Origin of the sequence: Kitasatospora sp. NPDC005748, from assembly GCF_040630735.1 — a bacterium.
In the GTDB taxonomy this organism is placed as follows: Bacteria; Actinomycetota; Actinomycetes; order Streptomycetales; family Streptomycetaceae; genus Kitasatospora.
The window spans coordinates 1-57,025 of sequence record NZ_JBEXYD010000030.1; the positions used below are offsets into that span (position 1 = coordinate 1).

Sequence of the window (57,025 nt, forward strand, 5' to 3'; positions counted from 1 at the left end):
TACCGCACCGCACTGCGCAACGTGCTGGCCCACAAGGGCCGACTCCTGATGACGGCCCTCGCCGTCATGCTCGGCACCGCCTTCGTCGCCGGCACGCTCGTCTTCACCGACACCCTCGGCAACGCGCTGCGCTCCCAGAGCGCCAAGAGCTACACCGACATAGCCGTCACCATCAGTGACCGCAGCGCCGTCGACCGGGGGTACGACCTCAGCGGCGGGAGCACCACCGACCCCACCCTGACCGAGTCCACCCGCAAGGCGGTCGCCCTGCTGCCCGGCGCCGCCGAGGCCCGCGGCGTGGTCACCGGCTTCGCCGGCATCGCCGACCGCACGGGCGCGCTGATCGGCGACGGCTTCTCGACCACCGGCACCAACTACGTGCCGGGCGCCGACGGCACCGACCCGCGCTACCCGCTCGTCGACGGCCGCGGCCCGCGCGGCTCCGGCGAGGTGGCGCTGGACGTGAAGACCGCCGACAAGGGCGGCTACAAGGTCGGCGACACCGTCCGGGTGGCCGTCAACGGCCCGGTCATGGAGCTGAAGCTCACCGGCACCCTGCACACCAACGACCCGCGCGTCGTCTCCGGCGGCTCGCTCGCCGCCTTCGACACCGCCACCGCCCAGCAGCTCTACCTCAGCCCGGGCCGCTTCGCCGAGATCGACGTCAAGGGCCGGCCCGGCGCCGACGACCGCGCGCTGCTCACCGCCGTCCGGCAGGCCGTCCCGCAGGACGACTCGATCGAGGCGAAGACCGGCCGCGAGCTGGCCGACGAGCAGGACCGGATGATCCAGGAGGGCACCAAGGGCATGAGCGGCGTGCTGCTCGGCTTCGCCGCGATCGCGCTGTTCGTCGGCATCTTCATCATCGCCAACACCTTCACCATGCTGGTCGCCCAACGCACCAAGGAGCTCGCCCTGCTGCGCGCCGTCGGCGCCAACCGCAGGCAGGTCACCCTCTCCGTGCTGGTCGAGGCGCTGCTGGTCGGCCTGACCGCCTCGGTGGCCGGACTGCTCGCCGGCATCGGCATCGCCACCGGCCTGCGCTCGCTGCTGAACGGACCGATGGAGGCCAACCTGCCGGACGGCCCGCTGGTGGTCGCCCCGTCCACGGTGCTCGTCTCGGTCGCCATCGGAGTGCTGGTGACGGTGCTCGCCGCCTGGCTGCCCGCCCTCCGCGCCTCCCGGATCGCCCCGGTCGCCGCGATGAGCTCGGTCGAGCAGCCGGCCACCCAGAAGAGCCTGCGGGTGCGCAACACGATCGGCCTGCTGTTCGCCGCGGCCGGCGTCGGCGGCCTGCTGGCCGGCGCCGCCGGCAAGGAGGGCAAGCTGGTCGGCGCCGGCGCGGGCGCGCTGCTGATCGGCGTGTTCGTGCTGACCCCGCTGCTGGCCCGGCCGCTGATCGCGCTGTTCGCCCCGCTGCTGCGCAGGCTGTACGGGACGCCGGGCAAGCTGGCCCGCGAGAACGCCGTGCGCAACCCGCGCCGCACCGCCGCCACCGCCTCGGCCCTCACCATCGGCGTCACCCTGATCACCGCGCTGACCGTGATCGGTGCCTCGGTGAACAAGGCCGTGGACGAGGAGACCGAGAACGACACCAAGGCCGACTACACCGTCGCCATGCAGAACTCCTCGATGCTGTCCCCCGAGGTCGCGACGCAGGTCGCCCGGACTCCGGGCGTGAGCGCGATGAGCGTGGTGCGCACCGTCCTGGTCGGGACCGGCGCCGGCGACGCGGCCGGCACCGGCGACCGCGACGACCGCGAGGTGGTCACCTCGGTGGACGCCGCGACCATCGACCAGCTGGCCACCATCACGGTGAAGGCCGGTAGCGCGGACGCGCTGAAGCGGGGCGGGCTACTGGTCGGCTCCGGCACCGCCGACCGCCTGCGCCTGAAGCCCGGTGACCCGCTGGCCTTCACCTACCCGGACGGCACCAAGGGCTCGCTGACCGTCGGCGGCGTGCTGGAGGCCGGCACCGCGCTGGCCGGTCTGGTCGCCCCGGACTCCGTGGTCGGCCCGCACGCCGCACCCGGCACCGGGCCGCAGAAGGTCCTGGTCAAGGGCGTGAACGGCGCCGACGCCAAGCTGAAGCAGGCCCTGCGCGACGCCACCGGCGGCAACCCGCTGATCGCCGTCAAGGGCGAGAAGGACATCAAGGCGGAGAACCGCCAGCTGGTCACCGCGGTGCTGAACATCATGTACGGCCTGCTGGGGATGTCCGTGGTGATCGCCGTCCTGGGCGTCGTCAACACCATGGCGATGTCGGTGTTCGAGCGCCGCCGGGAGATCGGCATGCTGCGGGCGATCGGCCTGGACCGGCGCGGCATCGGCCGGATGGTCCGGCTGGAGTCGCTGATGATCGCGCTCTTCGGCGGCGTGGTCGGCGTGCTGCTCGGCATCGTGACCGCCTGGGCGGGCACCCGCACGATGGCGGACACCTTCAAGGGCATCACCACGGTGGTGCCGCCGGTCCAGATCCTGGGCTTCCTGGTCGCCGCCGCCGTGATCGGCCTGCTCGCCGCCCTCTGGCCGGCCCGCCGGGCCGCCCGGATGGACATCCTGGGGGCGATCAAGAGCGAGTAGCGCCCCGGGCAGGCCACCGACACCGAAGAGCTCCGCCCGCCGGGAAGGACACCGGCGGGCGGAGCTCTGTGCATGAACGATTCGTCAGCAGTGGGTCCGGTCAGCAGCCGTTGAGGATCGAGGAGAGGGTGCTCTTCTCGGCAGTGTCCACGGAGAGGCCGTAGAAGTACTTCACCTGCACCCAGGCGCGGGCGTAGGTGCAGCGGTAGGAGGTCTGCGGCAACCAGTGGGCCGGGTCCTGGTCGCCCTTGGAGCGGTTGGAGCTCGCGGAGACGGCCAGCAGCTGCGGGCGGGTCAGGTCGTTGGCGAAGGCCTTGCGCTGGTCCGTCGTCCACGCCCAGGCACCGGAGCGCCAGGCCTCGGCCAGCGGCACCAGGTGGTCGATGTCGAAGGAGGAGGCGTTGGTGGTGGTCGCGTTGTCGTAGACCGAGGACCAGGTGCCGCTGACGGAGGCACAGGCGGAGTCGGTGACCACGCCGCTGCCGTCGCGCTTGAGGACGGTCTCCCGAGTGTTGCAGGTGCCGGCGATGGTGATCCAGTGCGGGAACAGCGTCCGGTCGTAGGTGTCGTCGTGGGTCTCGGCGCCCGTCGCGATGGAGGCCAGGTAGGTGCGGGCCGTCGCGGCCGAGACCGGGGTGGGCAGGGCGGCCTGGGCGGTGCCGGCGCCGGCCAGCAGCGCGGTGAGGGCGAGCAGCAGGGCGCCGAGGGCGGCCGGCAGGGCGCGGTGCAGCGTGCGTATCGCAGGCATACGGGGACTCCAGAGTCGGTCTGAGGGCAGGCAAAAGCCCCCGGGCGGAAGCGGCCCGGGCTGGCAACCAGCATGGCGCGTCGGGGGTTTACGCGGGTAGACCCTGGGATGAACTTTTTGACCGGTGGTCAGCTCGGCGCGGGGTACCACGCGGGCGCCGTGCGGCGCGGGGCGCGGCCGCACGGCGCTGGGCGGTGCCGTACGCGGTGGGAGCACCGGGCGGCCGGCACGCCGGGCGGCGCCCCCGGGGGTGATGACGGGGATCGGTCCCACCGCCCTCGCGGTCCTCCTCCTGGCGTACGGGCCGCCGCGGTAGCGCGGCAGTCCGCGGCACCGTGGCCGGACGAGACCCCGGACATGCCGAACCGCCCCGTCCGGCGGGGCCGGGCGGGGCGGTTCGGGTGCTGTGCGGTTGCTGTGCGGGTGGCGGCCGGTGGGCCGTCAGGCGGCGGTCTTCGCCGGGCCGGCGTTCGCGAGCGGCTTGGCCGGGCGGCCGCCGAAGAGACCGAAGAAGATCGCCAGGGTCGGGATCAGGTAGGCCGCCCAGACGACCAGCTGGAGGACGGTCGGGTCGGGCTGGAAGTTGAAGACGCCCTTCAGCAGGGTGCCGTACCAGCTGTCCTTGGGGATGGTGCTGCTGATGTCGAAGGCCTGGCTGTGCAGGCCGCCGAGCCAGCCGGCCTCCTGGAGGTCGTGCACGCCGTAGGCGAGCACGCCGGCCGCGACGACGACCAGCATGGCGCCGGTCCAGGTGAAGAACTTCGCCAGGTTGATCCTCAGCGCGCCCCGGTAGAACAGCCAGCCGAGCACCACCGCGGTGGCCAGGCCCAGGGCCGCGCCGATCACGGGGTTGTAGCCGTCGTCGGTGGCCTGCACCGCCGACCAGATGAACAGCGCGGTCTCCAGCCCCTCCCGGCCCACGGCCAGGAAGGAGGTGACCACCAGCGCGAAGGTGCCCATCGCCATCGCCGCGTCCAGCTTGCCGTGCAGCTCGGTCTTCAGGTGGCGGGCGGTGCGCCGCATCCAGAACACCATCCAGGTGACCAGACCGACCGAGATGATCGACAGCGAGCCGCCGAGCGCCTCCTGCGCCTCGAAGCTCAGCTGCGAGGAGCCGAACTGCAGGACGGCGCCGAAGGCCATGCTGAGGACGACGGCCGCCACCACGCCCGACCAGACCGGCAGGAGCTTGTCCTTGCGGCCGGTCTTGACCAGATAGGCGATCAGGATGCAGACGACGAGGCTCGCTTCGAGGCCCTCGCGCAGGCCGATCAGGTAGTTGCCGAACACGCTGGCTCCTGGGGGTGAAGAGGTGGTACGGGTAGGCGGGAGCGCCAGGTCAGCCGAAGAGGGCCTGGCCCCACCACTCGCCGGGCTTGCGGACGCCCGCCGGGCAGGCGAAGTGGGCGGAGCCGACGTGCTGGATGTACTCGTTGAGCTTGTCGCTGGAGGCGAGGCGCTGCTGGAGGGGGACGAACGCCTTGCGGCTGTCCCGCTGGTAGGCGAGGAAGAACAGGCCGGCGTCCAGGCGGCCGAGGCCGTCGGTGCCGTCGGTGAAGGAGAAGCCGCGGCGCAGGATCATCAGGCCGCTGTTGCTGTCCGGGTGGGCCAGGCGCACGTGGGAGTCCTCGGGCATCGCCTTGAGGTCCGGCGCGTCGTGCTCCTTGGGCTTGCCGTACGGCGCGCCCTCGCCCTTGGTGCGGCCGAAGACGTCCTCCTGCTCCTTGAGCGAGGTACGGTCCCAGGTCTCGATGTGCATCCGGATCCGGCGGGCGACCAGGTAGGAGCCGCCGGTCATCCAGTCCGGGCCCTCGCCGGGGGCGACCCAGACGTGCTCGGCGAGCTTCGCCGTGTCGCTGCCGGCGATGTTGTGGGTGCCGTCCTTGAACCCCATCATGTTGCGCGGGGTCTGCGCGTCCGGGGTGGTCGAGGACGTCTTGCCGAAACCGAGCTGCGACCAGCGGATGTTGACCGTGCCCATGCCGATCCGGGCCAGGTTGCGGATCGCGTGCACGGCGACCTGCGGGTCGTCGGCGCAGGCCTGGACGCAGAGGTCGCCGCCGCTGCGCTGCGGGTCGAGCTTGTCGCCCTTGAAGTTCGGCAGGTCGATCAGGGCCTCGGGGCGCCGGGCCTTGAGGCCGAACCGGTCCACGCCGTCCTTCTCGAACAGGCCGGGGCCGAAGCCGATGGTGAGGGTGAGCCGGGAGGCGGGCAGGCCCAGGGCCTCGCCGGTGTCGTCCGGCGGTGCCTCGGGCAGGCCGCTGGCGGCGCCGGTGCCGACCTCGCGGCCGCCCGTCATCGCGGCGGCCGCCTTGGACCACTCCTTGAGCATCTTGACCAGCGACTCGCGGGTGGCGGTCGCCGAGACGTCGAACGCGGCGAAGTGCAGCCGGTCCTGGACGGGCGTGGCGATGCCCGACTGGTGCTCGCCATAGAAGGGGATGTTCGCGGGGGTGGCCGCCGGCGCGGGGGTGTCGTCGTCCTGCCGGGTGGCGGCGGCCACCGAGCCGACCCCGGCGGCCCCGATCGCGACGCCCGCGCCCGCCCAGCCGATCACGGCCCGGCGGCTGATCGGGCCGCGGTCGGCGCCGCCCCGCCCACTCGCGGCGGCGTCGGCGTCGGTGCCGGCCGGCGTCCCGCTCTGCTGCTGGTTCTCGGCGTCCATCGACGGGCGGCCCTTCTCTGCGCTGACTCACGGATGCCGTGGCGGCCACGGGGGCCGCCACGGCGATGTGGTGGAGGCTAACCCGGCTACGGGAGCCGACACCTCCTGGGGTCCTGCTTGTCGACCGGTACTGCGTGTCGACCGTTACTTGACGACGACCGCGGCGGCCAGCTTCGACAGCGGCTCGCCCAGCGAGTTCACCGCGTCGGAGAAGGTCTTGCGCTCGGCCTCGGTGACCTTGTCGTAGGAGGTGTAACCGCCGTCGGCCTGCTTGTACTTGGCCAGCAGCGCCTGGATCGCGGTGAACTCCGCGTCCAGGGTCTTGGCCAGCTCGGCGTCCTTCTCCGAGGCGACCGGCTTGAGCAGCTCGTAGGCCTTCTGCGCACCCTCGACGTTGGCGGCGAAGTCCGCCAGGTCGGTGTGGCTGTAGCGGTCCTCCTCACCGGTGATCTTGCCGGTGGCGACCTCGTCCAGCAGCTCCTTGGCGCCGTTGGCCATGCTGGTCGCGGTGATCTCGGCCGTCGGGATCTTCGTCTGCCAGTCCTTCAGGTCCGTCACCAGCTGGTCGGCGAGCTTCTTCTCGTCGTCGCCGATCCTGGCGTCGGCCCAGAGCGACTTCTCCAGCTTGTGCCAGCCGGTCCACTCCTGGCCGGGCTCCAGGCCGTCCTCGCGGGTGTCGGTCTTCGGGTCGATGTCGCCGAAGCTCTCGGCGACCGGCTCGGTGCGCTCCCAGCCGGTGCGCGACGGCGCGAAGAGCGACTTGGCCTTCTCCAGGTCCCCGGCCTTGATCGCGTCGGCGAACTGCGTGACCACCGGGATGGTGGCGTCGGCCTGCTCCTGGGCGTACGTGCGGTACGCGTCCACGGCGGCGGTCAGCCGCGGGTCGGTCGAGGCGCCGGAGGCGGCGGCGTCACCGGTGACGGTGATCTTCTGGCGGATGCCGTCGCCGACCATACCCGGCTTGCAGGCGATCTCGTACGAGCCGGCCTTGATCTCGGCGGTGATCGACGCCTTGGTGCCGGGGCCGATGTTCTCGCGCTCGGTGATGATCTTGTCAGCGTCGCCGTAGACGTAGACCTCGGTGGTCTTCGAGCCCTTGTTCGCGATGTCGATCACGACGTGGCCGGCCGGGAAGCTGGTCTTGGAGACCTCGCAGGCGCTGTCGGTGGCGTTCACCTTGACGGCGTCGGCAGAGGCCTTGTCGTCCTTCTTCTGCGAGCAACCGGCCAGCGCGGCGGTCGCCACAGCGAGGGTGAGCAGCGCGGCTGCGGTGGAACGACGGGCGGACATGAGGGCTCCAGCGGGGAGGACAGGCGGTTCGGGCATGGCTGAGCGTGGGTACGGGAACCGGGGCCACCGGCGCCCCCACCCACTTAGCTAAGGCATACCTTAGGGATATCTGATTTTGCCGTCTACACCGGGGCCGCCTTCGATCCGCGCAGGTGGGGGGTGGGCCAGGCGGCCACGGTGCCGTCAGCCCACCGCCCAATTCCGGCCACCGCCGGTGGCCTGTCCCACGCCCCGCCCTGCCCGGGAGCCGCCCGGCCCGCGGGCTCAGCGACCGGGCGCCCGCGGCGCCGAGGTGCTCAGCGGCCGGGGGCCCGAGGTGCTCAGCGGCCGGGGGTCCGAGGTGCTCAGCGCCCGCGGCGCCGAGGTGCTCAGCGCCCGCGGCGCCGAGGTGCTCAGCGCCCGCGGCGCCGAGGTGCTCAGCGGCCGGGGGCCCGGCGGGCGGCCGCGCGGGCGCTCCAGCGGCCCTCGTGCCGGCTGATCCGGATCGGGTGGCCGAAGCAGGCGCTCACCAGCTCGGTGGTCATCACCTCGTCCACCGGCCCGGCCCCGACGCACTCGCCGTCACGCAGCAGCAGCGCGTGCGTGGTGCTCTCCGGCAGCTCCTCCAGGTGGTGCGTGACCAGCACGCTGGCCAGCTCGGGGTGCTGATGGCGCAGCAGGTCCAGGCTGTCGAGCAGCAGCTCGCGGGCCGTGAGGTCGAGCCCGGTGGCGGGCTCGTCGAGCAGCAGCAGCCGGGGGCTGGGCATCAGGGCGCGGGCAATCAGGGCCCGGCCGCGCTCCCCCTGGGAGAGGGTGGGCCACGGGGCTTCCGCCATGGCCGTCATGCCGAGGGTCTCGATCAGTCGCTCACAGCGGTCGAGCTCCTCGGGGGACGGCTTGCGGTGCAGGTCCGGTTCGATGGTGTTGGTGAGGCCGGTCAGCACCACCTCGCGGACGGAGAGCGGCGAACGCAGCGGGTGGCGCGGGTTGACGTGACCGAGGTGGGCGCGCAGCTCGCGGATGTCGACCCGGCCGAGCCGGCGGCCCAGCACGTCCACCGTGCCCCGGGTGGGGTGGGAGACCGCGCCGAGCAGCGCCAGCAGCGTGGACTTGCCGGCGCCGTTGGCCCCGAGCAGCGCCCAGTGTTCGCCGGGCTCGATGGTGAGGTCGATCCCGCGCAGCAGGTAGCGGCCGTCCCGGACGACGTCGACGTCCCGGGTGCGCAGCAGCGGGCCGGCGGGCAGCGGTTCGGACGTGCTCATGGCGGGCGGGCCTCCGTGGGATCGGCGCCGGACAGGGTGCGGGCGCGGCGCCGCACCGGGCGGGCTGGCACCGGCCGTCCGCGTGCAGAGTACAACCGTCGGAGTGGCGGCGGCCCGGGGTGTCCGAGGTGTGGACCGGCTCCGGCGGTCGCCCCGCTCCGGGGCGCGCGGGGGCGGGCCGGGGCGCGGACCGACCGGCCGGTCCGCACGCCCCTGTTCGTGGCGGGCGGTTGGCGGGAGGATCGGAGCGGAGCACGATGCGAAGGGGGCTGGACGGATGGGGTGGGACGCGGAACCGGCGGGGCGTGCCGGAACGCTGCACGGGCGGTTCGAGGAGCAGGCGCGGCAGACGCCCGACGCGGTCGCCGTCCGCTGCGGCGCGCGGGAACTGACCTACGGTGAGCTGGACGCGCGGGCGGACCGGCTGGCCCGCCACCTGGCGGCGGCCGGGCTGGAGCCCGGCGGCCGGGCCGCGGTGGCGCTGGGCCGGGGCACCGAGGTGTTCGTCGCCCTGCTCGCCGTGCTGAAGGCCGGTGGCGCGTACGTACCGCTGGAGCCGGGGGCGCCCGACCCGCTGCTGCGCCATGTGCTCGCGGAGGCCGATCCGGCCGTAGTGGTGACCGAGGAGAGCCACCGGGTGCGGCTGACGGACGCCGGCGGGCGGGCCGTCGTCTGCGTGGACGCGCCGGCCGGGACGGGCGAGGCGGGCGAGGCGGCGACGGTCGGAGCGGGCGAGAAGGGCGGAGCCGTCGGAGCCGTAGGGGCGATCGGGGCCGTCGCCGCAACCGAGGCGGTCACCGCGCTGCCCACCGGTCCGCCGGTGGTGGCCACCGGCCCGGACGACCTCGCGTGCGTCTTCTTCACCTCCGGCTCGACCGGGCTGCCCCGGGGCGTGCTGATCGAGCACCGCAACCTGCTGGCCGCCTACCGCGGCTGGCGCTCGGTCTACGGGCTCCGCGCCTCCGACCGGATCCTGCAGACGGCGAGCCTGGAGTTCGACGTCTTCACCGCGGACTGGGTGCGCGCGCTCTGCACCGGCGCCACCCTGGTGGTCGCACCGCGCAACCTCACCCTGGACCGCAGCGCCGACATCGCCGACCTGCCGGCCCTGGTCGCCGCCGAGGGCATCACCGTGCTGGAGCTCAACGTCCGCACGGCGCGCCGCCTGCGGGTGCACCTCGCGGCCTCGGGCGGGGCGCTGACCGGTGTGCGGCTGCTCACCGTGGGCGCCGAGAAGTGGTACCTGGACGAGCAGTTGGGCCTGCAGGGGCTGCTCGGCGCGGGCGTCCGGGTGCTGAACGTGTACGGCCTCGCCGAGGCCTCCGTGGACAGCAGCTACTTCGACGCGGCCGGGGCGACCGGCGGCGAGGGCAGCGAGCGGGTCTCGCTGGTCGGCCGGCCGTTCCCCGGCGCCCGGGTCCACGTGCTCGGCCCGGACGGCGAGCCCGCCCCGAGCGGGACGGTCGGCGAGATCGCGGTCGCCGGCGCGGGCCTGGGCCGGGGCTACCTCAACCGGCCCGAGGAGACGGACCGCCGGTTCCGGCCCGCGGCCTTCGACCCGGACGGCCGGGTCCTGCTGACCGGCGACCTCGGGCGGATCCGCGCGGACGGCGTACTGGAGTTCACGGCCCGCGCCGAGGCCGTGGTGGGGCCGGTCGCCTCCGCCCGGGCCGCCGCCGTGGTCGAGCGGGTCACCACGGCCGCGGCCGCCGAGGGCGTACTGCGCTCGCACCCGGCGGTCCGGGAGGCCGCCGTCGCCGAGGTGGAGCCGGAGCCCGGGCGGCGGGCGCTGGTCGGGTACGCGGTGACCGACCCGGAAGCCGAAGGGGCGGACGCGTGGTCGCTCTCCGCCTACCTGACGAAGCGCCTGCCCGCCGGCGACCTGCCCACCGCGGTGGTGCCGCTGTCGGCGCTCCCCCGCACCAGGGCCGGCAAGCTCGACCGCGGCTCCCTGCCGCTGCCGGCGCCGCGCGACTCCACCGGCCCCCGGGCCGGTAAGGCCGGCGCGGGCGGCTCGGCCGGTCACAAGGGCGCCGGCTTCAAGGGCGCGGGCGGGGGGACCGGCTCCGGCCGGGCGGCCGGCGCCGGCGGGCCCGGCCTGTCCGGCTGCGGCTGGCTCCTCATCGCCCTGCCCTTCGCCTTCGCGGCCTGGCTGCTCACCGACTCCCTCTGGCCGGGCTCCACCGACCTGTCCCGGGTGCCGGACCCCTTCGCCTCCTACTTCCACGCCCTGTACATCGCCGAGTGGCTCTCGTTCGGGCTGGGCGCGGCGTTCCTGCTGGCCGGATGGCCGATGCTCACCGCGCACGGCAGGCCGCGGGGACTCACGCTCGCCACCCACCTGTCGGTGTTCTGGCTGCTGGCCTCCTGGTGGCCGCAGGACAACCTGTACCGGACCAGCTCACCGGTGGACTGGTCGCGGCAGTCGCTCCTGGTCTACGTCTTCAACGTCGCGCTGATGATCGCGGCCGTGGTCGTGGTCCGCTTCCTCGCCTGGCACCCGCCGTCCGCGCGGAGGTGAGGCGGCGGCGGGTCGAGGCACGCGGGCCCGGCCGGTCCGGCACCGCTCAGCGCAGGGCCTCGAACATCCGGCCCAGCGCGTGGTTCCCGGCTCCGATCAGCGCCTGCGCGGCCTCCAGCGCCTCGGCCTCGCGCGCGGCGAGGGCCAGTCCGACGGCGGGCTCCCGCTCGTAGCCCGCCGTCGCGACCAGCGGCAGGACGGTCACGCCGAGGCGGGCGCAGCGCGGGCGCAGCCGGTCCAGGTGGTCGTGGAGCGCCTCCTGGGAGATCCGGGCGCCGAGCGGCAGCGCGTCCAGGGTGCGGACCAGGTGGCCGGGGCCGCGGACCAGGTCCAGCCGGGCCCGCAGCACGAAGGCGATCGCCGGGCCGGTGAGCCGCAGGTTGATCTCGGTGGGGGCGAGCCGGCGGTCCCGGTCGGTGACGAAGTCGACGTCGTACCAGCCCCGGTGGCCCTCGGCGGCGAGCCGCTCGCCGACCGCGAGGCCGAACCGTTCGGCGATCGCCGCCGCGCCGGCCGGCACCACCCCCGGGCCGACCGTCACCCCCTGGTAGCGGGTGCCGTGCACCGCCATCTCGCCGACGCCGACCGGGTGGACGCGGCCGTCGTCGCCGACCACCGCGTCGAAGGTGAGGTCGCGCAGCCGGTCGGCACGGCCGCCGTCGATGTACTCCTCCAGCAGCACGTCCCCACCGGGCGCCGGCAGTTCGGCCCCGGTCAGCCGGCGCAGCAGGGCCCGGCCGCCGCCGGCCGCGAACACGTCCTGCGGGGTCACCACGACCGTCCCGTAGCCGCCGACGCCGTGCGGGCTCTTCAGCACGGTGGTGAGGCCGCGGCTCGCGCGGGCGGTCAGCCGGCGGGCGGCGCGGCGCCGGGAGCCCGGCTGCTCCTGCTGGGGGACGACGATCCCGTGGTGTTCCGGGGCCAGTTCGGTGAACAGGACGTGCGCGGCGGCCTTGGACTCGTAGCGCCGCACGGCCGCCAGCTCCGCGCCCTCGCCCTGGGCCGCCGTCCGTCCCCACGGCAGCACGGGGAGACCGGCGGTGGCGATCCGCTCCGCCAGGGCCGGCCGGTCGGCGAGGGCCTGGGCGAGCGTCCGATCCGGCGCGATCCCGCTGTACAGCTCGACCGGCCCCCACTCCAACTCCCGGGCGAGCCAGTCGATCCAGGCCCGCTCGACCTCCCCTGGCAGGACCAGCAGCGCGGGCTCGGGGCTGTAGCAGCTCGCCATCCCGGCGTAGTGGTGTGCCTGCCGCAGGCGCCGGGACCGCTGGTCGGGGTCCGTCCCCGGCGCGAGGAACTGTTCGTTGAAGTCGGCGACGTTCCCGAGGTGCACCGCCCGCCGCCCGCCCGTCCAGGCGCCCAGCCATCCGTCCATCCCGCGAGCGTACGGGCCGGCGGGACCGCCCGCAGGGGATCGGCGACACCGGGCGACGGCGCTCGCGCCCGGTCCCGCGCGGAGGAGCGGTCGGAGGGGCGGGCCAGGGGCACTGGCCGGAGGTACCGGTCAGCGGCACCGGTCAGCGGCGCCGGTCAGCAGCGCGGGAGGCCGGTGCCGGCGGGGGGCCGAACCCCTCCGCATGCAGAGCGGCCAGTTCACCGTTGGTGAAGGCGCGGCGCCAGAGGTACCGGGTCGTCACGGTGGGCTCCCGCGGCATTTGTTCACTACCTATCAAGTTCGATCAGGACAGAACACGGAATGGTCAAGGTCTCTTGAAATATCTAGCCAACGTTGTCAGTTCACCGTCAAACTCTGACCCAGCTCGTATCCCTGCAGCTACCCCCGACTGGAGTCAGAGTGAGCCCCATCTCCTCTCACCGCCGCAACCTCGCGGCCGGAGCCATAGCGGTCACCGCCGCACTCGTGGCCGCCACCTTCCAGACCGCCACGGCGTCGGCCGCCCCCACCGACCACGCCGCCGCGATCGCCCAGGCCCGGGCCAACGTCACCCACAACGCAGGGGTGTTCGGCTTCGGCGACGGCCAGGACCTCCAGGTCAAGGACGTCATCATCGACGCCGACGGCACCCAGCACGTCCGCTTCGACCGCACCTTCCAGGGCCTGCCCGTGGTCGGCGGTGACCTGGTCGTGCACCAGGACGCGCGCGGCCGGCTCAAGGACTCCTCCCGCGCCGCCGCGCACGAGGCCGCGGTGGCGTCCATCGTCCCGAAGGTCCCGGCGCAGACCTCCGCGAGCCGCGCCCTCCAGTCCGCGCCGTCCATCGGCTCCGCGACCAGCTCCCCCGAACTGGTCGTCTGGGCCGCCGACGGCACGCCCCGCCTCGCCTGGAAGACCACCGTCGCCGGTGTCGGCGACCACGGCCAGCCCGCCGGGAAGGTCGTCGTCACCGACGCCTCCACCGGCGAGCAGATCGAGAGCTACGACTCCGAGCACCAGGCCAGCGGCACCGGCCACTCCGAGTACACCGGCGACATCACCATCGACACCACCGCGCAGTCCGGCGGCTTCGCGCTGATCGACCCGGTGCGCAAGCACGCCACCAGGGACGCGCACAACGTCTCCGCGGGCTCGCTCAAGGCGAGCTCCGGCACGCTGTTCACCGACACGGACAACACCTGGGGCGACGGGAAGAAGTTCTCCACCGACCGCGCCACCGCCGCCGTCGACGCCCACGCCAACACCGCCTGGACGTACGACTACTACAAGAACACCTTCGGCCGCAGCGGCATCAAGAACGACGGCAAGGGCGCCACCGTCTTCGTGCACGTCGGCACCGACTGGGACAACGCCCAGTGGTCCGACAGCTGCTTCTGCATGATGACCGGTGACGGCGACGGCTCCAAGGACCCGGAGCAGGTCGACCTCGACACCATGGGCCACGAGATGACCCACGGCGTCACCAGCGCGACCGCCAACCTGCGCTACAGCGGCGAGTCCGGCGGCCTCAACGAGTCCACCAGTGACATCTTCGGCACCATGGTCGAGTGGTACGCCAACAGCAAGGTGGACACCCCCGACTACCTGTTCAGCGACCAGTCCACCCCGCCGTGGCTGCGCCGGATGGACAAGCCCTCGCTGGACGGCGGGTCCGCCGACTGCTGGACCAGCAAGGTCGGGCAGCTCGACGTGCACAACTCCTCGGGCGTCGGCAACCACTTCTTCTACCTCGCCAGCGAGGGCAGCGGCAGCAAGACCATCAACGGGTTCACCTACAACAGCCCCACCTGCAACCAGTCCACGGTGACCGGCATCGGCAACCAGAAGGTCGCCAAGATCTGGTACCGCGCGCTGACCGTCTACATGACCTCCACCACCAACTACAAGGCCGCCCGCACCGCGACCCTGAGTGCGGCGAAGGACCTGTACGGCGCGACCAGCACCGAGTACAAGGCCGTCGCGGCCGCCTGGAGCGCCGTCTCGGTCAGCTGACGACCCGCTCCGCGCACCAACGGCGGCCCGTCGCCCCGGGGTTTCCCGGGGCGACGGGCCGCCCCGGCGTGCCCGGCACGGCGTTCCGGACGCGCCGGCGTCTCAGCCCAGGACGCGGACCGGGGAGCCGGCCAGGAACGCCGCGATGTCCTCCACCGCCTGGCCGTAGAACGTCCGGTAGGTGTCGCCCGACACATAGCCGAGGTGCGGGGTCGCCAGCAGCCGCGGCGCGGTGCGCAACGGGTGGTCGGCTGGCAGCGGTTCGACGTCGAAGACGTCCACCGCCGCACCCGCGATCCGGCCCTCGGCCAGGGCGGCGAGCAGCGCGTCCTGGTCGACGATCGCCGCCCGCGAGGTGTTCACCAGGTACGCCCGCGGCTTCATCGACGCGAACTCGGCCTTGCCCAGCAGGCCCCGGCTGCGGTCGCCCAGCACCAGGTGGACGGAGACGAAGTCGCTCTCCCGCAGCAGCTCCTCCTTGCTGGCGGCGCGCCGGACGCCGACCTCGGCGGCCCGCTCCTCGGTGAGGTTCGGGCTCCAGGCGACCACGTCCATGCCGAACGCGAGACCGACCCGGGCCACCAGCGCCCCGATCTTGCCCAGCCCGAGCAATCCCAGCCGCCGCCCGGCCAGATCCGCGCCGAGGGTGCTCTGCCACGGGCCGCCCGTGCGCAGCGCGTCGTTCTCGGTGACGATCCCCCGGGCGAGCCCGAGCAGCAGCGCCCAGGTCAGCTCCACCGGCGGCGTGGACGAACTCGCCGTCCCGCAGACCGTCACCCCGTGCGCGCGGGCGGCCGCGTAGTCGATCACCGTGTTCCGCATCCCGGAGGCCACCAGCAGCCGCAGCCGGGGCAGCCGGGCGAACACGGCCGCCGGGAACGCCACCCGTTCGCGCAAGGTCACGATGATGTCGAAGTCGGCGACGGCGTCGACCAGTTCGTCCTCCGAGCCGAAGTGCCGCGGGAAGGAGATCAGTTCCACCCGGTCGGTGACCGGTGACCAGTCGACGATGCTCGTCGCGACACCCTGGTAGTCGTCGAGTACGGCACAGCGAAGTTTCATACCGGCACTCTCGCAGACCCGTTGGGCCGGGGGGGACAGGGGCCGGGCCGTCCACCCGACCGGCGCCCGCGTCAGACCTCCCCCAGCACCGTCCGGATCACGTGCCGGGCGTTGCGTGCCATCGCCGGGTTGGTCCTCCGGTAGTACGGCAGCGCGATCAGCGCCTGCGAGAGGGTCCGCCCGCGGCCGCGGATCCAGGTCGCGTCGTCCACGCCCAGCGCCTCGCGGAAGACCTCCCGCGCCCGGGCGGGCAGGAGATTCCACGCCGGGAACAGGTCGCAGGCGGGATCACCTGTCCCCAGGCAGCCGAAATCGATGACCGAGGTCAGCCTGCCGGCTTCCACCAGCAGGTTGCCCGGCATGAGATCGGCATGCAGCCACACCGGCGGCCCGTCCCAACCCGGGGTCCGCAACGCCTCCTCCCACACGGCCGTGGCGGCATCGCAGTCGACACCCTCCTGCGGAATCCCGCGCAGCTCCTCGATCGCCGCCCTGGTCTCCACGTCGAGCGAGGCGACCGGTCCGCCGCGGTGGGCCGCTGGCGCACCGGGCAGGGTGATGCTCCGCATCGCCGCCACGAACCCGGCCAGGTCCTCGGCCAGCAGCACCGGTTCGCTCAGGGCCTCCACCTCCGGGTTCTCCCCCGCCAGCCACCGGTAGACCGACCACGGCCAGGGGAAGCCCTCGGCGGGCACCCCGTCACCGAGCGCCTCGGGGACGGGCCAGGGCAGCTGGGGCGCGAGCCGGGGCAGCCAGGCCCGCTCGAGCAGCACGTCGCCGGCCCCGCCCCGCGTCAGCGGCAGCCGGACGACCATGTCGTCGCCCAGCCGGTACATCGCGTTGACCGTCCCGCCGGACGGGAACCGCTCGACCGCCAGCCCCGCCCACTGCGGGAACTGCCCGGCGATCAGCCGCCGTACGAGGTCGACGTCCGTGGGGTAGGTGCCGGGATGCATCTGCCCTGCGCTCATGTTCATGGCAGGTAATCGAACGGCCTGACGCCGGCGAACGTCAACCGCTTTCCGGCGACCGTGGCTGCGCGGCACACCCAGCGGGGGTCCGCTCCACTGTCGGCCTCGCCGCTCCCAGCCGCCGCTCCCCGCCGCCACTGCCCGCCGCCGCACGGCCGGTCGCGCCGGCGTCCCTGCCGACCTGCCCGGGCGGCGGGGCCTCGGGGTGTACTGCGGCTCAGCCCCGTTCGAGGGCCGTGGCGTCGGCGACGATCAGCCGAGCGCGGTCGCCCGGGACGGACCGGCCACGGGCGCGGCGTCGGGGTGGGGAGCGTCGGGGTGGGGGCGTCGGGGTGGGGGGCGTCGGAATGGGGGCGTCGGAATGGGGAGCGACTGCCCGGTCGACATCCGTTTCGGCCTGGTGCTGGTGACTGTGTGTCATGCCCGACAGGCTAGGAACGCAGCCGGACCGGAAGCCACGGATCCGTCAATCGACCACGACCATGGGGCGTGCGATCGCCACCCATGGTGGATTCCTTGCGCGCGATGGTTGGTTCGCCTCCGCACGGCACCGGTTCACATGGCGGCGGGGTACGCGACCCCGAGGGCGCCCGGGCCCCGGTCCCTGGTGCTCGGTGCCCGGTCCCTGGTGCCCGGTGCTCAACAGGGCGTCAATGGCCGACCTCCCGATGAACCGGTCACCCGGGTCGAAGGTCGACAGGAATATACAGACCGGTCTACTGTTTCCACATGGGAGTCAAAGGAGAAGAGACCCGCGCCCGGCTGATCGCCGGCACGCGCAACCTGATCGAGGCACAGGGCTACTTCGGTACCGGCCTCAACCAGATCGTGGCGGAGAGCGGCGCACCGCGCGGCTCGCTCTACTTCCACTTCCCCGAGGGCAAGGACCAACTGGTCGCCGCCGCCCTCGTCCAGGCCGGGCAGGAGGTCGAGGAACTCCTCCGGACGCCCGTCGGCCGCAGCCCGGAAGCGACGGCACTGGTCGACCGGCTCGTCGAGGTCTTCATCGCCCGCCTGGAGGAGTCCGACTACAGCAAGGGCTGCCCCGTCGCGACCGTGGGCCTGGAGGTGGCGGGAAGCAACGAGCCCCTGCGCCGCGTCTGCGCCGAGGTGTACGCGAGCTGGCAGCTCGTGCTCACCGAACGCCTCACCGCCCAGGGGTTCGGCCCCGCCGAGGCGGAGACCGCTTCCGGCCAGGCGCTCGCCGTACTGGAGGGCGCCGTACTGCTCGCCCGGGTGCGTCGCGACCGCCGCCCCCTGGAGGACGCCCGGCACGCCGTCCGCCACCTGCTCGGCGCGAAGAAGAAGTGACCGACCGGCCGCGCCCGTCCTGACCTCACGTGCGCGGCCCACCGGTCCCCCGACCCCGCAGTCGGCCGAGCTCCGATCGGCTCCGCTCGATGGTCGCCTGAAAATATACCGACCGGTCTACCGAATCTCAGCTGACGCACTGACTTCCACCAGGCCACCGAGGAAATCAACCGACCGGTCTACCGAATCTAAGTCCCTCGAACTCCCGTCACCGTTAGGCCGCGTCTAGAAATCTGCCGACCGGTCTACATACTCATCTGCCCTCCCCGCCTCCTCACTCTCACCCAGGCATCTCCCAAAAATATGCAGACCGGTCTACAGAAAAGGACCTCCAGATGAACTCCACCACCCCGCCGCAGCACCGGCTACCCCAGCCCCTGCCGCGCACCCTGGTCCTCGGCGCGACCGGTTTCCTGGGCCGCTGGCTGGTTCTCGAACTCCTCGACCGCGGCGAGCCGGTGGCCGCCGGCATCCGGGGCGGGCGCGGATCCGCACGGGACGGTCAACTGCGCCACTGGCTCCGCGAGCACGGCGCCGACGACACCGCACTGACCACCGTCGCCGCCGACCTCACCCGCCCCGGCCTCGGCCTCGGCACGACGGACGAAGCCCGGCTGACGGACATCCGCGACATCCACAACCTCGCCGCCCTCTACCGGTTCGGCCTGGAGCGCACCGAGGCGGACGCCGCCAACGTCGACGGCGCGCTGCACGTGCTGCACTGGGCCGCCACCCGTCCGGGGCTCCGGCGGCTCGTCCACCTCTCGGGCTACCGGGTCGGCCGGGACGCCACGCCGCGCTACCCACTCCCGGCCGCCGAGACCGACGCGCTCTACACCCGCCTCGGCGCCTACGAGGCCTCCAAACTGGTGGGCGACGCCGCCGTCCGCGTCACGGCCGCCCGCCTCGGCGTACCGCTCACCACGGTCAACCCGAGCAGCGTGGTCGGTCATTCGGTCACCGGCGAGGCCGGACAGTACCTCGGCCTGGCCGAGCTGGTCCGCCAACTCGCCCATCGGCGCCTGCCGTTGCTCCCGGGTTCGGCGCGGACCTTCCTGCCGGTGGTCGCGGTCGACCACCTGGCCCGGTTCCTCGCCGCCGTACCGGAGTTCGACGACGGTCCGGTGCACTCCCACACTGTGCTCGACCCCGCGACGCCCCCGCTGCCCGAGCTGATCGGTCTGCTGGCCGACCACCTCGGAGTGCCCGCGCCCCGCGCCCTCGTCCCGGTCGGCCTGGTCCGCCGACTGCCCCGCGCGCTGACCGGCGCCGACCCCGAGACGCTCAGCTTCCTCTCGGAGGACGGCTACGACACCACGTCCGCCGACCGCCTGGCCCGCGCCGCCGGTCTTCACCACCCACCCGTCGCCGACGTCCTGCGCCGCTGGGCGACCCGCCTGGTCGCCGACGGCTTCGGCACCACTGCCACCGGCACGGACCCCCTCACACCAGGCCCACACGCACCCGGCCGACGCGCACCCGGCCGACCGAACCCGGATCGCGCCCCTTCCCGAACCGGCCGGTTCGCCGGGTTCGGCCGCTTCGCCCGGTTCGCCGGGTTCGGCGACCGGCGCCGCTGACCGGGGCGGCAGCACGGTTCACCCCCGGCTCGGGCCGCATCGGGGGGTGAACCGTGCTGCCGCCGTCCGAGCAGCGGACGCCCGGCGCCCTCAGCCCTCCCCGGCGCCTGTCCGTTCGAAGGCGAGCAGGGTCCAGGTCACGCCCGGGCGGGCGTGGAGGTCGGGACGGATGGCGTGGGTCAGCAGGGTCAGGCCGTGCCGGTCGGCGAGCGCGACGGTCTCGTCGGCCGGGACGTCGAACATCCGGCGGCCGGGTGGGACGGGGCCGTGGCGGAGGGAGAGCATCACCCGACCGGCGGGCGTGAGCAGGCGGGCGAGCGCTGCCATCGCCAACACACGCTCCTGGTCGGCCAGATGCATCCAGACGGCGGTCAGCAGGACCAGGTCGAAGCGCTCCTCCGAGGCGGTGACGGCAGCCGCTTCGGGCAGCGCGTCGTCCACCCAGCGGATGTCGCTGTCGGCGTGGATCCGCTGCCCGATCCGGCGCAGCTCCTCGGTGGGCTCGGCGGCGACGACCCGGTGGCCGAGGGCCGCGAGGGCGGCCGCGTCCCGGCCGGTGCCGGCACCGAAGTCCAGGACGGTGCTCGGCGCCCCGGGGAAGAGGTGGAGCAGTTCGCGGTGGACCTGTTCGAAGGTCACCTCCTCGTACTGCACGGCGAGTTCCGCCGCCGCCTCGGCGTAACCTGCGGTGCCGGCCGGTCGGTTCACGTGCCCCCCTGGTGTGTCGGACGGCTCCGGTCAGGCCGGACCGCCCGCCACCGCCGGGACGATCTTCCCCCGATTGCCGCAGCGTTCCAAACCGCGCTTCTTCGCTTCGGCGGCCACCACCGGCGCGAACGCCCGGCAGGCCCGAAACAGGTGCGGCCCGCATGCCCTCACGCCCCAGCGCCGGTCACCCGGAGCACCCCACACCTGGAGCACCCCACACCTGGAGCACCCCCAGCCGGTGCACCCCCCAACCGGAGCACCTCCTCCACCGCGGCGTCCTCCGAATGGACGGCTGATCCGACGACAGCGCGCGCCCCTCCCCCACCGCTCACTCCGCCCTGCTGCCGCCTCCGCACCGCCGACCCCGCCGCCGGCCGCCCGCCGCCCCGGGGCCCGGCGACGCCCGTTCCTCAGGCCTCGCCGGCGTGCCAGGCCGGCCACTGCCAGGGCCGGTCCACCCAGTGCACACGGGACTCGTCGCGTGGATCGAGGTCGGGGAAGAGCTGGTGGATCCGTGGCTCGAACTCCTCCGGGGCCAGCGGCTCCCAGCCGTGGCCCTCGAAGTGGACCAGGCGGTAGCGGCTGTCGGTACGGAACTCGGCGACCTCGACCAGGGGCTTTGACGTGCTGTTCGTTTCCATGCCCCCAGCATGTGGCGGACCTCCGCCGCCCGCACCCGGGGTACGGCCGGCAGCGTACAGCCGGGAACGGAGTGCGGAGCGAAGTGCGGAACGGACGGCGCGACAGAACCCTCTTCCGAGTCATGTCCCGCCGTCGGCGCGCTCGTTGAGTACGGCGAACGGGTCGCCGGACGAGGCGCACGGACTGCACCGGGATCGAGGTCGACTCGGGCGGTGGACCCGGCAGTGGCGCAGCGGCGATTCGGCGGCGGCGAATTCGGCAGCAGGAGGACGACGGCATGAGCGGGCAACCCGGCGATGGACAGTGGCAGTGGCCGACGCAGGCGTGGGAGCCACCACCGGTACCCGCCGCGCCCCCGGTCGCGTCGCCCGCCGCACCCCCGCCCGCCGCACCCGTGCCGCCCCCGGCCAGGCCGCAGCCCCGCCGGGCATGGGCGGCAGCGGCCGCCGGGATCGTCGCCGTGCTGGCGTCCGTCCTGGTGATGTGCGGGCCCGAATCGGGCGAGGAGTCGTCCGGCGTGGTGGCTTTCCCCGGTACGTCCCCGTCGCCCTCACCCTCGCCGTCGATTCCCGCGGTCCCCGACCTGCTGCCGGTACCGGCGCCGCCGACCACCACCGCCCCGGCCCCGGCGGACGCGGCCCCGGGCGGCGCCGCGGGCCCGACAACCGGCCCCGGCACGGCGTCCGAGGCCTCGCCGGGGGCGGAGCGGTCGGGCGTGGACGGCGCGCCGGGCGCGGCACGCTCCGCCGCCGCCCGGGCGAGGCAGAGCCGGACGCCCCGCCCGGCCCCGGCCCGGAGCCCGGAGGCCCCGGGGACCGGCGTGTCGGCGCCCGCGGGGCCGTCGGCCGCCGCGGGGACCCCGGGCGCGACGGGCGGCGGACCGGCCACGACCGGCGGCGGCTCGATCTGCGACCAGGCCGAGCGCTTCGGCCGCTGGCCCGCCGGCTCGGAGCAGGCCAGGCTCTGCCACAACATCTACGGCTGACCGGCCGCCCCGACGATCTGTCCCCGACAGCCCGGCCCGCCACCACCCCCGGGGCCGGGCCGGGTGCCTCACCCCGCCGGTAGCAGCCCCTTGTCCAACCGGGGCGCCAGCACCTTCGCCAGCGTGTCGGTGATGTGCCCCGCGTCCCGGTAGAGCACCACCCCCTCCAGGACCGCCGGGCAGTCCGGACCGGTCCCGGGGCAGAGCAGCGGCCCGAGGTCCAGCACCCGGACGCGGTAGCGCTCGGCGAGCCCGCCGGCGAGCAGCGGGTCCTGCTCGAAGGCCGTCTCCCGGGGGAAGAAGCAGGCGTCCGAGCGGCCGTCCGAGGCTGCCAGGCAGGTCGGGATGTCCTTGCCGGGCATCGGCGTGTCGCCGAGGTAGGCGAGCGGCGCGCCAATGGCCGAGAGGCGGTCCAGCGTGCGGCTCCAGCCCTCGGCCCGCTCCGGCCCGCTGCCGTACCGGTTGAGGCCGGCCATCACGATCAACCGTGGCCTGGGACCGGTGGCCAGCCGGGCGAAGGTGTTCTCGCGCCAGCGGTCGCACTCGTCGAAGGTCCGGCCGAGGACGTTGTTGCGCACGGTCAGGGTGGCCAGCGGGCAGCCCGGCTTGACCAGCACCTCCAGGGCCCAGTTCCGCTGCTCGGCCAGGGCGAGCGCGCCCGAGATCCACTGGCCCGCGTGCGAGTCGCCGATCAGCACGATCCGGTCGGGGCTGTCCTCGGCGCCGAACAGGCAGCGCGGGCTGTTCTCGGCGCCGAGCGGGATCTCGCAGCCGTGCCCCGGGGGGAAGTCCTCGCGGGCCCGGGCCAGCGAGGGCGTCAGGCTCAGGACCCGGCTGCCGGGGGCGAGCAGGGCGGGGCCGTCGACCGCGCCGGCCGGGACGGCGATCGGCCCGGTGGTGTCGCCGAGGGCCCGGACGGTCCCGCCGCCCAGGGTCAGCCCGGCGATCAGCGGGATCACCAGCGCGCTGGCGCCGACCGCCAGGCCCCGGCGAGGGGCCGGGCTGCTGCCGTAGCGCAGCGGCTGTTCGACCAGCCGCATGGTCAGCCAGGCCGGGACGGCGCTCGCCGCCGTGAGCGCGACCAGGGTGGTCCAGGGCAGCGCGCCGTAGCGGGCCTGGGCGATGGTCAGCACCGGCCAGTGCCAGAGGTACCAGACGTAGGAGAGCCGGCCGGCGGCTCGCAGCGGACGGGCCGCGAGCAGCCGGCCGACGTCGGTGGCGCCGAGCGCGCGGTGCGCGGGTCCGGCGAGCAGTACGGCGGCGGTGCCGAGGACGGGCAGCAGGGCGGCGCTGCCGGGGAAGGGGGTGTTGCGGTCGTACCGGAGGACGGCGACCACGACCGCCGCCGCACCGGCCCAGCCGAGCAGACGCTGGGCCCGGCCGACCGGCCGTCCGGAGCGGCCGGCCCGGGGCAGCCACCCGGCGAGGGCCGAGCCGAGCATGGCGGCGCAGGCACCGGCGGCGAACTCCCAGAGCCGGCTGGCGGTCGAGAAGTAGCCGAGCGGCGCCGAACCGGCCGTCCAGCGGATGCAGAGGAGCAGCGAGACGCCACCGATCGCGGTGGTCGCGACGGCGATCGCGGCGGTGCGCCGGCGGCCCCTCAGGTAACGGGCGAGGCCGAGCAGCAGCACGCCCCAGAGCAGGTAGAACTGGTTCTCCACGCCGAGCGACCAGAAGTGCTGGAGCGGGCTCGGGTCGCGCTCGGCGCCGAGGTAGTCGGTCTGCTGGCCGACGAACCGCCAGTTGGCGAACTGGCCGGCCGAGGCGATCAGGTCCCGGGCCAGGTCGGTGCCGCGCAGCGGGTCGAGCAGCGCGCCGCCGGCCAGTGCGGTGGCGACCAGGACGACCGCGGCGGCGGGCAGGATCCGGCGGGCGCGGCGGGCGGCGAAGTCCCGGAGGCCGATCGGTCGGGCCAGCAGCAGGCCGGTGATCAGGAATCCGGAGATGACGAAGAAGATGTCGACGCCGACGTAGCCGCCGGTGAAGGCCGGCACGGCGGCGTGGAAGGCGAGGACGGCGAGCACGGCGACGCCGCGCAGTCCTTCGATGTCGGGGCGGAAGGCCGCCCGCTTCCGGGGCTCCTCGGCTGGCTGCGCCTGCGCCGCCACGGCGGTGCCGGCTGCCGTCAGCAGCACGAGGTCGGCCGCAGGGTCGGGGTCGGCGGCCGCACCGCCGGCACTCGGCGCGGCGGCGGTGGCGGTGGCGAACACCGTAACCGCACCCGGCTCACGAACACGATCCGGGACAACAACAGGAACGGGAACAGCAACAGGAACGGGAACGGCGCGCGGCGGTTCGGCGTTCGGTGGTACGGCCGTTGACACGGCGGGGCTCCTTGCAGGGCTGGCAGCGGCGGTTCGGGGGCCGCGCGGCCGAGTGGGGCGGCCTGGCGGGTGAGGTCGTTCCGCGCCGGTGGGGCGACGCGCAAGGGTAGTAAAGGGAAATCAACTAACAGACGGACTCAGCTCATTGATGGAACATCAGAAGAGCAGCGGGTCCGCCCAGCCGGAGGCCAGCAGGCCGCAGAGCAGCAGGACGGCGGTGACGGCGACGGCCTCGGCGCGCCCGAAGCGCAGATCGGCGGCCGCCCGCTCGGCGGCGGTTCCCCGGACGGTGCCCCCGTCCGCGCCGGTGGCGCGCCGAACGGGCGCGGCGACGTCGCCGCCCTTGCCGCCGCGCAGCAGCGGCCAGAGCGACCGGACGAGCGGGATCATCGTGTGGGCGGTGAGCCCGAGCAGCCCCACCAGCGCCCAGTACGGCTGCCAGCCGTGCAGCGCGACGGCCCGGCCGAGACCCACGGCCCCGGCGACCACGACCAGGCCGAGCCAGCCGACCCCGATCCGGGCGACCGTGCGGGCCAGCGAGCTGCCGCCGGAGACGGCACCGGTGGGCACCCAGTCGGCGCTGCGGCGGCGCAGCGCGTGCGCGATGGCGACCACGTGGCAGAGCCCGCCGAGGAGTTGGACCCGGGTGACCTCGAAGCGCCAGCGGGTACGGGACATCGCGGGCAGCAGGACGAGGGCGACCCAGATCGGCGGCAGGAACGGCAGGACCTGCCAGGGCTCGATCTCGTCGGGCGCGAAGAACAGCATGATCAGGGCCGGCAGCGGGATGGCGAAGACGTTCACCGCGCTGGTCAGGTAGCCGAGGATGCCGTTCCAGAAGCAGAGCCGGGCCGAGCGGCTGAGCGGCCCGCTGCGGAAGCCGGGATCGCCGACCAGGGCGAGCGAGCCGAGGCACCAGCGGTACTGCTGGCTGATGAAGGCGGGCAGGCCGGTGGGCGACATGCCCTTGGCGACCAGCGCGGGGACGTAGCGGGTGGTCCACCCGGCGCGCGCCAGCGAGAGGCCGGTGTAGAGGTCCTCGCTGTGGTCGATCTCGGCGAAGCCGCCGACCCGCTCCAGCGCGGCGCGCCGGTAGAGCGCGTTGGTGCCGCAGCAGACGGTGCCGTCCTGGGCGTCGCGGGAGGGCTGGATCCAGCGGTAGAAGATCTCCTGGGTCGCGCCGGCGGCCCGCTCCAGCCACGACATGTCCGGGTCGGTGTCGAAGCACTGGGGGCTCTGCACGATGCCGACCTCGGGGGTGTCGAGGTAGGGCACCAGGTGGTGCAGGAAGTCGGGGCGCGGGCAGAAGTCAGCGTCGAGGACGGCGATGATGTCGCCGTTGCCCTCGGCCAGGCCGTGGTTGAGGTTGCCGGCCTTCTTGAACCGGCCCCGGTCGGGCCGGGCCCGGTACTGGAAGCCGTAGGACTCGGCGAGTTCGCGCACCTCGGGACGGGCGGCGTCGTCCAGGACGAGGACGGTCAGCGCGCCCGGCCAGCGGACGGCGGCGGTGTGGCGGTAGGCGTTGTCCAGCACGGCCAGCGGCTCGCCGGCGGTGGGCAGCAGCAGGTCGACGCCGGGGTGGCGGGCGGGCTGCCAGGCGCGCAGCAGCAGGTCGTGCGAGTCACGGGTGAACCGGCGCGCCCGCTGGCCGTCGGCCAGGGAGAGCACCCAGGTCACGGCGTTGAGGACGGTCAGTACCAGGAAGGGCCAGAGCAGCGGCCGGCTGAGTGCGAAGAGGCCGAGCGTGACGGTCGCGCCGGTGTAGGAGAGGGTGGCGCAGAGCAGCACCCAGCGGCGCTGCGGGCCGAAGTACCAGTAGAGCTCCTGATCGTCGGGTGGGCTGGGCAGTCGCAGCGAGTCGTCCGCGACGGCGAGGCGCGGACCGGTGTCGGATGCGGGCATGGCGGTGCCATGGAGTACGGGCATGCGGAGATGGCCCCCCTGGGCTCGGACGGAACGTGGCCGTTCGTTCCGCCAGCCTCTCACATTGGCCTAGACCAATAATGAACGAGGTGTGACATCTCCACATCGCCGCAGGTCAGGACTTTGACATTGCGTCACCGCACTGATGGAGCGTCATCATTACTGCTCGGTAAGGTCCTTCACCAGCTTCTCGAACCGCAGGTCGGGGCGGCGCGGGACGCCGAAACGCTCGTCGCCGTAGGGGAACGGCGAGTAGACGCCGGTGCGGTGGAAGCCCCGGCGCTCGTACCAGGCGATCAGGTCGGCACGCTGCTCGATCACCGTCATCTCCAGCTCGACGGCACCCCACTCCCGCGCGACGAACCGCGCGGCCTCCTCCAGCACGGCCCGCCCGACGCCGCCGCCCTGCCGGCCGGGGCTCACCGAGAACATGCCGAAGTAGGCGGTCGGGCCCCGGTGTTCGAGCTGGCAGCAGGCGACCAGCTCGCCGGCCCGCTCGACGAGCAGCACCACGCCGTCGGGGTGGGTGACGGCTGCGGTGACGCCCTCGGCATCGGTGCGCTGGCCGTCCAGCAGATCGGCCTCGGTGGTCCAGCCCGCCCGGCTGGCGTCGCCGCGGTAGGCGGACTCGACGAGGGCGAGCAGCGCGGGCACGTCGGCCACGGTCGCGGTACGGAAGTCGAGGCTGTCCGCCTCGGGCCGGGCGGTGTCCGGGGTGGTCGCGGGCACGGTGGTCCTCTTCTCATCGGTAGGGCGGCGGCCGTTCGGGTGCCGACTCAGGCATCGTGCCACAACGGCACCGCACCCCCTGGCGGCCGAGGCCACCGCCGCGCCCCGGCCCCGACGGAGGCGCCCCCGCCTCACCCGGGCCCACCGCGCGGCACGGCGCGCAGGGCGGCCCGGGCCGCGTTGGCACCGCACATGCCGTGCACCCCGGCGCCCGGCGGGGTCGCCGCCGAGCAGAGGTAGACGCCCGGTATGCCCGTGTCGTACGGGTGCGGCGCGGTTCTCGGACGCAGCACCGTCCGGACCGGGCCGTTGGCGCCGGTGCAGATGTCCCCGCCGACGTAGTTGGGGTTGCGGCGCTCCAGCTCACCGGGGCCGGTGGCGACGGAAGCGAGGATCCGGTGCCGGAAACCCGGTGCGAACCGCTCGATCCCGGCGACGAGCAGGCCCTCGACGTCACCGGGGTAGCCGTGCGGCACGTGCGCGTAGGCATGGACGGGGTGGACGTCGCCCGCCGAGCGGCCGGGGTCGGCGAGGTACTGCTGGGCCACCACCAGGAACGGGCGCTGCGGCATCCTCCCCCGGGCCACCTCCCCCTCGGCGAACGCCACCTCCTCCAGCGTGCCGCCCACGTGGACGGTGCCGGCCCGGCGGCAGTCCGCGTTGCGCCACGGGATGCCGCCCGCCACCGCGAAGTCCACCTTGAAGGCCGCCGGCCCGTGCCGGTATCGCAGGTACGCGCGCCGGACGGGGCGCGGCAGGGCGGGCCCGCAGATCGCCGCGGCCGCGCGGGGGGCCACGTCGAGCAGGACGACCGGGCACGGGCGCAGCTCGGCCAGCGAGGTCACCCGCACCCCGGTCTCGATCCGGCCGCCCAGCTCGCGCAGCCGCCCGGCCAGGGCTGCCGTGATCGCGCCCGAGCCGCCCTCGGCGACCGGCCAGCCGCGGTGGTGCGCGGCGGCGATCAGCAGCAGTCCGGCCGCGGAGGTCAGCGGCCGGTCCAGTGGCTGGAAGCTGTGCGCCGCGGCCCCGGCGAACAGGGCGCGGGCCCGTTCGGTGTGCCAGCGGCGGGCGAGGACGGTCGCCGGCAGGAGGGCCCGGCTGCCGAACCGGGCGAGCCGCACCGGGTGGGCGGGTACCCGGACGATCGGGCGCAGGGTGTCCTCGGCCAGCTCGTCGAAGCCTTCCGACAGGTCTCCGAACAGGCGCAGCCAGGCCGCGCCGTCCGGCCCCAGGGCGCGGGCGGTGGCGTGTACGGACCGTCCGGCGGTGACGGCGTCGCCGCCGTCCAGCGGGTGGGCCAGGTCGACCTCCGGCAGCCGCCAGCGCAGGCCGTGGCGGGCGAGGTCGGCGGAGCGCAGGAACGGCGAGGCGATCCCGAAGGGGTGCACGGCGGAGCAGTGGTCGTGCAGCACCCCGGGGAGGGTGGCCTCACCGCTCCGGGCGCCGCCGCCGATCTCCGCCGCCGCCTCCAGGACGGTGACGGCGAGGCCGCGTTCGGCCAGGGTGACGGCGGCGGCGAGGCTGTTGGGGCCGGAGCCGACCACGATCGCGTCGCTCATCACCGGGCCTCCCGTCGAGGTGCCGCCGCGCCCTCCGGGTCACGGGACGGCGGTTCGCGAACCCACGGTGCCAGCCTGGCGGACGGCCCGGTCCGGCGCACCCGCTGGCGTAACCGCCGGGCCGGGCCCGACGGTGCCACGGCCACCCGGGGGCCGCCCCCACGAGGTGGCCGGACCTCTGGCCACCCTGGCGGGTACATGGCTACTCTGCTCTCCGTCCGGGTCAACTCCCGGGCACCAGAGGCCTCATGGGCCCTCACCGGACCATGACCGGATCAGAGGAGTGTTCATGCTCAGCACGTCCCGCTCCGCAGGCCCCACCGGTACCGCCGCACCCTCGAAATCCCGCCGTCTACCCCTCCTGGGCGCACTCGCCGCGGCCGTCGCACTGGTCACCGGCGTGACCGCGCCGGCCTATGCGGCCGAGCCCGCGCCCGCCCCGAGCACCGGCGGGCAGGCGAACCGCCACCTGCCCGCCCTCCACCCCGAGCTCGACTTCGCCGGCTCCACCGTGGCCGCCCACGAAGGAAGAGCGAGCACCGCGGGCGTCGCCGCCCTCGCCGCCACCCAGACCCCCGGGCTGGACGTCTCCAGCTACCAGGGCAACGTCAACTGGGCTTCGGTGAAGGCGAACGGCGCCCGCTTCGGCTACGTCAAGGCCACCGAGGGCACCACCTACACCAATCCGTACTTCACCCAGCAGTACAACGGCTCCTACAACGCCGGCCTGATCCGCGGCGCCTACCACTTCGCCCTGCCGGACCGTTCCTCCGGCTCCGCCCAGGCCACCTGGTTCGTCAACCACGGCGGTGGCTGGTCCCGCGACGGCAGGACCCTGCCGCCCGCCCTCGACATCGAGTACAACCCCTACGGCGCCACCTGCTACGGCCTCGGCCAGAGCGCCATGGTCAGCTGGATCCGCTCCTTCAGCGACACCGTCCACGCCCGCACCGGCCGCTACCCGACGATCTACACCACCACCAACTGGTGGTCCCAGTGCACCGGAAACAACGGCGGCTTCGGCACCACCAACCCGCTCTGGCTCGCCCGCTACGGCTCCACCGTCGGCACCCTCCCGAACGGCTGGGGCTACCAGACCTTCTGGCAGTACGCCGACTCCGGCACGTTCCCCGGCGACCAGAACCTCTTCAACGGCGCCTACGACCGCCTCCAGGCCCTCGCCAACGGCTGACCCACCACTCCCCACCGCGGGCTCCCGCCACTTCACCGCGGCGGGAGCCCGCTGCCCCGGCGGGCGACGGTCGGGGATTCTCTCCGCCCGCGGGGCTATCCCTGGCACGCGATCTCCGACTCGGAGTCGATCCGCTCGCCGACTGCATCGCCGATATCCCTGGTCACGGCCGAGCCAGGGATATCGGCCCCTGGCCACTGCAAAGAGCACCGCCGCGCCCTCGACCACCAGCTCGCCGCGGGCCGACGGCCGCGCACCACGGAGACCACCCTGTCGGGCGTCGGGACGAGCAAGTTCGAGCAAGTTCATGGCACGGGTGGCGACCTGTACGGAAAGATCGTCCGAGGCAATCGGCTCCGACCTGCCAGGAGGCCCACCATGGCTTTGCACAAGCTCGGACAAGACCCCGACAGTCCCGAAGGCAAGTCCCCGACGGTCTACTTCGACGACGCGACGGGCAACTACGTCCTACAAGGCTGGAAGGTCCTCGACCCGGAACGTCTCGCTCTGATGGACATCCCCGGGCACGAGACCGTGATCGAATTCCCCAGGCGGATGATGCAGTTCTTCCCGGAGGTGAACGGTGGCAGCAGTTCCATCGCTTGAGGACCTGCTTCGGACCTGTACCCGCTCAGCTCTCCATCTGGAGATGCGCGACGGATACATGCGGGACGACCCCCTGTTCCTCCGCTGGCTCAGCGGCCGACGCGACGACCCCACCGACCGGCCGTCGTGGTGGAGCCCCTGGTTGCAGCTCATGGAGGAGACCACGAGCCGCGGCGTCGATGTGCTGCGTGCGCGGGTCGTCTCGGAGCCGGTGAGCGAGTACATCCGGTTCGAGCACGAGATCACGTTCCGGAACGTCGGCTCCGGCGAGCAGGTCCGGTGGCTTCCCCGTCGACAGACAACCGACCTGGCGCTTCCGGGCAACGACTTCTGGCTGATCGACGGACAGCTTCTCGTGGTTCACCACTTCAGCGGTGATGGTGACTTCGTGGACGACGAAGTCACAGCTGATCCGCAGGCCGTGAGGCTCTGCGCCTCCGCCTTCGAAGCCGTCTGGGAACGGGCGGTCCCGCACGAGGACTTCCGGTTGCGCTGACCGTGTCCGCGTCGTCCAGTATTCAGCAAGCCAAGCACGCCCTCGGCCAGCGTCTGCGCGACATCCGGAGAGACTCCGGACTCAGCGCGCGGGCGCTGGCCATAGCTGCGGGATGGCATGAATCGAAGTGTTCCAAGATCCAGAGCGGCCGGGTGACGCCGACCGAGTCCGACCTACGTGCCTGGACCGCCATCTGCGGCGTCCCGGATCAGGCCGCAGACCTCATCGCGACGACCCGGAACATCGAGGGAATGTACGTCGAATGGCGGCGCCTAGAGCGCGCCGGCCTCAAACGTACACAGGAGTCAGTGCGCCCTTTGTTCGAGCGCACACAGAGATTCCGGATGTACCAGTCATGGGTCGTCCCCGGACTGCTCCAGACGGCGGCCTACACGCACGCGGTGCTGAGCACGATCGTCTCACTGCGCGGTACTCCCGACGATGTCGACGCCGCTGTCACCGTGCGAATGGAGCGCCAGAAGGTGCTGCACACGGGAGATCACCGGTTCGCCGTTCTGATCGAGGAGTGGGTGCTGCGAACCGTCATCGGCACTCCGGACATCTTGGTCGGCCAACTCGGCCACCTCATCACCGTCGGCTCACTCCCGTCGGTCAGCCTTGGAGTGATTCCCCTCGGTTCGACCAGAAACGCCGGCTGGCCAGTCGAGTCCTTCACTGTCTACGACGACACCCAGGTGAACGTCGAACTCGTCTCCGCCCACCTCACCATCACCCAGCCGGCCGAGATTTCGGAGTACGGCCAGGCATTCTCCGATTTGGCCAGAATCGCTGTCTACGGTGCCGATGCAAGATCGCTCATTGCTGGAGCCATCAACGCGCTCGGGTGAATGCGAGCAAACTCAGGCAAGTTCGTCGACCGCACACCGCGCTTCTCCCTACCGTCTCTCAGTGTCACCAGACGTCCTGAGACGGAGGGAGCGCCGCCATGGCAATCAGTCCGGGGAGTCCTCGGGTCGCCCGCGCCCGCAACCCCCGGCGCCATGCCGCGCCCGACAAGCGGACTCCGCACCCATCGCCTCAGGCCGCTTCCAGCCGAGTCTCGCGCCCTCGGGCGCCCACTCGCTCCCGGCCCGCCGGAAAGGGTCTTCTGCCGGGCCGGGGCCGCACCACCCCGCACAGCTGTCCGCCCACCCCCGGGCGAGCGGAGGCCAACCCGATTGGAGAGGCACATGAGTATCGCCACCAAGCTTGGTGATCCGGAGGTCACCAACCTCACCCATCGTTCGGACCAGAGCGTCCCCGACGGCGACTTCGTCCCGCAGACGGTCGTCAACACCCTGACCCGCCGCCTGGACCACTCGGTCCCGGACGGCGACTTCGCCCCGGTCGCCACCGAGGTCTGACCTCAGCCTCCAACCGATTCAGGTTGGTTGACGACAAAGGCGGGTCGGCGAGAGGTGCTCTGCCCTCCCGGCCCGCCGATCCCAGCCGCACACACCCGATCAAGGAGAGTCCGCAGTGAAGCCCGCCATCACTGACCGTGTTCCTATCGGCTCCTTCTTCGACCTCGACCGCAAGGACCCGAACCTGATCCGGCTCCGTGAGCAGGGTGCGGAGATGGCGCTCCCGTTCGTACTGATGGAGTGTCTGGTCAAGTCGGGCACCCCCTACGCGGAGCACGCCCTCTCCCTACGCAGCGAACACGTAACCGTGGCCGGGACGTCGTTCGACTGGTACGACGCCGCACTCCCCGACGAGATCGCCAACGAGATCAACTTGGCGGACTACCAGATCGCCGAGCACACCGACGAGCGCCGCACGATGCTCACCCAGGCTCTGGACCACCTCTCCCTGGCCCACCCCGAGGACTTCGACCGCGTACGCGAGTTCGTCCGGGGCCTGCTGTGGGTGGTTCGTAAGCCCGGGGTCCGCGGCTCCTCGCTCACCAGCTCCAGCGATCCCGCGCTCCCGTACGTCATCGTGTTCTCCGACAAGGCGTCCCACCACATCCCTCCGAACACCGTCAGCGATCGGTCCTCTTACCTCTACCTGGCCGAGAACCTGCTGCACGAGGGCACCCACCAGTCGGTCAGCTTCCACATCCTCCAGCACCAGGTCTTCGCCACGGGGTACTCCTCCCAGACCTCCCCCAAGATCGAGATCAGATGGCGGGCCGGTCAGGGCGAGGACCGCAACCGGTACTGGGAGATCGACCGGGCCTTCCATGCGACCTGCGTCTACAACCAGCTGCTCCGGTTCCGCCAGGCCGAACTGCGCCGCGACGACCTCATGCCCGCCGAGCGCGCGACCTTCCAGAGCGCGTACAACGAGGGGCTGACAGCCGTGCGCTACCTCATGCGCGAACTCGAACTCCTCACCGAGCACTTCACCCCACACGGAATCGAACTACTGGCTGACCTTCGCCACCGCACCCACCACCTGTAGAGCCACGCTGAACGCAGCTGAGCGACGGACGGAGGTCACGTGCTGGATCACCTCATCACCCACGACGACAACCTGCGGATGGTACCCACCGACCGGAACGAGCTGACTGCGGCAGTCGGCCACCTCCAGGAGGAACTGCGGGCCCTGCCCGAAGGGAGCGACACGGCCCGTGCCCGGGTCCTGACCCGGTGGATCGGCATCGCTCAGCTGTGCCTGGGCCACCACGACGAGGCCCGGACATCCCTCCGGCAGTCGCTCGAACTCGCCGTGATAATCGGCAACAGCAGGGCCGTCGTCGCAACCGGGCTCAATCTCGGCGATGCGCACCGCTATGCCGGAGACGTCCGAGGCGCGGACGCGCTGTACCGCAGCGCCCTGAGTACCGCCCGCTACCATCACCCGGAACTGATGGATTTCGCGCTCCAGCACACCGGCAAGCACCTGATGGAGTGCGGCGACCCCGCAGGCGCGCGGGCCCACCTTCAAGAAGCGCTGCGGCTCCGGATCGCCAAGGGAGACGCCGAGCTCGTCAAGTCCACACAGGCTGCACTCGAAAGAGTGGAACTGCTGATCAGCCAAGCCGGCGCATCGGCGACCGGCCACGCCGTCCCCGGCCAATGGAGCCGCCAGTGGACCGCCTGGCTGCAGTCCCGCATCACGACCCGGACGCCGTCCCGGTGGGCACAGGATTTCCCGACAGTCCGGTACGCCGTGGCCGGGCTCACCGCGCACCAGCGTGTACACCCCTGCCATCTGCGCGACCAGTCGTTCCCCTCCGCGCTGCTCACCGCGATGGCGGAAGAGGCCGAGAAGGCCGTCGCCGCCGACGGCTACCTCCACAACGGGAAGTGGAACGCCGCCACCCTCGACGCCGTGAGCCTTTTCGTCGGGCAGGTGGATCTCGCCAACGTCGTGTCGCGCTCCAGCGGTCTGGCAGTCGAACCCCCACACACCGCCGTGTACATCGCCTACGCGGAGGGACAGCGACTCGACTTCCATCTGGACGAGTTCGGCTTCGGCGAGGCCAACCTGATTCTGTGCCTCAAGCACGAGCGGCCCACTGAGCTGCCCCGGGCCAGCACCACCGTGTTCCTCACCGCCGACAGCTACCTCGAATGCGACCTCGCCGCAGGTGACTGCGTCGTGTTCGACGGCGCGCTCACACCGCACGGCCGTACCCCCCTCAGCGCCGGGGAGAGCGTCACCCTCGTCTGCTTCGGCTTCCGCGCGCGCGAGCAGGCTTCGCGCACGGTCACGCACCTGCCGCCGGTCCCCTCCTGACGGGCGGCACTCGGCCGCCCCGAAAGCGCCCCCGCACCACGATGCGCCCCCCTGTGCGGCCACGCCGGCAACTGATGGTGGCCGACGCCGGCACACCGACCGACGAGCACCGCGGCTGCCCGGTGGACGGCCGTGCCGACCACATGTCCCGGGTCCAGGGTCGCGTCAGACTTCCCGCCCCGAGCCGCAGGCCATGCTCTCGGGGCTGTCCGAGTCGCCGGTCTCGCGGGGCCGCACCCAGAACTTCTCATCGTGATCAGCTTGACCCCGGCGCCACGCCTGCCGCGTCTTACACCAGCATTCGATGACCTCGGTCAGATGATCGAGCAGGCTCTTGACGGTCGAGGCACCGATCTCTCTGTGGGCCAGGGCGGCGGCTCCACCCTGCCCCCACCCCTCCCGGGCGGTTTCCTCTGATTTCTCCCCCACCCCGCATGAACCCGGCGAGGCGGGGCAGTCGGGGTGGCGAGCGCCGCCGGGGCATTCCCGGCGCAGCACACCGTGCGGAAGGGAGAGAGTCGTGAGCAACGACGTCAACATCTGGGAGTTCCGCTCCACCTCCGGCTACGTCACCGGGTCCGACCTCGTCGACTTCCGGGTGGAGGCCGTGGACGGCCACATCGGCAAGATCGACAAGCTGTCCGAGCAGGCCGACGCCCGGTACCTGGTGGTCGACACCGGGCCGTGGATCTTCGGCAAGCACGTCCTGCTGCCCGCCGGCACCGTGGTCCAGGTCGATTTCGAGGAGCGCAAGGCGTACGTCGACCGGACGAAGGACGAGATCAAGAACGGGCCGGAGTTCGACCGGGACCGACACGACCACGACGACACCGACTACCAGGAGAAGTACGCCGGGTACTACGGTCCCTTCTACGGCGGACCGGCGATCTGACCCGCCCACCCGTACCCGCGGGTTGACCCGGCCGCGAAGCCCGGCCGGCACGGACGAGCCCGGGCGGCCGCCCCCGACACCAGGGGGCGGCCGCCCGGCTGTACAAGGGGAGGCAGGAATGGCGGAGATCCTCGGGGCGGACGGGCACACCGTGGACCTGACGGGCTACCGGGTCGAGGGGCCCGACGGGAAGATCGGCCGGGTGGACCGGCACTCGGACTACGTCGACGAGCGGCACCTGGTCGTCGACACCGGCTTCTGGGTGTTCGGCCGGGAGGTGATGGTCCCGATGAGCGCGGTCACCGCCGTCGACGAGGACCGCCACACCGTGCTGCTCTCCCTCTCGCACGCCGAGATCGACCGCCTCTACCGCACCGAGACCTCCGGCTGACCAAGGCCGGCGGGCCCGGGGCCCAGGGCGGGCGGCGGCGCTCCCCCGAACAGGGGCGGCCCGAGCGGGGGATCTCCGGGTGGCACGGCGGCGCAGCAGGGGGGCGGACCACCGGGCGTGCTCTGCTGGCGGCAGGACCGCGAGGTCCGTCCCCGCCGCACTCCCGAACCTTCGAGGAGAACCCCATGCCCCGCCGCCTCGCCGGACTGCTCGGCACGGCCACGGCCGCCTCCGCCGCCCTCGCCCTGCTGGCCGCCACCCCGGCCGTCGCCGTGGCGCCGCCGCTCACCGCGCCCCGGATCATCGCCCACTTCGACCTGGCCCAGGGCCTCCAGCCGGAGAACATCGCCCTCGAACCGGACGGCTCCGCCGACCTCACCTTCTCCTTCGCCCGCGCGATCGGCCGCGTCGACCCCGACGGGAACCTCACCCTCCTCGCCACCCTGCCCGCCCCCGCGGACCCGAACACCCCGGTGCTCGGCGCCGCCGTCGTCAGCGGTATCGCCCGCGCCCACGACGGCACCCTCTACTTCGGGTACGCGACCGGCACCGCCGATCTGACCGGGATCTGGCGGCTCTGCCCCGGCGGCGCACCCGAGCGGATCTCCGCCTTCCCGGCGGACAGCCTCCCCAACGGCCTCGCCCTCGACGAGCGCGCGGGCCTCCTCTACTCGGCCGACTCGGCGCTCGGCGTGATCCGCACCGTCTCCGTGGCAGGCGGCGACCCGACGGTCTGGTCCGACGACGCGCGGCTCAGGCCCACCGCGGCCTTCGGCGCCAACGGCCTCAAGCTCCACCACCACGCCGTCTGGGTCGGCAACACCGACACCGGCACCCTTCTGCGCATCCCGCTCGGCCGGAACGGGACCGCGGGCCCGGCCGAGGTCCGCGCGACCGGTCTCCCCGGGCTGGACGACTTCGACTTCGCGGGGCACGGCGACGACGTGATCGCGGCCCTCAACAGCGGCAGTGAGGCCGCCTACATCGCGGCGGACGGGACTCATCACACCGTCCTCAACGGTGCGGACGGCCTCTCCAACCCCACCTCGGTGGCCGTCCGCGGGGACACCGTCTACGTCCCGAGCGCGGCGTACTTCACCCGGACCGACCCGAACCTGCTGCTCGCCACGGTGGAACGGTAGCGGTCGGCCGGCGGCCCGGACAGGCCCGGGCACGCCCCTAACGGACCCCGCACAGCACCGCCGGAAGACGGCTCAGCCGGGAGACGGCTCACCCGGAAGTAGCTCGCGCGGGGGATGCCGATCGTCTCCGGGGAGGACGCCTCCTCGCGCCGGCCGCGCCACGGTGGAGCCATGACGATCAAGCACTGCGGGCCCGGCCCGACCCGGCCGGACCTGCGTGGGACGCCCCTACCGACCCCGAGCGGGAGGCCGGCCCCGGGCCGGCGGCCCACCCCGGACGGGTGGCCCGGGGCGGTCGCCGCGGCATGGGGGCTGCTGTTCGCGGTACCCAGCTTCGTCTGGGCTGCGGGCAGCACCCTCGGTGCCCGGTCGACGGTGTCGCCGTCGCTGCTGAAGCTGGCCGAAGACCGGGCCACCTGGTTCGTGGCCGTCCTGTGGGTGACCGGATTCCTGAAGCTCTTCGGGGCACTGCTGGGCGTCGGCCTGACCCGCCGGCGCGGCGGGCGGACCAGCCGCCCCCTGGTGCTCTGCGGCGGCGGAGCGGCGGTGCTGCTCCTCTGGCACGGCGCTCTGTTCGTGGCCCACGGCGTGCTGGTGGAGGCCGGGGCGCTCGCCCCCGCACCCGACCTGGTCGGGCTGACCCGCTGGTACCTCTACCTGTGGGGGCCGTGGTTCGTCGGCGGAGGCCTGGCCTTCGCCGCCGCCACCACCCGGTACGTCCGCCGCCACGAGGACCGGCGCGGGCTGCGGCGCTACGGCGCCGCGGGGGCGCTGGGCGCGTTGCTCCTGTCGTTGGCGTCGACCGTCACCGGGATCGGATGACGACCGTCGCGCGGCCACCGGCCACGCGACGGTCCACGACGGCTCGGCGGGGGCGAGCCCCCGCCGAGCCGGTCACAGCAGGCGCTTGATGTCGCCGCGCGCCCGGTAGAACCCGCCGTTGCCCGACTCCAGCACCTCCGCCACCACGTAGCGGGCCCCTGGCACCCGGATGTCCTTGGGGAACTGCACCCGGCGGTTCCGGTCGAACCCGGCCGACACCACCCGCACCCGCACCCGGGTGCCCTCCTGGACGCACTCCACCTCGATGCCCCCGGCCGCACCGGCCGAGCCGGCCACCACCACCTCCAGCTCGGCGCCCGCCACCGCCGCCTGCCACCCGCTGCCGTCCACCTCGGCGGCCTGCGGCACCTGGCCGCCCTCGGCCGCCCGGACCGCCTGCTCGCTCGCGTCCAGGCAGGCCAGCGAGCCGTCGGTGGTCACGATGTAGAGCCGGCCGTCGCGGTACTGCATGCTGTAGGCCGAACCGCAGCCCGTGCCGAGCTTCCACAGGCGGGTGCCGTCCGCGGCGAAGCAGTAGACCGAGGAGTGGTTGTCCCCGGCGAAGACGTACCGGCCGTCGGGCGAGGACGCGCAGGAGAACACCGCGGCGTCGCAGCGGTAGCGGGCGGCCTCGGAGCCGTCCGTCTTGCGCAGCCGGTGCACCCAGCCGTGCGAGGTGCCGGCGAACACCTCGTCGCGCTCCTGCCAGCCGAACAGCACCTCGCCCTCGGTCGGCGTGTGCCAGACCGGGTCGCCGCTGCGGGCCGCGTAGCGGGCGACGCCGCGCGAGTGACCGTGGAAGACGCCGTCGTCGTCGCAGCGCACCATCCAGCCGTCGGTGCCGGTGGCCTTGCGGCGCCACTGGAACTCGTCCTCGTGGTCGACGGTGGTGATGCCGCCGCGCGCGTCGGCCACGCCGAGCACCCCGTCGTGGATGTCCAGCCAGTAGATGTCCACGTCCTCGGCGATCTCGTACGCCACCCGCGGCACCTTGCCGCCCAGGTCGTACACCTTGCCGTCGTCGCACCCGGCGTAGATCCACCAGTCGTCGGCCACGATGCACTTGACCCCGTCCGGCAGCCCGTACCGGCCGGTGACCCGCCCGTCGTGGGTGAGGGTGTAGACGTCGCCGCGCTCGTTGCCGACCCAGGCGTGCTCCTCCCCGACGAAGATCCCGAACGCCGCGGCGCCCGAGCTGAAGCGCCACAGGACCGGCGCCTGACGGGCCGTCGACCCGCTGCTGACGATCGCCCGGCGGGTGACCGCCCGTCGCTGCCGCACCCCGCGCACCGCCGGGGCGTAGCCCTTGCGGACCTTCTCCCCCAGCTTCTTCGCCGCGGCGGCGGCCGCCTTCTCCACCGTCGGGTAGGAGGTGGTCTTCTCCTGGCCGCTCTCACCGATCCGCCCGTACCTGACCGTCACGACCAAGCCGGCGACCCGGACCTCGTAGAACTTGTGCGCGCTGCCCGCGTCCTCGGACAGCTCCAGATAGGTGACCTGCTCGTCGGCGGCGACTGGCATGGCAAGGGCCCCTTTCGGGCGACGTCGGAAGCGTCGTCGCACGGGCCGTACCCGCCGACACCGCACAAGCTAGCCATTGCCACCGACAACGCGACGGGCACCCCCGCCCACGGCCCCGCGGCCGGGCTCCACGGGCGGCGGCCGTACCGACGGACGGCCGCCGCCCGGGTCGTCCGGCGGCTCAGCCCAGCCGGGCGGCCAGCCGGCGCAGGGCCGAGGAGAGGGCGGACGGCCGGGTCGACGAGCGGGCCGACGGCCGGCGCCGCGCCCGGTCGGTGTCGCACGCGGTCGGACCGCCGCCGAACTCCTGCGCAGCGGGGGGCAGTTGCTCGGCCGACGAGGCGGATGGAGCGGACGGAGCGGACGGAGCGGTCGCTGTCGGCGTGGCGGGCAGAGCGGGCGTGGCGGGCAGGGCAGGCGTGGTGGTGCGGCAGGCCTCGGCGCGCACCAGCGCGCCCATGGCGGTGTAGACGTCGAAGGGCATGGTGGATCTCCTGCGGTGTGAACCCGACGGTGGACACGGCGGGACCGCGCGGGGGCCCAGGACCCCCGAGCACGGCCCCGGGGCCGGTCAGCAGCGCAGGACGGTCCCTCGCCCGGCCCCGTCGGGGCGGGCGGGATCGGTGCCGGGGCGGCCCGCCGCGCGACCGGGCGGGGCGCCGGCCACGAGGCCGGCCACCGTCCGTGGCGCCGCGGGCAGCAGGCCCGGCAGCGGAGCCCGGGTGTGGTGGCCCGCCCGGTGGGTGGAGGCGGTGCCCGAGGTGCTCCCGTGGTCGCGCCGGCGTTCGCCGGGCTCGGGGCAGGTGTCCGGGTCGAGCGGCACGGCGGGCGCGGCGGGCGTCTCCTGGGCCGTCACACAGCGGTCCAGGGCGAGGCGGTGGAGGGAGTCGACGGTCCCGGCCCCGGTCAGCAGGGCGAGGACGGCGGCCAGCAGGACCGCGAGCACGCAGCGGGTCGCGACGTCACCGTGCCGAACCGTACGCCCCATCCGCGCCCTTCCGAACGACCCCCGTCGTCCAGCTAACCGCCGCCTCCGCCCGACACCCGCCCGCCCCACCCGATGGAGTGAAGGACTTCACTCACCCGGCGGATCCGGAAGGCGGGCAGGGCGCGACCCGGCGGCGGACGGACCGGTCGGCGGCGGACGAACCGGCCCGGGAGCGCCCGGAGGCGCCGGACCGCGCGTGCCTACCCGATCCGCACCACGGCGGCCCACTCCGGCGGGGCCTCCGGTTCGTAGTCCGGGTCCTCCTCGTCCAGGTGCGAGTCGGTCCGCGCCCGGGGGAACAGCCCGACCACCGTCCGGCACGGCGGCCGCGACTCCGGCCAGGGCGTCTGCCCGTCCGTCAGCACCACGACGACGTCCGGCCGGGACGGGCCCCGCAGCGCCCGGGCGAAACCCGTCCGCAGGTCGGTGCCGCCACCGCCCACCAGCGGGATCCCCTCGGCCCGGCAGAGCGGGTGCGCGACCCGGGCCGCCGCGTCGCACGGGAGCACGGTGACGAGGTCGCGGCGGCCGCCCACGGCCCGGGCGATCGCGGCCACTTCGAGCAGCGCGCTGCCCAGTTCGGCGTCGCTGACCGAGCCGGAGGTGTCGATCACCACGGCGACCCGGGGCGGTCTGCGCCGCAGGCTCGGCAGCACGACGCCGGGCAGCCCGGCCGAGCGCCGCGACGGCCGGCCGTAGGTGTAGTCCTCGCCCGCGCCCGAGCCGGCCGCCGCCGTGCGGACCGCCGCACCCAGCAACTCCCGCCACCGCTGCGGCGGATGGAAGGCCTCCTCGGCCCACCGCTGCCACGCCTGCGGCGCGCTGCCCGGCCGGGCGGTGATGCCCTGCGCCACCCGGAACCGCACCGCGTCCCGCTCCTGGGCGCTCAGCCCGTGCGCGCCGTCCGGCCCGAACTCCCACTCCCGCCCCAGTCCGTCGGCGCCGCTACCGCAGTCCAGCCAGATCAGGCTCTCGGTCAGCGGCCCGAGGCTGAACCGGCGCAGGTAGTCCTCCATCAGACCCCCGTCGGGGAGCCCGAGGGAGGTCGGGCGGACGGCGCCCTCGGGCTCGACCAGCCCGTCGCCGAAGGCATCGTCGTTGATCTCGCAGTCGGCCGCGATGTTCATCCGCAGCCGCTCCCCCGGGCCGGTCAGCCCGCGCTCCTCGGCGACCCGGTCGCTGCGCCCGTGGTGGTCCCGCAGCAGGTGCGAGACCTCGTGCACCCAGACCGCGGCCAGTTCCTCCACCGGCGTGCGGTCCACGAAGACCGGTGAGACGTAGCACCGCCAGTGCCGGTCCACCGCCATCGTCGGCACGCGCCGCGACTCCACGGTGTGCAGCGCGAACAGGGCCGTCGCCAGGTAGGGCCGGACCTTCGCCGCGTGCAGCCGGGCGGCGAACAGCTTGTCGAGGTCCAGCCCCCGAGGCCCGGCCGGCACCGCCACCCGGCCCGCACTCATCGAACTCCCCGGACTCATCCGGCTGATCGGGCTCCCCTGACTCCCTTGACTTCCCTGGCTCCCCTGGCTCATCGGCCCGCCTTGGCGGCGACCCGGGCCACCGACCGGTCGGCCCGGTTCGACAGCGAGACCACCCCGGCCAGCCGCTCGATCGCGGCCGGGACGTCCCAGTCCGGCCGGCGCAGCGAGGCGAGCGTGGTCGCCGGGACGACCACCAGGTCCGGGGCGCCGGTCTCGGTCGCCCGGACGAGCAGCGTCCACGCCGCGTCCCAGCGGTCCTTCTCCGGCCGCTTGCGGACGGCGGCCACCACCCCGTCGAGCACGGCCTGGCGGAGGTCCCCGCGCTCGGGCAGTTCGGCGCCGGCCGGATCGGCCAGCAGCTCCTCCGGGTCCGGGAGGTCCATCCGGTCCAGGCTCGCCAGCAGCTCCAGCCCGGGTCCGTCCCCCACCGTGCCCCGGACCAGCAGGGAGAGGACGTCCCGGGAGGAGCCGGCCGCGGTGGCGAAGGCAACCAGGCAGAGCGCCGTCTCCCAGCTCCGGGGCGACGGCCAGGCGCCGCCCCGGCGGGTCTCGTTGGCGGGCAGCCGGTGGACGAGCGCGGGGCGGGCGGCGAGCAGGCCGCAGACGGCGCGCCGGGCGAAGGCCACCGACTCCGCCAGCCGCCGCGGGTCGAGCCGCGGCAGGGTGGCCCGAGGCCACGTCCCGCCGAGGCCGCGGACCACCACGTCGTGGTCGTGCACCCACTGGAGGTGGACGAAGCGGTTGGCCAGCGGCGGGCTCAGCTCCCAGCCGTCGGCCGCCGAGGCGCGCGGGTTGGCGGCGGCCACGATGCGGACCTCGGGCGGCAGTTGCAGCGAGCCGATCCGCCGCTCCAGGACGAGCCGGAGCAGGGCCGCCTGGACGGCCGGCGGCGCGGTGGACAGCTCGTCGAGGAAGAGCAGCCCCCGGCCGGCCCGGACCAGGCGCACGGCCCAGTCCGGCGGGGCCATCGGGACGCCCTGCTGCGCCGGATCGGAGCCGAGGACGGGCAGGCCGGAGAAGTCGGACGGCTCGTGCACGCTGGCGATCACGGTGGTCAGCGGCAGGTCCAGGGTCTCGGCCAGCTGGGTCAGGGCGGCAGTCTTGCCGATGCCCGGCTCGCCCCACAGCAGGACGGGGCGGTCGGCGGCCACCGCCAGGGTGAGCGCCTCCAGTTGGTCGTCGGGGCGCGGTTCGGTACCGGTCTCGCGCAGCAGGGTGAGCAGTGCGTCGGCGACGTCGAGCTGGGAGGCCCGGTCCGGGCCGGCGAGGGTGGCGGCCGCCGAGAACGGGACGGTCGGGGAGTCCGACAGGGACGTGGACGTGGACATGGGCATGTTCGATCACCTCGGAGTCTGGGGGGAGTACGTGAATGTGGGGGAAGGGCGGCCGGCGAGGCCCGGGATCAGCGGGCGGTCGCCCCGAGGGTGCGGGAGCGGCGGTCGCGCGGGCGGCGGCGGTCCGGGCTCGGGCTGTGCTCGACCAGGCCGGCCCGGAACAGCCCGTAGCTGATCCGTCGCCGCGCGGCCGACTCCAGCTCGTCCCGCAGCGCGCCGCCGCGCAGCAGGGCGTCGGGGCCGAGCAGCCCCTCGACGACCGCCAGCGCACCGGCGGTGTCGCCGTGGTCGAGCCGCTCGCGGACACCGTGGAGGCCGGCGGGGCGCCGGTGCGCCTCGTCGATGGCCTGCAGGCAGGGCAGCGGTGTGCCGGTCAGCGCGACCAGCAGCTCCTCCCGGCGGATCTCCGCCGGGTCGTGGTCCAGCGCCGTCAGCACGCCGTCGACCAGGCCGATCCGGTGCCGGGCCCCGCGGCAGTCCACCGGGCGCGGCTGCCCGGGCCGGTCCTGGAGCGGGGCCGGTCCGGCCGGCGCGTGGCCGGGCGCGAGCGCCGCGGCGACCAGCGGGTGCAGCCGGTCGGCCCCGATCGCACCGGTGCGGAGCAGATCGAGGTCGGGGAGCACCCAGGTCGCCGCGTCGGGCAGCACCGGCAGGACCGGGCCGGCGCCGCCGACGGGCGCGGCGACGATCCGCCGGGCGGGCGGCCCCGGGCCGTCCCGGTCCGCGACCGGCTCCAGGAGCAGCCGCCGCGCTCCCAGGCGGACGTCCACCGGCCCGGCGGCGCGCCCCTCGGCGGCGAGCAGGATGTCGGCCTCGGCGGCCCAGCGGTCGACGGCGCAGCGGAGCCCCGGTGCGTCCGGCAGGGGCGGCGGCTCGCCCAGCGGGCCGGGCTCCCGGTCCGGCCGGGAGCGGCCGTCGGCGCCGGACCGGTGGCGCAGTTCGCCGCTGCGGTGGGCGTCCCACAGGTGGCGGTGCAGGTCGAGGCGGAACCGCCGGTCGGGGCGGGGGTGGGGGTAGCGGGAGGCACCGGCCGCGCGGTGGGAGCCGTCCCAGAGGGCGAGGCTGATCCGCTGGCCGGCGTCCGCCCAGGCGGGCGGCGTCCGGGCGACGAGCCGCACCGGGGGCCCGTCGGCGGGCCGGTGGGCGTCGTAGCGGGCCAGGGCGACCGTCAGGCCCGGGCGCAGCAGACCGTCCGGGGCGATCCTCGGCAGATGCCAGCGGAGCAGGTCGGGGGCCAGTCGGCGCAGGTCGGCGCGGAGTTCGGCGGCGAGGGCCCGGCCGTGGGTGCGCGTGACGGTGCGCAGGTCGAGGTCGACGTCGATGTTCGCGGCGGCGCAGGCTCCGGCCCAGTCGCCGGCCTGCCGGCGGGCCGTCGCGGTCTCGATCATGGACGGCGGCACGGCGAACTCGCGCACGCGCAGCCAGAGGGAAAGGCGGGAAGGCCTGTTCGCGGTCGAGGTGAGCATCAGCACTCACCTTGCGCGGACGGGGCCCCCAATCCGAATGCGGAAGGAGTAGTCATCGCGGGGAGCGTAGCGCTGGTGCCGTCTGGCTGTCAGCCGCTTTTCCGCAGGCTTGCCCCGACGGACCGGGCGCGCCCCGACAGACCGGGTGCCCCGACGGCCGGGCGCGACCCGACGGACCGGGCGTGCCCCGGACCAACCGGTCCGGGGCACGCCGTCGGCTCGGCTACGGCACCTTGGCGTCGGGCAGCCGGACGCCCTTCACCAGGCAGTCGCGGAACTCGTACCAGGGCGCGGGGCCCGTCCAGCGCAGGAAGCCGGCGGCCCCGGTGCCCTCCGACTTGTTGGCGAACCGGCTGCCGTCGTACAGCAGCTTGCCGGCGGTGGTCGCGGTGCCGGAGGTCACCTGGTGCGACCCGAGCAGGGCGCAGTCCTGGTAGCGGATCACCGGCCCGCGCGAGGGGTTGACGGCGTCGAAGCGGTACACGTGGGGGACGACGGTGTCGTCCACCCAGGACTCGAACGAGCGGGCCGTGTCGTCGCAGGACACGAACGTGATGCTGCCCTTGTACCAGGAGGAGTCGATCACCTTGTGGCCCGGGCCGCGGATCTCGAAGCGGATGCCCTGGGCGTACAGGCGCATCACCGAGTCGGCGCGCGGCGAGTTGGCGCCCAGCTTGAAGAAGGTGCCGGTCGACTTGGCGTCGACCAGGATGTACGACCCACCGATGAAGTTCATCGAGCCGCCGCGCTCGTTGCGCACGAAGACGCCGGACTGGAACTCCACCTTGCAGTCACGGAAGGAGAAGTTGAGGAACTGGTCCTGCTGCTGCTCGGTCGGTGTCCCGCCCATCACCAGGAAGGCGTCCGCGTAGCTGCCGCTGATCTGGCAGTGGTCCCAGCCCATCTCGCTGTTGAGGTTGGAGTTGGCGGTGGGGCCGTCGAGGACGATGCCGGCCTTCCAGGTGCCGCGCCAGTCGACGTCGGTGTACCAGGTGTCCTGCACGCCGAAGGTCTTGGAGGAGTACGAGTAGTTGAACGTCGCGGTGGCGTCCTGGCTCTCGAAGGTCAGGCCGCTGATCCGGATGTTCCGGTAGCGGTCCATGTTCCGCCAGAACACGGTGTCGCGGACCGTCGGCGCGTACACGATGCGGGAGAGGCGCTTGCCGAACCCCGTGATCGAGATGCCGTCGATGACGCTCTGCTTGGCGCGGTCGGTGTTCTGGGTAGCCGGCAGCAGGCTGTCGGGCTGGGTGAGCAGGTAGGTGCCCGGCGGGATCAGCAGGACCTTCCTCGGGGTGACGCCGGTCTCCGGCGCACCGGCGAGGACCTCGGCCACGGCCTCCCGGAAGGCGGTGTCGCTGGGCGTGGCCCCGGTCGGGTCGGCGCCCTTGGCGACCACGTCGACCACGTACCCGCCCGCACCGGCCGCCACCGCGGCGGGCGCGGCGAGGGCGCTCTGGCCGCCGAGCGCCAGGCTCCCGGCCACGGCGCCCGCGCCGGTCAGCCCGGCGAGCAGGGCGCGCCGGCCCGGACGGCGCCCCGGGCCGCCCTCGCCCTCGGGCCCGGAGGCCCCGGACCGCGTGCCGTGCGTGGAATGTGTGGACATCGCCAACCCCCGTCGATCAGACCTGTCGGGGCCACGACCCGTGAGTGGATCATGACCGAACACCGTGATCATCTGGCATGTCCCGGCCCCGGCACAAGACTCCGGAACGCCCGGATCGGGCCGCCCGGCCCGCCCTGGCCGTCCGGGCCCCGGACGCGGGCCACCCGGGCGGGCGCACCGGACGGCGGGCCCGGGGGCGCGTCGGTAGCTTGGGCGGGACAGCCGCGGCACGGAGCAGCTGGGCCGCGCAGCAGCGCAAGACCGGGCAGGTTCAGATGGTCAGTGGCGAACTCGATCTCACCGGGCTCCGGCGGGTGTACGGGCGCCCGGGGAGCAGGCTCTTCTACACGCTCGTCTGTCGCAACGCCCGGCACTGGGGGTGGACCGAACCGGGCCAGTCGAAGTGGCGGTGCTGGCAGGCGCAGCGCCGGCTGGAGGGCGTCCTCGGCCGGAAGCTGTCGCTGCCCGCCGGGTCACGGGTGCTGGACGCCGGCTGCGGCGCCGGGGTGGTGGCGCGGCAGATGGCCTCCCGGTTCGGCCTGCGGGTCACCGGCGTCGACGTGCTGGACTTCCACGTCCGCGAGGCCCGCCGGCTCAGCGCCCGCGCGGCGCTGGAGGAGCGGACGAGCTTCTCCTGGGGCGACTACCACGACCTGGAGTTCCCGGACGGCTCCTTCGACGGCGTCTACTCGATGGAAACCCTGGTGCACGCCTACGACCCCGAGCGGGCGCTGGCGGAGTTCCACCGGGTGCTGCGGCCGGGCGGGCGCCTGGTGCTGCTCGGCCCGGTGGGCGCGCCGCCGGAGGAGATCAGCCCCGAGGGGCACGCGGTGCTGGACCCGTTCATGGACGCGATGGTCTTCCCCGGGGCCAAGCGGTACGACTCCCGCAGCCTGAGCGTGCTGCTCGCCCGGGCGGGCTTCCGGGTCGAGGAGGCCCTGGACGCCACCGCCCGCTACCGGCCGACCTCCGACGCGCTCTACGCCTACTTCCGGCTGCCGTACGCCCTGCTGCGGCTGTTCGGGCCGGCCGAGAAGTGGCTCAACCTGCGGTCGGTGGTGGAGATGTACCAGGTGCGGGAGTACGTCTCGTGGTTCGTGCACACCGCCGTGAAGCCTTAGCCCCGCGCACCCGACCCGCGCCCCGACCGCGCGCCGCGTACCCGACCCGCGCGCCGCGTACCCGACCCGCGCCCCGCCCTCAGCCGACCCGCGCGCCGAGCATCCGCAGCACCAGCTCGCCGTAGCGGCGCCCGAGTTCCTCCGGGCTCTCGCTGCTGCGGTCGGTGTACCAGCGGGACACGTCGATGCCCAGCGAGGTGACGGCGCGGGCCGCCGTGCGGACCTCGGCGACCTCGAAGGCGCCGGCCGCGACGCCCGCCGCGATGAGGGAGCTGACCTCGCGCTCGATGTCCAGCCGCAGCGCGGCGACCACCGTGTAGGCGTCCTCCGGCAGTGCGTGCAGCTCGTAGTTGACCACCCTGCCGACCGTCCGCGCCCGGGCGTGCCAGGCCGTGAACTCCTCCACCAGGCGCCGCATCCGGGCCACCGGCTCGCCCTCGCCGGCCACCGCGTCGCGGACCAGGGTGAGGGTGGCCGCGTGGCCGGCCCGGCTGATCTCGGCCAGCAGGGCGGCCTTGGACGGGTAGTGGATGTAGAGCGCGGCCGGGCTCATCCCGGCGGCGGTGGCGATGTCCCGGGTGGTGGTGGCGTGGAAGCCGCGCTCCGCGAAGGACTCGACGGCGGCCTGGAGCAGCCGGAACGCCGCCTCGGGGCGGGTGTCGGCGGCGCCGGGCAGGGCCGGCCAGAGCTCGGCGATGGGCGTGCTGGTCATGGCGCCATCCTCGCAGATGAGTCGTACCGGAATTCCGGCTGCGGCGGCCGGGAGGCCCGGCCGACTGTTGACAGGGTCCCGCACCGACAGCATGCTAAGCAAGCGCTTAGTCACGAGCCCGGTCGGGTGGTCCGTCCGGCCGGCCCGGCAACCCTTGGCGGCCGGGCCGGCCGGACGGCGCGGGACCCGACAACTCCGCAGAACCGTGCGAAAGGACCCTCCGTGGTGCACTCCTTCAAGGGCCAGGTGGCCGTCGTCACCGGATCCAGCCGGGGCATCGGCCTCGGGATCGCGCGCGAGCTGGTCGCCCGCGGGGCCCGGGTCTGCCTGACCGCCCGCACCGCCGAGCCGCTCGCCGAGGCCGTCCGCGACCTGGGCGGCCCCGAGGTCGCCATCGGCGTCGCGGGGAAGGCGGACGACCCGGCCCACCAGGACGAAGCGGTGGCCCGCACGATGGAGGCCTTCGGCCGGCTGGACCACCTGGTCAACAACACCGGCATCAACCCGGTCTTCGGCCCGGTCCTGGACACCGACGAGGCGGCCGCCGCCAAGATCCTGGCCGTCAACGTGCTCGCCCCGCTCGGCTGGACCCGCCGCGCGCACGCCGCCTGGATGGGCGAGCACGGCGGCTCGGTGGTCAACGTCGCCTCGATCACCGGTATCCGCGCCTCCCTGGGCATCGGCATGTACGGCGTCTCGAAGGCCGCCCTGATGCGGCTGACCACCGAGCTGGCCGCCGAACTCGGTCCCCGGGGCATCCGGGTGAACGCGGTGGCACCGGCCGTGGTCAAGACGAAGTTCGCCGCGGCGCTCTACGAGGGCCGCGAGGAGCAGGTCGCCGCCGCGTACCCGCTGGGCCGCCTCGGCGTCCCGGAGGACGTCGCGGGCGCGGTCGCCTTCCTGCTCTCCTCCGACGCCGCCTGGATCACCGGCCAGACCCTGGTCGTCGACGGCGGCGTCACCCTCGGCGGCGGGATGTGACCGCCGTGACGGACGAACACGGGAGCCCGGCCGCCGAGTACGCGGGCCAGGGCGTGGTGGTCACCGGCGCCGGGCGGGGGATCGGGGCCGCGCTGGCCCGCGCCTTCGCCGCGGCCGGTGCCCGGGTGGTCGTCAACGACCTCGACGCCGCGGCCGCCCGGCAGGTGGCCGCGGACTGCGGCGCCGCCGCGGTGCCCGGCGACGCGGCCTCCGCCGAGGGTGTCGCCGCGCTGGTCGACGCCGCCCGGGCGGCGCTCGGCGACATCGACGTCTGGTGCGCCAACGCCGGCGTCGCCCCGGTCGGCGGGGCCGGCGCGCCGGCCGCCGCCTGGGCGAGCGCCTGGGAGGTCAACGTGCTCGCCCACGTACGCGCCGCCGACCTGCTGCTCCCCCGCTGGCTGGAGCGCGGCAGCGGACGGTTCGTGGCCACCGTCTCGGCCGCCGGGCTGCTCACCATGCTCGGCTCGGCCCCGTACGCCGTCACCAAGCACGGCGCGCTCGCGTTCGCCGAGTGGCTCGCCGCCACCTACCGCCACCGGGGCGTGCGGGTGCACGCCCTCTGCCCGCAAGGGGTGCGCACCGACATGCTGGCCTCGACCGGCGCGGTCGGCGAGGCCCTGCTGGCACCGACCGCGCTGGACCCGGAGGACGTCGCCGGGGCCCTGCTGACCGCGCTGCGCGAGGACCGCTTCCTCGTCCTGCCGCACCCCGAGGTCGCCGAGTACTACGCCGCCCGCGCCACCGAGCCGGACCGCTGGCTCGGCGGCATGAACCGGCTCCAGCGGGAGCTCGAAAGGAACGAGGCGCTGTGAGGGCCTGGCAGGTCACCGAGCTGGGCGAGCCGCGCGAGGTGCTGCGGCTGGCCGAGGACGTACCGCGCCCGGCTCCCGGGCCCGGGCAGCTGCTGGTCCGGGTGAAGGCCGCCGCGGTCAACTTCCCGGACGCGCTGATGGTGCGCGGCCAGTACCAGGTCCGCCCGCCGCTGCCGTTCACCCCCGGCGTCGAGCTCTGCGGCGAGGTGGTCGCGGGCGAGCGCGCCGGGGAGCGGCTGATCGGCACCCCGCTGCTGCCCGCCGGCGCCTTCGCCGAGTACGCCCTGCTGGACGCCGCGGCGGCCTTCCCGGCCCCGGCGGCGCTGGACGACGCGGAGGCCGCCGCCCTGCACATCGGCTACCAGACCGCCTGGTTCGCGCTGCACCGGCGGGCCGCCCTGCGGGCCGGCGAGACGCTGCTGGTGCACGCGGCGGCGGGCGGGGTCGGCAGCGCCGCCGTCCAGCTCGGCCGGGCGGCCGGCGCGCGGGTGATCGCCGTGGTCGGCGGCCCCGCGAAGGCGGCCGTCGCCCGCGAGCTCGGCGCCGACCTGGTGGTGGACCGGACCGCCGAGGACTTCACCGCGGCGGTCAAGGAGGCCACCGGCGGACACGGCGCGGACGTGGTCTTCGACCCGGTCGGCGGCGCGGCCTACACCGGCTCCGCCCGGTGCGTCGCCTTCGAGGGCCGGATCGTGGTGGTCGGCTTCGCCGCCGGCGAGATCCCGGCGCCCGCGCTGAACCACGCGCTGGTGAAGAACTACAGCATCCTCGGCCTGCACTGGGGCCTCTACAACACCCGTGACCCGCAGGCCGTGCTGGCCGCCCACGAGGAGCTGACCCGGCTGGCCCGGGCCGGTGTGGTGCGACCGCTGGTGAGCGGGCGCCTCCCGCTCTCCGGGGCGGCCGAGGCCGTCCAACGGGTCGCCGACGGCCGCAGCACCGGCCGGCTGGTGGTGCTCGGGGAGTAGCACCGGCGGGACCGCGCCCCGGTCACCCGGCCGAGTCCGCGGCCGCTCCCGCGCCCTGCGCGATCACGTCCAGGGCCGGGTGCGGCGGGCGGCCGAGCAGGGCGGCGAGGTCCCCCGGCTTGCCCGGCCCGGCCAGGAAGCCGTGGGCGATCGCCGAGTACGTCCCGGCCACCATCGGCACCTGGAAGTCCGCGGCGCCCGAGGCCGCCGCGGCCGCCCGCGCCCCGGCCAGCGTGCCGGGCCGGTACTCGACCGTCCGTCCGCCGGCCCGGGACAGCGCCGCCGCGACGTCCGCGCCGCCCACCGCCTCCTCGCCGACCAGCTCGTAGACCCGCCCGGCGTGCCCGGCCGGGGCCAGCGCCACGGTGGCCGCGACCTCGGCCAGGTCCGCGCGGGCGACCGCCGCCAGCCGGCCGTCGCCGAGCGGCGCGGTGATCACACCGTCCCGGTCCGGCGTGGCCAGCGAGCCCAGCAGTTCGGCGTAGAGCCCGTTGCGCAGGATCGTCCAGCGCAGCGAGGCGGACTCGCGCAGTCGCCGCTCGGTCCAGCGGTGCGCCAGCGCGTAGGCCAGGTGGTCGCCATCGCCGGAGAGGCTGGTGTAGACCACGTGCTCGACGCCGGCCCGCTCGGCGGCCTCGATCGCGGCCCGGTGACGGGCGGTCACCACGTCGTCCTCGCCGTAGCCGGCCGAGATCAGCAGCAGCGTCCGCACCCCGGCGAAGGCGGCCGCCAGGGTCCGCGGCCGGTCGAAGTCCACCGTCCGGACGGGTACCCCGGCCACCGGGGTCCGCTCCGGGGTGCGGCTGCCGGCCAGCACCCCGTCGAGCCCGCCCGGCAGCGCGGCCAGCCGCTCCAGCACCAGAGCGCCGAGTCCTCCGTTGACACCGGTGACGAGAAGCACCACGACCTCCAGGATCGGTTCCGGGCCCGCGGCTCTCCGCGCCGCCCGGTGACCATCCTCGGTACCCTGACCGTTCGGCGTAAGGAGGCACTTCGATGTCAGTGGGGCACACCGCGGTAACCACCCCCCGGCCGGTGGTCTGGTGCGAGGACGGCGTGGACTGCGGGATCCGCGGACTGCTGGACCGGCTCGGCGACAAGTGGTCCGTCCTGGTGGTGGTCGAACTCGCCCAGGGCGTCCGGCGGTTCCGCGAACTCCAGCGCGCCGTGCCGGGCATCTCGCAGCGGATGCTGACCCTGACGGTACGCCGGCTGGAGCGGGACGGGCTGGTGTCGCGGACCGTCCACCCGACCGTCCCGCCGCAGGTGGACTACGAGCTGACCGCGGTCGGCCACAGCCTGACCCATCTGATCCGGGCCATGGTGGACTGGTCCTACGACCACCACGACGCGATCCTCGGCTCCCGGCGCGACTGGGACGCCGCCAACCCGGACTCCGAGATCCGCTGACCGCGCCCGGGGCCGGTGCCGCCCCGGCCCGCCCCCGAGCCGCCCCGGGCCCGTGTCAGCGGGCGAACTCCATCTCCGGGAAGCGCGGCGAGGGCCCGTCCAGCAGGTGGTCGTCGTGCCCGCGCAGCCACCGGTCGAAGAACGAGGCCACGTACGCCCGGGTGGCGAGCACGGCCCGCTCCGGGCGGACTTCACCGACGTCGGCCCGCAGCGCCTCGCCGTCCACCGCGCCCTGCCGGGCGAGTTGGGGCAGCAGCGACTGCGCGTCGGTGTACGAGCCGTGCTGGGAACCGGCCAGTGTGACGTCGGCGCGCCAGCCCCGGCTGTGCTGCCAGAGGGCGTCCCAGCCGGGCTGGTGGTGGTAGTCGCCGGAGTCCGCGCTGTGGGTGCCCATCAGCAGGAACGGGCGGTCCAGACCGTCCTCGGCGACGCTGCTCAGGAAGACGCCCTCGCCGGTCGGCCCGGGGAAGTGCAGCTGGCCGTCCATGTTGACGCCGGCGGTGACGCGCGGGTCGTCGTGCATGGTCTGGACGGCGGTGAAGCCGCCGGCCGAGTGGCCCACCATGCCGATCCGGGTCAGGTCCAGCGAGCTCCCGAGCCCGGCCGGGAGCCGCCGGTCGGTGCGCAGCGCGGCCAGTTCGTCCAGGACGAAGCGGGTGTCGTCGACCCGGGCCCGCATCGCCTTGCGCAGCAGGGCGCCGATGTCGAGGTCGGGCGTGCCGAGCATGCCGGGGAAGACCGACGTGGCCAGGCCGCCGTCCGGGAAGGCCACCTCGGAGGCGTCGTAGGTGTGGTCGACGGTGACCACCACGTAGCCGCGCGAGGCGAGGTCCTCGACCAGGCCGGTGCCCCAGGTGCGGGGGTCGCCGAGCCCGGCCGAGTAGAGCACCACCGGGCGCGGGCGGCCGCCGCCGGGCAGGGCGGGCGCGTCCTGGCGGGCGTGCGTGCGGATCGCCGACCAGTCCGTCCGCCCGCTCGCCGCGCGGTAGTTGAAGACGGCGGCGCCGCCGTCGCCGCCGAAGTGCTCGGCGGCGCCCGGCTCCATGGAGCGGGCCCGTTCGTCGCCGACCGCGGGGCGCGCGGTCGGGTACCAGAGGCTGATCATCAGTTCCCGGGCCCGCCCGGGCTGCCACGGGTCCGCCCGTCCGGCGTCGGTGAGGTGCAGCGAGGTGGTGCCGACCGGGTACGGCCCGGTGGGCTGCGGCAGCCAGGCGCGGGCCCGGCGCTCCGCCACGGCCGGCGCGTCCAGCGCCGCCGCCGGCGCGACCGCCGTGCCCAGCACCGCCGTGGCCGCCAGCAGCGCCGCGATCCCGGTCCGCCTGCCCTGCCCCGGCCCCCGCCTGCGCGTGACACCCCGCACGACCTCCCGCGTCACTCCCCGCATGGCTCCCCCAGCTCCTCACCGTCGACGGCCGCCGCCCACCGGCCCGGCCCGTACCGTGACCGTACGGGCCGGGGTGGTGCACGAACGTCATACCGCGGAGCCAATTGCCGCCGTGCTACCGCGGTATGACACGCCGGGCGGGGTGCCCGACGGTCACCCGCCCGGCGGCCCGTGCCCAGGGTGTTGGCAAAGTCGCGTCGCGGACCCGGCGGGACTCTGCCGACACCCCCTAGCGGTCGCCCGCCCGGTGGCGCTTGAGCTCGCGCCGGGCCAGCGAGCGCTTGTGCACCTCGTCCGGTCCGTCGGCCAGGCGCAGTGTGCGGTTGCCGGCCCAGAGCTGGGCGAGCGGGGTGTCCTGACTGACGCCGGCCGCGCCGTGGGCCTGGACGGCCTTGTCGAGGATCCATTCGACGGTGCGCGGGGTGGCGATCTTGATGGCCTGGATCTCGGCGTGCGCGCCGCGGTTGCCCACGGTGTCCATCAGCCAGGCGGTCTTCAGCACCAGCAGCCTCAACTGCTCGATCCGGACCCGGGATTCGGCGATCCAGTCCTGCACCACGCCCTGCTCCGCGAGCGGGCGCCCGAAGGCCACCCGGTCCAGCGTCCGGCGGCACATCAGCTCGACGGCGCGTTCGGCGATGCCGATCGCCCGCATGCAGTGGTGGATCCGGCCGGGCCCGAGCCTGGCCTGGGCGATCGCGAAGCCGGAGCCCTCGGCGCCGATCAGGTGGCCGGCCGGGACCCGGACGCCGTCGAAGTGGACCTCGGCGTGGCCGCCGTGGTCGGCGTCGTCGTAGCCGAACACCTTCATGCCCCGCCGGACGGTGACCCCGGGGGTGTCGCGCGGGACGAGGATCATGCTCTGCTGACGGTGCGGCTCGGCGCCGGGGTCGGTCTTGCCCATCACGATGAAGATCCGGCAGCGCGGGTTCATCGCGCCGGTGATGTACCACTTGCGCCCGGTCACGACGTACTCGTCGCCGTCGCGCTCGATCCGGGTGGCGATGTTGGTGGCGTCCGAGGAGGCGACGTCGGGCTCGGTCATCGCGAAGGCGGAGCGGATCTCGGCGTCCAGCAGGGGCCGCAGCCACCGCTCGCGCTGCTCGGCGGAGCCGAACTGGGCGAGCAGCTCCATGTTGCCGGTGTCCGGGGCGGCGCAGTTGAGGGCGGGCGGCGCGAGCTGCGGGCTGCGCCCGGTGATCTCGGCGAGCGGCGCGTACTGGAGGTTGGTCAGGCCGGCGCCGCCCTGCCCCGGCCGGTCCGGGTGGTCCGCGTGGTCCGGGTGGTCCGGCAGGAAGAGGTTCCACAGGCCCTGCTCGCGGGCCTCGGCCTGCAGCTCGGCGACGATCGGCGGCACGTCCCAGGCGGGCCGGCCGGGGTCGGCCAACTGGGCCTCCAGGACGGCTTCGGCCGGGTACACGTGCCGGTCCATGAAGGTCAGCAGGCGCTCGCGCAGCTCTTCGGTCCGGGCGTCGTAGGCGAAATCCATCGGTCGGTGCTCCTACCGGGCGGTGAGGGTGGTCAGGCCGTGTTCGGCGAGGACGGGTGCGATCTCGGCGGCCCGCTCGAAGCCGGCGCCGAGGGTGCGGCCCTGCCGGAAGCGGAAGTGGATGCCCTCGGCGACGACGGCGAGCTTGAAGGAGGCGAAGGCCACGTACCAGTCGAGGTCGGCGGCGGCGCGTCCGGTGAGTTCGGCGTAGCGGGTGACGAGTTCGGCGGCGGCGGGGAAGCCGGGGGCGGTGGCGGCGGAGGGGATGATGCCGCCGCCGACACCGGCGAGTTCGGTGTACATCACCAGCAGGCCGACGTCGGTGAGCGGGTCACCGAGGGTGGACATCTCCCAGTCCAGGACGGCGGTGATGGCGTCGTGCCCGTCGACGAGCACGTTGTCCAGCCGGTAGTCGCCGTGGACGAGCGCGGGCGCCGGGGAGTCGGGCAGCCGGGCGGCGAGCAGCTCGTGCAGCCGGTCGACGCCGGGCAGGTCCCGGCTGCGGGAGGCGGCGAGCTGGGTGGACCAGCGGCGCAGCTGGCGCGCCAGGAAGCCCTCGGGGCGGCCGAAGTCGGCGAGGCCGACGGCGGCCGGGTCGATCCGGTGGAGGGCGGCGAGGGTGTCGACCAACTGCTCGCCGAGGGCGTGGACGCGCTTCTCGCCGAGGGCGGCGAGCGGGCCGGCGTCGCGGTGCGCGGTGCCGGGGACGTACTCCATCAGGTACCAGGGCGCGCCGAGGACGTCCGCGCCGGTGTCCAGCAGCAGGGTGGCGGGGACGGGGACGCCGGTGCCGCGCAGGGCGGTCATCACCCGGTGCTCGCGGCCCATGTCGTGGGCGGTGGCCAGCACGTGCCCGAGCGGCGGGCGGCGCAGCACCCAGCGGGAGGTGCCGTCGGTCAGCAGGTAGGTGAGGTTGGAGCGGCCGCCCTCGATCAGCTCGGCCCGCAGCGCGCCCCGGACGGTGCCGGGCAGTTCGCGGTCCAGATGGCCGCGGAGCCGGTCGAGGTCCAGGCCGGGCGGGTCGGCGGGGGTGTCGGGCATGGGCTCACTCTCCTGGTCAGCGTTTCTGACTAAGCGCTTGCTTAGCATTCAGCGGAGGGCTGTGCGCTGTCAATGCCGCCGTACCGCCACAATGTCGCCATGAGGTTGATCCACACCCTGGCCGGCGCGCTGATCCTGGTGCTCACCGTCGCGAGCATCCTGCGCACCCTGGTCGTGCCGCGCGGCCTGTACTCCTCCCTGGTGCACCGGCTCTGGCGGGGCCTGCGGGCGCTGCTGCGGCTGTCCGCCACGCCCTTCGGCGGCTACCGCGCCCAGGACCGGGCGCAGACCTGGCTGGCGCCGCTGATCCTGCTGGGCATGCTCGGGGTGTGGCTCGGCAGCATGCTGCTCGCGTACACCCTGCTGCTGCACGGCACCTCGCGGCTGAACTGGGCGGTCTCCTTCCGGGAGGCCGGCTCCAGCCTCTTCACCCTCGGCTTCGCCAGCGGGGACCGGCTCCACCTCTCGGTCATCGACTTCTTGGCCGCCGCCAGCGGCCCGCTGGTGATCGCCCTGCAGATCGCCTACCTGCCGACCCTGTACGGCGCCTACAACCGCCGCGAGGTGGAGGTGACGCTCCTCAAGTCCCGGGCCGGCGAACCCGCCTGGGGCCCGGAGCTGCTGGCCCGGCAGTCCCTCGTGGACACCGAGACGGCGCTCCCCCAGCTCTACCGCGACTGGGAGCGGCTCGCCGCCGACATCGGCGAGAGCCACTCCAACTACCCCGTACTGCTGTCGTTCCGCTCCCCGCAGCCGAACCGCAGCTGGGTGGTGGGCCTGATCGCCGTCATGGACGCCGCCGCGATCCACCTGGCGATCAACCCGCGCTCGGCGCCCCCGGAGGCCCGCCTCGTCCTGCGGGCCGGCTTCACCGCGCTGCGCGACGTCGGCAGCTCGCTGCGCGTCGCCTTCGACCCGGACCCGGCGCCGGACAGCCCGATCCGCCTCAGCTTCACCGAGTTCGACGCGGCGGTGGCGATGATCACCGCCGCCGGGTTCCCCCGCGAACGCTCCGCCGCCGACGCCTGGCCGCACTTCCACGGCTGGCGCGTCAACTACGAGGCCCTGGCCTACGAACTGGCCCGCCGCAGCGACGCCGTGCCCGCCCTGTGGACCGGCCCGCGCGACTTCACCGCCCCGCCCATCCCCCCGGCCCGCCCCGCCGACCGCCGACCGGAGGCACCGCCCCAGGGCTGGTAGGCCGGCGGCCACCCGGCCGGACGTCAGTTCCCGGGTGCGCCGCCGTCGGGCCA

Annotated in this window: 50 protein-coding genes (1 of these 50 cut by a window edge); 23 read left to right on the forward strand and 27 right to left on the reverse strand. The window is 74.1% G+C overall.

From position 1 onward, the window contains the following. On the forward strand, positions 1–2,583 hold a 2,583-nt coding region (locus ABZ495_RS21545), incomplete at its 5' end, for an ABC transporter permease (RefSeq protein WP_359837474.1). Positions 2,584–2,683: 100 nt separating this feature from the next. On the opposite strand, the gene ABZ495_RS21550 is transcribed toward ABZ495_RS21545, so the two are convergent. The 5 genes from ABZ495_RS21550 to ABZ495_RS21570 form a co-directional block, all read right to left on the reverse strand. Further along, positions 2,684–3,331, reverse strand: coding sequence for an HNH endonuclease family protein (locus ABZ495_RS21550; protein WP_352297907.1), 648 nt, complete (start codon positions 3,329–3,331; stop codon positions 2,684–2,686). A 441-nt stretch (positions 3,332–3,772) separates the two neighbouring features. Further along, positions 3,773–4,621, reverse strand: coding sequence for an iron uptake transporter permease EfeU (gene efeU / locus ABZ495_RS21555; protein WP_329486013.1), 849 nt, complete (start codon positions 4,619–4,621; stop codon positions 3,773–3,775). A 49-nt stretch (positions 4,622–4,670) separates the two neighbouring features. Further along, a complete protein-coding gene (efeB, locus tag ABZ495_RS21560; RefSeq protein ID WP_329486014.1) occupies positions 4,671–5,996 on the reverse strand; it encodes an iron uptake transporter deferrochelatase/peroxidase subunit in 1,326 nt (441 codons plus the stop codon). Positions 5,997–6,140: 144 nt separating this feature from the next. Next, positions 6,141–7,286, reverse strand: a complete 1,146-nt coding sequence (gene efeO, locus ABZ495_RS21565; protein ID WP_359837477.1) for an iron uptake system protein EfeO — start codon at positions 7,284–7,286, stop codon at positions 6,141–6,143. 416 nt (positions 7,287–7,702) lie between these two features. After that, positions 7,703–8,527, reverse strand: a complete 825-nt coding sequence (locus ABZ495_RS21570; RefSeq protein WP_359837479.1) for an ATP-binding cassette domain-containing protein — start codon at positions 8,525–8,527, stop codon at positions 7,703–7,705. A 277-nt stretch (positions 8,528–8,804) separates the two neighbouring features. Here ABZ495_RS21570 and ABZ495_RS21575 point away from each other — a divergent pair, with 277 nt between their 5' ends. Then, positions 8,805–11,048 carry an amino acid adenylation domain-containing protein gene (locus tag ABZ495_RS21575; protein ID WP_359837481.1) on the forward strand — a complete coding sequence of 748 codons (2,244 nt, stop codon included), beginning with the start codon at positions 8,805–8,807 and terminating at the stop codon, positions 11,046–11,048. A 46-nt stretch (positions 11,049–11,094) separates the two neighbouring features. Here ABZ495_RS21575 and ABZ495_RS21580 read toward each other — a convergent pair whose 3' ends face one another. Then, positions 11,095–12,423, reverse strand: a complete 1,329-nt coding sequence (locus ABZ495_RS21580; protein ID WP_359807911.1) for a hypothetical protein — start codon at positions 12,421–12,423, stop codon at positions 11,095–11,097. A gap of 420 nt (positions 12,424–12,843) precedes the next feature. On the opposite strand from ABZ495_RS21580, the gene ABZ495_RS21585 reads away from it, so the two are divergent. Beyond that, entirely contained in the window at positions 12,844–14,436 is a 1,593-nt protein-coding gene (locus tag ABZ495_RS21585) for a M4 family metallopeptidase (protein ID WP_359837484.1), read from the forward strand. A gap of 102 nt (positions 14,437–14,538) precedes the next feature. Here the strand turns inward: ABZ495_RS21585 and ABZ495_RS21590 are convergent, their stop codons facing one another. Beyond that, positions 14,539–15,498 carry a D-2-hydroxyacid dehydrogenase family protein gene (locus tag ABZ495_RS21590; RefSeq protein WP_359837486.1) on the reverse strand — a complete coding sequence of 320 codons (960 nt, stop codon included), beginning with the start codon at positions 15,496–15,498 and terminating at the stop codon, positions 14,539–14,541. A 71-nt stretch (positions 15,499–15,569) separates the two neighbouring features. Next, positions 15,570–16,469 (reverse strand): aminoglycoside phosphotransferase family protein, encoded by a 900-nt coding sequence (locus ABZ495_RS21595; protein ID WP_359808003.1) that lies wholly within the window; start codon positions 16,467–16,469, stop codon positions 15,570–15,572. A gap of 729 nt (positions 16,470–17,198) precedes the next feature. On the opposite strand from ABZ495_RS21595, the gene ABZ495_RS21600 reads away from it, so the two are divergent. Both ABZ495_RS21600 and ABZ495_RS21605 read left to right on the forward strand, forming a co-directional pair. Continuing rightward, positions 17,199–17,780, forward strand: a complete 582-nt coding sequence (locus tag ABZ495_RS21600) for a TetR/AcrR family transcriptional regulator (RefSeq protein WP_359807916.1) — start codon at positions 17,199–17,201, stop codon at positions 17,778–17,780. Positions 17,781–18,115: 335 nt separating this feature from the next. Continuing rightward, a complete protein-coding gene (locus ABZ495_RS21605) occupies positions 18,116–19,360 on the forward strand; it encodes an SDR family oxidoreductase (protein ID WP_359837488.1) in 1,245 nt (414 codons plus the stop codon). A gap of 90 nt (positions 19,361–19,450) precedes the next feature. On the opposite strand, the gene ABZ495_RS21610 is transcribed toward ABZ495_RS21605, so the two are convergent. Then, on the reverse strand, positions 19,451–20,068 hold the full coding sequence (locus tag ABZ495_RS21610; protein WP_359807919.1) for a class I SAM-dependent methyltransferase: 618 nt from the start codon (positions 20,066–20,068) through the stop codon (positions 19,451–19,453). A gap of 410 nt (positions 20,069–20,478) precedes the next feature. Then, the gene (locus ABZ495_RS21615; RefSeq protein WP_329486024.1) at positions 20,479–20,709 is read right to left on the reverse strand and encodes a hypothetical protein; all 231 of its coding nucleotides are present in this window, start codon (positions 20,707–20,709) and stop codon (positions 20,479–20,481) included. A 278-nt stretch (positions 20,710–20,987) separates the two neighbouring features. Between ABZ495_RS21615 and ABZ495_RS21620 the strand changes: the two genes are divergently transcribed. After that, a complete protein-coding gene (locus ABZ495_RS21620; RefSeq protein WP_359807921.1) occupies positions 20,988–21,695 on the forward strand; it encodes a hypothetical protein in 708 nt (235 codons plus the stop codon). Positions 21,696–21,763: 68 nt separating this feature from the next. Here the strand turns inward: ABZ495_RS21620 and ABZ495_RS21625 are convergent, their stop codons facing one another. From ABZ495_RS21625 to ABZ495_RS21640, 4 genes are all read right to left on the reverse strand, one after another. Then, positions 21,764–23,905, reverse strand: coding sequence for an acyltransferase family protein (locus ABZ495_RS21625; protein WP_359837490.1), 2,142 nt, complete (start codon positions 23,903–23,905; stop codon positions 21,764–21,766). A 270-nt stretch (positions 23,906–24,175) separates the two neighbouring features. After that, positions 24,176–25,921: a glycosyltransferase family 2 protein gene (locus ABZ495_RS21630; RefSeq protein WP_359837492.1), complete on the reverse strand. Its 1,746-nt coding sequence runs from the start codon at positions 25,919–25,921 to the stop codon at positions 24,176–24,178. A gap of 180 nt (positions 25,922–26,101) precedes the next feature. After that, on the reverse strand, positions 26,102–26,671 hold the full coding sequence (locus tag ABZ495_RS21635) for a GNAT family N-acetyltransferase (RefSeq protein WP_352293031.1): 570 nt from the start codon (positions 26,669–26,671) through the stop codon (positions 26,102–26,104). Positions 26,672–26,802: 131 nt separating this feature from the next. Next, the gene (locus ABZ495_RS21640; RefSeq protein ID WP_359837495.1) at positions 26,803–28,230 is read right to left on the reverse strand and encodes an NAD(P)/FAD-dependent oxidoreductase; all 1,428 of its coding nucleotides are present in this window, start codon (positions 28,228–28,230) and stop codon (positions 26,803–26,805) included. Between the two features lie 289 nt (positions 28,231–28,519). On the opposite strand from ABZ495_RS21640, the gene ABZ495_RS21645 reads away from it, so the two are divergent. The 11 genes from ABZ495_RS21645 (at position 28,520) to ABZ495_RS21695 (ending at position 37,458) form a co-directional block, all read left to right on the forward strand. Next, positions 28,520–29,422: a lysozyme gene (locus ABZ495_RS21645; RefSeq protein ID WP_359837498.1), complete on the forward strand. Its 903-nt coding sequence runs from the start codon at positions 28,520–28,522 to the stop codon at positions 29,420–29,422. A 378-nt stretch (positions 29,423–29,800) separates the two neighbouring features. Then, on the forward strand, positions 29,801–30,028 hold the full coding sequence (locus tag ABZ495_RS21650; protein WP_359837500.1) for a hypothetical protein: 228 nt from the start codon (positions 29,801–29,803) through the stop codon (positions 30,026–30,028). A gap of 43 nt (positions 30,029–30,071) precedes the next feature. Next, positions 30,072–30,524 carry a DUF6879 family protein gene (locus ABZ495_RS21655; RefSeq protein WP_359837502.1) on the forward strand — a complete coding sequence of 151 codons (453 nt, stop codon included), beginning with the start codon at positions 30,072–30,074 and terminating at the stop codon, positions 30,522–30,524. Beyond that, entirely contained in the window at positions 30,521–31,372 is an 852-nt protein-coding gene (locus ABZ495_RS21660) for a helix-turn-helix transcriptional regulator (RefSeq protein ID WP_359837593.1), read from the forward strand. Before ABZ495_RS21655 ends, ABZ495_RS21660 begins: the two co-directional genes overlap by 4 nt. Before the next feature lie 342 nt (positions 31,373–31,714). After that, the gene (locus tag ABZ495_RS21665) at positions 31,715–31,888 is read left to right on the forward strand and encodes a hypothetical protein (protein WP_359837504.1); all 174 of its coding nucleotides are present in this window, start codon (positions 31,715–31,717) and stop codon (positions 31,886–31,888) included. Positions 31,889–32,003: 115 nt separating this feature from the next. Next, positions 32,004–32,930 (forward strand): hypothetical protein, encoded by a 927-nt coding sequence (locus ABZ495_RS21670; protein ID WP_359837506.1) that lies wholly within the window; start codon positions 32,004–32,006, stop codon positions 32,928–32,930. A gap of 39 nt (positions 32,931–32,969) precedes the next feature. Then, a complete protein-coding gene (locus ABZ495_RS21675; protein ID WP_359837508.1) occupies positions 32,970–34,211 on the forward strand; it encodes a hypothetical protein in 1,242 nt (413 codons plus the stop codon). Positions 34,212–34,731: 520 nt separating this feature from the next. Then, positions 34,732–35,103 carry a PRC-barrel domain-containing protein gene (locus ABZ495_RS21680; RefSeq protein ID WP_329486032.1) on the forward strand — a complete coding sequence of 124 codons (372 nt, stop codon included), beginning with the start codon at positions 34,732–34,734 and terminating at the stop codon, positions 35,101–35,103. Positions 35,104–35,221: 118 nt separating this feature from the next. After that, positions 35,222–35,494, forward strand: a complete 273-nt coding sequence (locus tag ABZ495_RS21685) for a hypothetical protein (protein WP_329486033.1) — start codon at positions 35,222–35,224, stop codon at positions 35,492–35,494. 185 nt (positions 35,495–35,679) lie between these two features. Continuing rightward, on the forward strand, positions 35,680–36,636 hold the full coding sequence (locus ABZ495_RS21690; RefSeq protein ID WP_359837510.1) for a hypothetical protein: 957 nt from the start codon (positions 35,680–35,682) through the stop codon (positions 36,634–36,636). Between the two features lie 171 nt (positions 36,637–36,807). Beyond that, a complete protein-coding gene (locus ABZ495_RS21695) occupies positions 36,808–37,458 on the forward strand; it encodes a DUF3995 domain-containing protein (protein WP_359837512.1) in 651 nt (216 codons plus the stop codon). 72 nt (positions 37,459–37,530) lie between these two features. On the opposite strand, the gene ABZ495_RS21700 is transcribed toward ABZ495_RS21695, so the two are convergent. The 7 genes from ABZ495_RS21700 to ABZ495_RS21730 all read right to left on the reverse strand — a co-directional run bounded on the left by ABZ495_RS21700 (position 37,531) and on the right by ABZ495_RS21730 (position 45,854). Beyond that, positions 37,531–38,979, reverse strand: coding sequence for a WGR domain-containing protein (locus ABZ495_RS21700; RefSeq protein ID WP_359837514.1), 1,449 nt, complete (start codon positions 38,977–38,979; stop codon positions 37,531–37,533). 181 nt (positions 38,980–39,160) lie between these two features. Further along, on the reverse strand, positions 39,161–39,463 hold the full coding sequence (locus tag ABZ495_RS21705) for a hypothetical protein (protein WP_359837516.1): 303 nt from the start codon (positions 39,461–39,463) through the stop codon (positions 39,161–39,163). Between the two features lie 87 nt (positions 39,464–39,550). Continuing rightward, a complete protein-coding gene (locus ABZ495_RS21710) occupies positions 39,551–39,967 on the reverse strand; it encodes a hypothetical protein (RefSeq protein ID WP_359837518.1) in 417 nt (138 codons plus the stop codon). Positions 39,968–40,167: 200 nt separating this feature from the next. Beyond that, entirely contained in the window at positions 40,168–41,427 is a 1,260-nt protein-coding gene (locus tag ABZ495_RS21715) for a VWA-like domain-containing protein (protein ID WP_359837520.1), read from the reverse strand. 68 nt (positions 41,428–41,495) lie between these two features. Further along, entirely contained in the window at positions 41,496–42,776 is a 1,281-nt protein-coding gene (locus ABZ495_RS21720; RefSeq protein ID WP_359837522.1) for a MoxR family ATPase, read from the reverse strand. Between the two features lie 74 nt (positions 42,777–42,850). Next, entirely contained in the window at positions 42,851–44,248 is a 1,398-nt protein-coding gene (locus tag ABZ495_RS21725) for a hypothetical protein (protein ID WP_359837524.1), read from the reverse strand. A gap of 223 nt (positions 44,249–44,471) precedes the next feature. After that, complete coding sequence (locus tag ABZ495_RS21730) at positions 44,472–45,854, reverse strand: hypothetical protein (protein WP_359837526.1); 1,383 nt, start codon at positions 45,852–45,854, stop codon at positions 44,472–44,474. A 209-nt stretch (positions 45,855–46,063) separates the two neighbouring features. Here ABZ495_RS21730 and ABZ495_RS21735 point away from each other — a divergent pair, with 209 nt between their 5' ends. Beyond that, complete coding sequence (locus tag ABZ495_RS21735; protein ID WP_359807942.1) at positions 46,064–46,975, forward strand: methyltransferase domain-containing protein; 912 nt, start codon at positions 46,064–46,066, stop codon at positions 46,973–46,975. A 79-nt stretch (positions 46,976–47,054) separates the two neighbouring features. Here the strand turns inward: ABZ495_RS21735 and ABZ495_RS21740 are convergent, their stop codons facing one another. Beyond that, positions 47,055–47,687, reverse strand: a complete 633-nt coding sequence (locus tag ABZ495_RS21740) for a TetR/AcrR family transcriptional regulator (RefSeq protein ID WP_359807944.1) — start codon at positions 47,685–47,687, stop codon at positions 47,055–47,057. A 222-nt stretch (positions 47,688–47,909) separates the two neighbouring features. Here ABZ495_RS21740 and ABZ495_RS21745 point away from each other — a divergent pair, with 222 nt between their 5' ends. From ABZ495_RS21745 to ABZ495_RS21755, 3 genes are read left to right on the forward strand one after another with little or no spacing between them, the layout of a single operon-like run. Then, a complete protein-coding gene (locus ABZ495_RS21745; RefSeq protein WP_329486046.1) occupies positions 47,910–48,668 on the forward strand; it encodes an SDR family oxidoreductase in 759 nt (252 codons plus the stop codon). 5 nt (positions 48,669–48,673) lie between these two features. Further along, positions 48,674–49,480 (forward strand): SDR family oxidoreductase, encoded by an 807-nt coding sequence (locus tag ABZ495_RS21750; protein WP_359837527.1) that lies wholly within the window; start codon positions 48,674–48,676, stop codon positions 49,478–49,480. Then, a complete protein-coding gene (locus ABZ495_RS21755) occupies positions 49,477–50,448 on the forward strand; it encodes an NADPH:quinone oxidoreductase family protein (protein WP_359837529.1) in 972 nt (323 codons plus the stop codon). Before ABZ495_RS21750 ends, ABZ495_RS21755 begins: the two co-directional genes overlap by 4 nt. 22 nt (positions 50,449–50,470) lie before the next feature. Here ABZ495_RS21755 and ABZ495_RS21760 read toward each other — a convergent pair whose 3' ends face one another. Then, positions 50,471–51,352: an NAD(P)H-binding protein gene (locus ABZ495_RS21760; RefSeq protein ID WP_359837531.1), complete on the reverse strand. Its 882-nt coding sequence runs from the start codon at positions 51,350–51,352 to the stop codon at positions 50,471–50,473. A gap of 92 nt (positions 51,353–51,444) precedes the next feature. Between ABZ495_RS21760 and ABZ495_RS21765 the strand changes: the two genes are divergently transcribed. Beyond that, positions 51,445–51,858, forward strand: a complete 414-nt coding sequence (locus ABZ495_RS21765; RefSeq protein ID WP_359807947.1) for a helix-turn-helix domain-containing protein — start codon at positions 51,445–51,447, stop codon at positions 51,856–51,858. Positions 51,859–51,913: 55 nt separating this feature from the next. Here ABZ495_RS21765 and ABZ495_RS21770 read toward each other — a convergent pair whose 3' ends face one another. The 3 genes from ABZ495_RS21770 to ABZ495_RS21780 form a co-directional block, all read right to left on the reverse strand. After that, positions 51,914–53,242: an esterase gene (locus tag ABZ495_RS21770; RefSeq protein ID WP_359837533.1), complete on the reverse strand. Its 1,329-nt coding sequence runs from the start codon at positions 53,240–53,242 to the stop codon at positions 51,914–51,916. Positions 53,243–53,471: 229 nt separating this feature from the next. Then, positions 53,472–54,731, reverse strand: a complete 1,260-nt coding sequence (locus tag ABZ495_RS21775; protein WP_359837535.1) for an acyl-CoA dehydrogenase family protein — start codon at positions 54,729–54,731, stop codon at positions 53,472–53,474. A gap of 12 nt (positions 54,732–54,743) precedes the next feature. Next, positions 54,744–55,772, reverse strand: coding sequence for a phosphotransferase family protein (locus ABZ495_RS21780; RefSeq protein ID WP_359837537.1), 1,029 nt, complete (start codon positions 55,770–55,772; stop codon positions 54,744–54,746). Between the two features lie 99 nt (positions 55,773–55,871). Between ABZ495_RS21780 and ABZ495_RS21785 the strand changes: the two genes are divergently transcribed. Next, entirely contained in the window at positions 55,872–56,972 is a 1,101-nt protein-coding gene (locus ABZ495_RS21785) for a hypothetical protein (RefSeq protein WP_359837539.1), read from the forward strand. Between the two features lie 23 nt (positions 56,973–56,995). Here ABZ495_RS21785 and ABZ495_RS21790 read toward each other — a convergent pair whose 3' ends face one another. Next, positions 56,996–57,025, reverse strand: the 3' end of a protein-coding gene (locus tag ABZ495_RS21790; protein WP_359837542.1) for a GNAT family N-acetyltransferase. The gene runs 531 nt beyond the window's last position; only the last 30 of its 561 coding nucleotides appear in the window; the start codon falls outside the window, past its right edge; the stop codon is at positions 56,996–56,998.

Bases quoted from the DNA above. Each gene is read 5' to 3' on its own strand.
- ABZ495_RS21770 (WP_359837533.1), bottom strand. From the start codon at position 53,242: ATGCGGGGAGTGACGCGGGAGGTCGTGCGGGGTGTCACGCGCAGGCGG.
- ABZ495_RS21665 (WP_359837504.1), top strand. From the start codon at position 31,715: ATGAGTATCGCCACCAAGCTTGGTGATCCGGAGGTCACCAACCTCACC.
- ABZ495_RS21710 (WP_359837518.1), bottom strand. From the start codon at position 39,967: ATGGGGCGTACGGTTCGGCACGGTGACGTCGCGACCCGCTGCGTGCTC.
- ABZ495_RS21550 (WP_352297907.1), bottom strand. From the start codon at position 3,331: ATGCCTGCGATACGCACGCTGCACCGCGCCCTGCCGGCCGCCCTCGGC.
- ABZ495_RS21600 (WP_359807916.1), top strand. From the start codon at position 17,199: ATGGGAGTCAAAGGAGAAGAGACCCGCGCCCGGCTGATCGCCGGCACG.
- ABZ495_RS21785 (WP_359837539.1), top strand. From the start codon at position 55,872: ATGAGGTTGATCCACACCCTGGCCGGCGCGCTGATCCTGGTGCTCACC.
- ABZ495_RS21725 (WP_359837524.1), bottom strand. From the start codon at position 44,248: ATGCTCACCTCGACCGCGAACAGGCCTTCCCGCCTTTCCCTCTGGCTG.
- ABZ495_RS21700 (WP_359837514.1), bottom strand. From the start codon at position 38,979: ATGCCAGTCGCCGCCGACGAGCAGGTCACCTATCTGGAGCTGTCCGAG.
- ABZ495_RS21655 (WP_359837502.1), top strand. From the start codon at position 30,072: ATGCGCGACGGATACATGCGGGACGACCCCCTGTTCCTCCGCTGGCTC.
- ABZ495_RS21775 (WP_359837535.1), bottom strand. From the start codon at position 54,731: ATGGATTTCGCCTACGACGCCCGGACCGAAGAGCTGCGCGAGCGCCTG.
- ABZ495_RS21685 (WP_329486033.1), top strand. From the start codon at position 35,222: ATGGCGGAGATCCTCGGGGCGGACGGGCACACCGTGGACCTGACGGGC.
- efeO (WP_359837477.1), bottom strand. From the start codon at position 7,286: ATGTCCGCCCGTCGTTCCACCGCAGCCGCGCTGCTCACCCTCGCTGTG.
- ABZ495_RS21605 (WP_359837488.1), top strand. From the start codon at position 18,116: ATGAACTCCACCACCCCGCCGCAGCACCGGCTACCCCAGCCCCTGCCG.
- ABZ495_RS21570 (WP_359837479.1), bottom strand. From the start codon at position 8,527: ATGAGCACGTCCGAACCGCTGCCCGCCGGCCCGCTGCTGCGCACCCGG.
- ABZ495_RS21695 (WP_359837512.1), top strand. From the start codon at position 36,808: ATGACGATCAAGCACTGCGGGCCCGGCCCGACCCGGCCGGACCTGCGT.
- ABZ495_RS21650 (WP_359837500.1), top strand. From the start codon at position 29,801: ATGGCTTTGCACAAGCTCGGACAAGACCCCGACAGTCCCGAAGGCAAG.
- ABZ495_RS21620 (WP_359807921.1), top strand. From the start codon at position 20,988: ATGAGCGGGCAACCCGGCGATGGACAGTGGCAGTGGCCGACGCAGGCG.
- ABZ495_RS21705 (WP_359837516.1), bottom strand. From the start codon at position 39,463: ATGCCCTTCGACGTCTACACCGCCATGGGCGCGCTGGTGCGCGCCGAG.
- ABZ495_RS21715 (WP_359837520.1), bottom strand. From the start codon at position 41,427: ATGAGTGCGGGCCGGGTGGCGGTGCCGGCCGGGCCTCGGGGGCTGGAC.
- ABZ495_RS21740 (WP_359807944.1), bottom strand. From the start codon at position 47,687: ATGACCAGCACGCCCATCGCCGAGCTCTGGCCGGCCCTGCCCGGCGCC.
- ABZ495_RS21645 (WP_359837498.1), top strand. From the start codon at position 28,520: ATGCTCAGCACGTCCCGCTCCGCAGGCCCCACCGGTACCGCCGCACCC.
- ABZ495_RS21640 (WP_359837495.1), bottom strand. From the start codon at position 28,230: ATGAGCGACGCGATCGTGGTCGGCTCCGGCCCCAACAGCCTCGCCGCC.
- ABZ495_RS21720 (WP_359837522.1), bottom strand. From the start codon at position 42,776: ATGTCCACGTCCACGTCCCTGTCGGACTCCCCGACCGTCCCGTTCTCG.
- ABZ495_RS21630 (WP_359837492.1), bottom strand. From the start codon at position 25,921: ATGCCCGCATCCGACACCGGTCCGCGCCTCGCCGTCGCGGACGACTCG.
- ABZ495_RS21690 (WP_359837510.1), top strand. From the start codon at position 35,680: ATGCCCCGCCGCCTCGCCGGACTGCTCGGCACGGCCACGGCCGCCTCC.
- ABZ495_RS21615 (WP_329486024.1), bottom strand. From the start codon at position 20,709: ATGGAAACGAACAGCACGTCAAAGCCCCTGGTCGAGGTCGCCGAGTTC.
- ABZ495_RS21595 (WP_359808003.1), bottom strand. From the start codon at position 16,469: ATGAGCGCAGGGCAGATGCATCCCGGCACCTACCCCACGGACGTCGAC.
- ABZ495_RS21590 (WP_359837486.1), bottom strand. From the start codon at position 15,498: ATGAAACTTCGCTGTGCCGTACTCGACGACTACCAGGGTGTCGCGACG.
- ABZ495_RS21765 (WP_359807947.1), top strand. From the start codon at position 51,445: ATGTCAGTGGGGCACACCGCGGTAACCACCCCCCGGCCGGTGGTCTGG.
- efeB (WP_329486014.1), bottom strand. From the start codon at position 5,996: ATGGACGCCGAGAACCAGCAGCAGAGCGGGACGCCGGCCGGCACCGAC.
- ABZ495_RS21580 (WP_359807911.1), bottom strand. From the start codon at position 12,423: ATGGACGGATGGCTGGGCGCCTGGACGGGCGGGCGGCGGGCGGTGCAC.
- ABZ495_RS21780 (WP_359837537.1), bottom strand. From the start codon at position 55,772: ATGCCCGACACCCCCGCCGACCCGCCCGGCCTGGACCTCGACCGGCTC.
- ABZ495_RS21730 (WP_359837526.1), bottom strand. From the start codon at position 45,854: ATGTCCACACATTCCACGCACGGCACGCGGTCCGGGGCCTCCGGGCCC.
- ABZ495_RS21575 (WP_359837481.1), top strand. From the start codon at position 8,805: ATGGGGTGGGACGCGGAACCGGCGGGGCGTGCCGGAACGCTGCACGGG.